Source organism: Acinetobacter sp. 148 (assembly GCF_031196675.1).
Classification (GTDB): domain Bacteria; phylum Pseudomonadota; class Gammaproteobacteria; order Pseudomonadales; family Moraxellaceae; genus Acinetobacter; species Acinetobacter baumannii.
Genome location: NZ_JAVIMT010000062.1, coordinates 1 through 47683 on the forward strand (window position 1 = coordinate 1; position 47683 = coordinate 47683).

At 39.0% G+C, this 47683-nt stretch carries 53 protein-coding genes and 4 tRNA genes; 8 read left to right on the forward strand and 49 right to left on the reverse strand.

Features of this window, described 5'->3' with window-relative positions:
- The 16 genes from RFX69_RS10510 to RFX69_RS10585 form a co-directional block, all read right to left on the reverse strand.
- On the reverse strand, positions 1-993 hold a 993-nt coding region (locus tag RFX69_RS10510; protein WP_309169319.1), incomplete at its 3' end, for a phage tail protein.
- Entirely contained in the window at positions 994-1530 is a 537-nt protein-coding gene (locus RFX69_RS10515) for a phage tail protein I (RefSeq protein WP_109104336.1), read from the reverse strand.
- A complete protein-coding gene (locus tag RFX69_RS10520; RefSeq protein WP_109104337.1) occupies positions 1530-2447 on the reverse strand; it encodes a baseplate J/gp47 family protein in 918 nt (305 codons plus the stop codon). The genes RFX69_RS10515 and RFX69_RS10520 overlap by 1 nt, the downstream gene beginning before the upstream one ends.
- Positions 2444-2794, reverse strand: coding sequence for a GPW/gp25 family protein (locus RFX69_RS10525; RefSeq protein WP_109104338.1), 351 nt, complete (start codon positions 2792-2794; stop codon positions 2444-2446). The genes RFX69_RS10520 and RFX69_RS10525 overlap by 4 nt, the downstream gene beginning before the upstream one ends.
- Positions 2791-3345, reverse strand: coding sequence for a phage baseplate assembly protein V (locus tag RFX69_RS10530; RefSeq protein ID WP_109104339.1), 555 nt, complete (start codon positions 3343-3345; stop codon positions 2791-2793). Before RFX69_RS10530 ends, RFX69_RS10525 begins: the two co-directional genes overlap by 4 nt.
- 60 nt (positions 3346-3405) lie before the next feature.
- Positions 3406-3867: a phage virion morphogenesis protein gene (locus tag RFX69_RS10535; RefSeq protein WP_109104340.1), complete on the reverse strand. Its 462-nt coding sequence runs from the start codon at positions 3865-3867 to the stop codon at positions 3406-3408.
- A 2-nt stretch (positions 3868-3869) separates the two neighbouring features.
- Positions 3870-4367, reverse strand: a complete 498-nt coding sequence (locus RFX69_RS10540; RefSeq protein WP_267460263.1) for a phage tail protein — start codon at positions 4365-4367, stop codon at positions 3870-3872.
- 29 nt (positions 4368-4396) lie between these two features.
- Positions 4397-5227 carry an N-acetylmuramidase family protein gene (locus RFX69_RS10545; protein WP_109104342.1) on the reverse strand — a complete coding sequence of 277 codons (831 nt, stop codon included), beginning with the start codon at positions 5225-5227 and terminating at the stop codon, positions 4397-4399.
- The gene (locus RFX69_RS10550) at positions 5224-5481 is read right to left on the reverse strand and encodes a phage holin family protein (RefSeq protein ID WP_004738245.1); all 258 of its coding nucleotides are present in this window, start codon (positions 5479-5481) and stop codon (positions 5224-5226) included. The genes RFX69_RS10545 and RFX69_RS10550 overlap by 4 nt, the downstream gene beginning before the upstream one ends.
- Positions 5478-5837, reverse strand: a complete 360-nt coding sequence (locus RFX69_RS10555) for a putative holin (RefSeq protein ID WP_005112015.1) — start codon at positions 5835-5837, stop codon at positions 5478-5480. Before RFX69_RS10555 ends, RFX69_RS10550 begins: the two co-directional genes overlap by 4 nt.
- A gap of 2 nt (positions 5838-5839) precedes the next feature.
- Entirely contained in the window at positions 5840-6049 is a 210-nt protein-coding gene (locus RFX69_RS10560) for a tail protein X (RefSeq protein WP_005112016.1), read from the reverse strand.
- Positions 6046-6300 (reverse strand): hypothetical protein, encoded by a 255-nt coding sequence (locus tag RFX69_RS10565; RefSeq protein ID WP_109104343.1) that lies wholly within the window; start codon positions 6298-6300, stop codon positions 6046-6048. The genes RFX69_RS10560 and RFX69_RS10565 overlap by 4 nt, the downstream gene beginning before the upstream one ends.
- Positions 6297-6746 carry a head completion/stabilization protein gene (locus tag RFX69_RS10570; RefSeq protein ID WP_109104344.1) on the reverse strand — a complete coding sequence of 150 codons (450 nt, stop codon included), beginning with the start codon at positions 6744-6746 and terminating at the stop codon, positions 6297-6299. Before RFX69_RS10570 ends, RFX69_RS10565 begins: the two co-directional genes overlap by 4 nt.
- Positions 6747-6846: 100 nt before the next feature.
- Positions 6847-7611, reverse strand: coding sequence for a phage terminase small subunit (gpM, locus tag RFX69_RS10575; RefSeq protein ID WP_109104345.1), 765 nt, complete (start codon positions 7609-7611; stop codon positions 6847-6849).
- A gap of 6 nt (positions 7612-7617) precedes the next feature.
- A complete protein-coding gene (locus RFX69_RS10580) occupies positions 7618-8628 on the reverse strand; it encodes a phage major capsid protein, P2 family (RefSeq protein WP_109104346.1) in 1011 nt (336 codons plus the stop codon).
- 35 nt (positions 8629-8663) lie between these two features.
- Positions 8664-9521 (reverse strand): GPO family capsid scaffolding protein, encoded by an 858-nt coding sequence (locus tag RFX69_RS10585; protein WP_109104347.1) that lies wholly within the window; start codon positions 9519-9521, stop codon positions 8664-8666.
- A 178-nt stretch (positions 9522-9699) separates the two neighbouring features.
- Between RFX69_RS10585 and RFX69_RS10590 the strand changes: the two genes are divergently transcribed.
- From RFX69_RS10590 to RFX69_RS10610, 5 genes are all read left to right on the forward strand, one after another.
- The gene (locus tag RFX69_RS10590; protein ID WP_109104348.1) at positions 9700-11478 is read left to right on the forward strand and encodes a terminase large subunit domain-containing protein; all 1779 of its coding nucleotides are present in this window, start codon (positions 9700-9702) and stop codon (positions 11476-11478) included.
- Positions 11475-12521, forward strand: coding sequence for a phage portal protein (locus RFX69_RS10595; protein ID WP_109104349.1), 1047 nt, complete (start codon positions 11475-11477; stop codon positions 12519-12521). The genes RFX69_RS10590 and RFX69_RS10595 overlap by 4 nt, the downstream gene beginning before the upstream one ends.
- A 10-nt stretch (positions 12522-12531) precedes the next feature.
- Entirely contained in the window at positions 12532-12885 is a 354-nt protein-coding gene (locus RFX69_RS10600) for a hypothetical protein (protein WP_228158181.1), read from the forward strand.
- Positions 12866-13045: a type II toxin-antitoxin system HicA family toxin gene (locus RFX69_RS10605; protein ID WP_000009390.1), complete on the forward strand. Its 180-nt coding sequence runs from the start codon at positions 12866-12868 to the stop codon at positions 13043-13045. Before RFX69_RS10600 ends, RFX69_RS10605 begins: the two co-directional genes overlap by 20 nt.
- Positions 13046-13130: 85 nt before the next feature.
- Positions 13131-13544 carry an antitoxin gene (locus tag RFX69_RS10610; RefSeq protein WP_109104350.1) on the forward strand — a complete coding sequence of 138 codons (414 nt, stop codon included), beginning with the start codon at positions 13131-13133 and terminating at the stop codon, positions 13542-13544.
- Between the two features lie 823 nt (positions 13545-14367).
- Here the strand turns inward: RFX69_RS10610 and RFX69_RS10615 are convergent.
- The 14 genes from RFX69_RS10615 to rpe all read right to left on the reverse strand — a co-directional run bounded on the left by RFX69_RS10615 (position 14368) and on the right by rpe (position 24510).
- A tRNA-Pro gene (locus RFX69_RS10615) sits at positions 14368-14444 on the reverse strand.
- Positions 14445-14448: 4 nt separating this feature from the next.
- A tRNA-His gene (locus RFX69_RS10620) sits at positions 14449-14524 on the reverse strand.
- 33 nt (positions 14525-14557) lie between these two features.
- Positions 14558-14634 (reverse strand) — tRNA-Arg (locus RFX69_RS10625).
- 56 nt (positions 14635-14690) lie between these two features.
- Positions 14691-14767 (reverse strand) — tRNA-Pro (locus tag RFX69_RS10630).
- Between the two features lie 142 nt (positions 14768-14909).
- Complete coding sequence (gene nadA / locus RFX69_RS10635; protein ID WP_001278262.1) at positions 14910-15974, reverse strand: quinolinate synthase NadA; 1065 nt, start codon at positions 15972-15974, stop codon at positions 14910-14912.
- A gap of 146 nt (positions 15975-16120) precedes the next feature.
- Positions 16121-17341: a bifunctional glutamate N-acetyltransferase/amino-acid acetyltransferase ArgJ gene (gene argJ, locus RFX69_RS10640; protein ID WP_000268128.1), complete on the reverse strand. Its 1221-nt coding sequence runs from the start codon at positions 17339-17341 to the stop codon at positions 16121-16123.
- Between the two features lie 136 nt (positions 17342-17477).
- On the reverse strand, positions 17478-17957 hold the full coding sequence (locus RFX69_RS10645) for a methylated-DNA--[protein]-cysteine S-methyltransferase (protein ID WP_000927479.1): 480 nt from the start codon (positions 17955-17957) through the stop codon (positions 17478-17480).
- Between the two features lie 11 nt (positions 17958-17968).
- A complete protein-coding gene (locus RFX69_RS10650) occupies positions 17969-18289 on the reverse strand; it encodes a multidrug efflux SMR transporter (RefSeq protein ID WP_000312237.1) in 321 nt (106 codons plus the stop codon).
- A gap of 149 nt (positions 18290-18438) precedes the next feature.
- The gene (locus tag RFX69_RS10655; RefSeq protein WP_272314441.1) at positions 18439-19434 is read right to left on the reverse strand and encodes a cation transporter; all 996 of its coding nucleotides are present in this window, start codon (positions 19432-19434) and stop codon (positions 18439-18441) included.
- A 28-nt stretch (positions 19435-19462) separates the two neighbouring features.
- Complete coding sequence (locus tag RFX69_RS10660; RefSeq protein ID WP_289332865.1) at positions 19463-20218, reverse strand: copper resistance protein B; 756 nt, start codon at positions 20216-20218, stop codon at positions 19463-19465.
- Complete coding sequence (locus tag RFX69_RS10665; RefSeq protein WP_289332864.1) at positions 20205-22109, reverse strand: copper resistance system multicopper oxidase; 1905 nt, start codon at positions 22107-22109, stop codon at positions 20205-20207. Before RFX69_RS10665 ends, RFX69_RS10660 begins: the two co-directional genes overlap by 14 nt.
- Before the next feature lie 40 nt (positions 22110-22149).
- Positions 22150-22545 (reverse strand): hypothetical protein, encoded by a 396-nt coding sequence (locus RFX69_RS10670; RefSeq protein ID WP_000174917.1) that lies wholly within the window; start codon positions 22543-22545, stop codon positions 22150-22152.
- 100 nt (positions 22546-22645) lie between these two features.
- Positions 22646-23467 (reverse strand): Cof-type HAD-IIB family hydrolase, encoded by an 822-nt coding sequence (locus tag RFX69_RS10675; protein WP_000216415.1) that lies wholly within the window; start codon positions 23465-23467, stop codon positions 22646-22648.
- A 356-nt stretch (positions 23468-23823) separates the two neighbouring features.
- Positions 23824-24510: a ribulose-phosphate 3-epimerase gene (gene rpe, locus RFX69_RS10680; RefSeq protein ID WP_000043044.1), complete on the reverse strand. Its 687-nt coding sequence runs from the start codon at positions 24508-24510 to the stop codon at positions 23824-23826.
- 184 nt (positions 24511-24694) lie between these two features.
- On the opposite strand from rpe, the gene RFX69_RS10685 reads away from it, so the two are divergent.
- The gene (locus RFX69_RS10685) at positions 24695-24967 is read left to right on the forward strand and encodes a DUF2218 domain-containing protein (protein ID WP_289332863.1); all 273 of its coding nucleotides are present in this window, start codon (positions 24695-24697) and stop codon (positions 24965-24967) included.
- Here RFX69_RS10685 and fghA read toward each other — a convergent pair whose 3' ends face one another.
- The 6 genes from fghA to RFX69_RS10715 all read right to left on the reverse strand — a co-directional run bounded on the left by fghA (position 24968) and on the right by RFX69_RS10715 (position 30150).
- Positions 24968-25816, reverse strand: a complete 849-nt coding sequence (gene fghA, locus RFX69_RS10690) for an S-formylglutathione hydrolase (protein WP_001176401.1) — start codon at positions 25814-25816, stop codon at positions 24968-24970.
- Positions 25785-27236 carry a C13 family peptidase gene (locus RFX69_RS10695; RefSeq protein WP_000566255.1) on the reverse strand — a complete coding sequence of 484 codons (1452 nt, stop codon included), beginning with the start codon at positions 27234-27236 and terminating at the stop codon, positions 25785-25787. Before RFX69_RS10695 ends, fghA begins: the two co-directional genes overlap by 32 nt.
- A 136-nt stretch (positions 27237-27372) precedes the next feature.
- Positions 27373-28164, reverse strand: a complete 792-nt coding sequence (locus RFX69_RS10700; RefSeq protein ID WP_000548435.1) for a class I SAM-dependent methyltransferase — start codon at positions 28162-28164, stop codon at positions 27373-27375.
- A gap of 11 nt (positions 28165-28175) precedes the next feature.
- Positions 28176-28841, reverse strand: coding sequence for a tRNA (adenosine(37)-N6)-threonylcarbamoyltransferase complex dimerization subunit type 1 TsaB (gene tsaB / locus RFX69_RS10705; RefSeq protein WP_271056401.1), 666 nt, complete (start codon positions 28839-28841; stop codon positions 28176-28178).
- Between the two features lie 132 nt (positions 28842-28973).
- Positions 28974-29501 carry a gamma carbonic anhydrase family protein gene (locus RFX69_RS10710; RefSeq protein ID WP_086223200.1) on the reverse strand — a complete coding sequence of 176 codons (528 nt, stop codon included), beginning with the start codon at positions 29499-29501 and terminating at the stop codon, positions 28974-28976.
- 22 nt (positions 29502-29523) lie between these two features.
- The gene (locus RFX69_RS10715) at positions 29524-30150 is read right to left on the reverse strand and encodes a CoA pyrophosphatase (protein ID WP_002000136.1); all 627 of its coding nucleotides are present in this window, start codon (positions 30148-30150) and stop codon (positions 29524-29526) included.
- A 114-nt stretch (positions 30151-30264) separates the two neighbouring features.
- Between RFX69_RS10715 and RFX69_RS10720 the strand changes: the two genes are divergently transcribed.
- A complete protein-coding gene (locus RFX69_RS10720; RefSeq protein ID WP_000006663.1) occupies positions 30265-30813 on the forward strand; it encodes an NUDIX hydrolase in 549 nt (182 codons plus the stop codon).
- A gap of 47 nt (positions 30814-30860) precedes the next feature.
- Here RFX69_RS10720 and RFX69_RS10725 read toward each other — a convergent pair whose 3' ends face one another.
- The 6 genes from RFX69_RS10725 to RFX69_RS10750 form a co-directional block, all read right to left on the reverse strand.
- Positions 30861-32786, reverse strand: a complete 1926-nt coding sequence (locus RFX69_RS10725; protein ID WP_289332862.1) for a protein FilF — start codon at positions 32784-32786, stop codon at positions 30861-30863.
- Between the two features lie 18 nt (positions 32787-32804).
- The gene (gene filE / locus RFX69_RS10730; protein WP_094081250.1) at positions 32805-33962 is read right to left on the reverse strand and encodes a putative pilus assembly protein FilE; all 1158 of its coding nucleotides are present in this window, start codon (positions 33960-33962) and stop codon (positions 32805-32807) included.
- Complete coding sequence (locus RFX69_RS10735) at positions 33956-35620, reverse strand: OmpP1/FadL family transporter (protein WP_005129619.1); 1665 nt, start codon at positions 35618-35620, stop codon at positions 33956-33958. The genes filE and RFX69_RS10735 overlap by 7 nt, the downstream gene beginning before the upstream one ends.
- Before the next feature lie 12 nt (positions 35621-35632).
- A complete protein-coding gene (locus RFX69_RS10740) occupies positions 35633-36817 on the reverse strand; it encodes a hypothetical protein (protein WP_005129621.1) in 1185 nt (394 codons plus the stop codon).
- 44 nt (positions 36818-36861) lie between these two features.
- Positions 36862-37695: a C39 family peptidase gene (locus RFX69_RS10745; RefSeq protein ID WP_025470092.1), complete on the reverse strand. Its 834-nt coding sequence runs from the start codon at positions 37693-37695 to the stop codon at positions 36862-36864.
- A 297-nt stretch (positions 37696-37992) separates the two neighbouring features.
- Positions 37993-38841, reverse strand: coding sequence for a DUF6160 family protein (locus RFX69_RS10750; RefSeq protein WP_005129629.1), 849 nt, complete (start codon positions 38839-38841; stop codon positions 37993-37995).
- A 318-nt stretch (positions 38842-39159) separates the two neighbouring features.
- Between RFX69_RS10750 and RFX69_RS10755 the strand changes: the two genes are divergently transcribed.
- Positions 39160-40548 carry an anthranilate synthase component I family protein gene (locus RFX69_RS10755; protein WP_001134896.1) on the forward strand — a complete coding sequence of 463 codons (1389 nt, stop codon included), beginning with the start codon at positions 39160-39162 and terminating at the stop codon, positions 40546-40548.
- A 3-nt stretch (positions 40549-40551) separates the two neighbouring features.
- Here the strand turns inward: RFX69_RS10755 and hisC are convergent, their stop codons facing one another.
- The 7 genes from hisC to RFX69_RS10790 all read right to left on the reverse strand — a co-directional run bounded on the left by hisC (position 40552) and on the right by RFX69_RS10790 (position 47393).
- On the reverse strand, positions 40552-41637 hold the full coding sequence (gene hisC / locus RFX69_RS10760; RefSeq protein WP_000218878.1) for a histidinol-phosphate transaminase: 1086 nt from the start codon (positions 41635-41637) through the stop codon (positions 40552-40554).
- Positions 41638-41706: 69 nt separating this feature from the next.
- On the reverse strand, positions 41707-42996 hold the full coding sequence (hisD, locus tag RFX69_RS10765) for a histidinol dehydrogenase (RefSeq protein ID WP_289332861.1): 1290 nt from the start codon (positions 42994-42996) through the stop codon (positions 41707-41709).
- Between the two features lie 105 nt (positions 42997-43101).
- Positions 43102-43785 carry an ATP phosphoribosyltransferase gene (hisG, locus tag RFX69_RS10770; protein ID WP_001000724.1) on the reverse strand — a complete coding sequence of 228 codons (684 nt, stop codon included), beginning with the start codon at positions 43783-43785 and terminating at the stop codon, positions 43102-43104.
- Positions 43785-45041, reverse strand: a complete 1257-nt coding sequence (gene murA, locus RFX69_RS10775; protein WP_000357156.1) for a UDP-N-acetylglucosamine 1-carboxyvinyltransferase — start codon at positions 45039-45041, stop codon at positions 43785-43787. The genes hisG and murA overlap by 1 nt, the downstream gene beginning before the upstream one ends.
- Positions 45042-45047: 6 nt before the next feature.
- Positions 45048-45299: a BolA family iron metabolism protein IbaG gene (gene ibaG / locus RFX69_RS10780; RefSeq protein WP_001083680.1), complete on the reverse strand. Its 252-nt coding sequence runs from the start codon at positions 45297-45299 to the stop codon at positions 45048-45050.
- A gap of 138 nt (positions 45300-45437) precedes the next feature.
- Positions 45438-45776: a ribosome hibernation-promoting factor, HPF/YfiA family gene (gene hpf / locus RFX69_RS10785; RefSeq protein ID WP_001167461.1), complete on the reverse strand. Its 339-nt coding sequence runs from the start codon at positions 45774-45776 to the stop codon at positions 45438-45440.
- Between the two features lie 168 nt (positions 45777-45944).
- Complete coding sequence (locus RFX69_RS10790; protein WP_271056403.1) at positions 45945-47393, reverse strand: RNA polymerase factor sigma-54; 1449 nt, start codon at positions 47391-47393, stop codon at positions 45945-45947.
- Positions 47394-47683 lie beyond the last annotated feature (290 nt).

Genomic DNA, 47683 nt, shown 5'->3' on the forward strand with positions numbered 1-47683 from the left:
ATTCCATGCTACATCGTTAACGCTACCTGTTGGACCATCTGCTTTAAATTTGGTGTTATCAAGAATCGTTATGTCGCTGGTACCATCAAATAACTCATTATTAATTCGTCGTGCATTCTGCAATCTTGTTGCTGAAGCCGCATTACCTGAGATGCTTGAATCTGTATATGCAATCTGCTTTTTTATTGTCCAAGTATCACTTTTATAATCAGCCTGAAAGTGATGTAAACTTTGACCAGTTTTGCTAAAAACAAGAGCATTTTTCAGTCCTCCAGAAGCATCAGTCCACCCATTAAGAGTCAAATAATCACAAAAAAAACTACTATTACTATTTGAATCTAAAGTCCCAAAAAAAGCTTGTATAGCTTGCGACAATTCGCTTGGTTTTAATGTTCGATTATCTTTAGTTTGAAGACCGACTGCGTTGGCAGTTTTATCAAGTTTGTTATCTTGTAAATTTTTACCCTGCTTTGCTGAAAGAGGTTTAGCTGGATCATTCGTCACTAAGTTATCAATGATCTCATCACGAGGTACATAGTTATCATCGACCCAACCTTGAGTCGCATAGATTAGCGTGTCATCTAACATGACATTAACAATTTCAGCGTCCTGAATATTGATTGTGAATCGAAGATGGTACTCTCGAACTGAGTTAGCCTCCTTAAATACAGGGGCTACTGCACCATGCGAAATCAGTGTTTTCCCGTCAATAATTAAGCCAATTTCACGGATATAGAAGCTACCAACAATTGAAGGCAAAATCGCTTCAACCTCAATAAAATTGTTAATCGTTGGGTGCTTCTCATATTTATTTACCCCTTGCCGATACACCTCTTTAACTAATGTTGTTCGAGTTTTATCGGGGGTCGGTGAAGAACCGTTACCATCACCAAAAGCGACATGTGTAATGTTGAGCTTTGTATTTGTAGCAATCGCATTTGCAATTGCTGCGTCTCCGGCATTTGTCGTTACGTTATAGTATGGACTGCTCATTTATTGATAACCCTGTGGCATGCACTCGATTGTCACTGCATCTTGCAATGCAATCGCTGTATTGATGTATAAGACTGGATTTGATGATATTTGGACGTTAGAGACGTGACGGGTTGCAGCTTTGGAGTCTTCGACTAAGCGGTTCACTTCGTGATAAGTTTCTTCAGATAATTCCTTACCCACGAGATCTAACTCGAGTGCAAATGTTCCCGGTCTACCCGGAGGGTCCATTTGGAACCATTCGATTAATTTCACTTCAAAGCCGAATGGTTCTAATGACCTTTTGATGGCTGCGGGTGTGCCTTTAATCTTATGCTGGGAAATCGCTTGGTTGATGATGTGGCGTTTTAATGCATCTGGCCATTCATCACGCCAATAATTTACTTGGCGTTCCCAAGCTAGATATGCGAGAAAATCAGATGGGGCATGATCAATGTCTTTGGCAAGTTTAATCGATGGCAAATTAAAAGCATCCGCCCCCACCTCAGCCAGCTTTTTTTCTAAATCTGTTGCATTCGGAGGTAATAGAGACTTCATTATTCAGTCCCTCCAATTTGTACGTCGGTGGATGTACAAAAGGCATGTTGGGCTTTGCTGATAACAATATCTGAAGTTGGATTTAGAATTTCTACCCGGCTAACACCATCCACATGTAATGCAGCATAAATGGCCGACAATCGAATCGATTGACCAATCTTTTTTGAATTTTTAATGTATTTCTGCAAACGTTCTTGTGCTACGGATAACAACATGACGTTTTCTGCAGTTTGTGAAATATAAAGCCGGGCTTGGATTTGATATGTTACGGGTGTGCTGCTATGTACAGTCGGACGGTCACCAACGGGACGAACGTCATCCGGATCTAAAGCTTTCTGTACGATATCGACTAGTTCAGGTGCTGCGGAAAAGTCCTCACTATCATGCTGAGTAATATAGACATCTAAAAAGCATGGATTATCTTCGTGTGAAATAATCGAAGCGTCAGCTACACGGCCATCGGCTGATTTAGAAAAGAATTTATAGGCATTGGTTGCCCCAGCAGTATTGAACCCAGACAACGAGAGTAAACAACGTTCTTTTAAATCCTCATCACTTTCCATCACAGCAGATGTGGGCGGGACAGTATTAGGATTTGCCGGAGTAATAACGAGACGAGTAACTCCGTAATAACTTACTGCAATGTGATCAAGATCAGATCCAGTACTGAAGGCCAATAATAATGCCCGGGCATCCTGATTTCTCTGATTAGACATCAACAATTCAAGATAAGCATTTTCTTGTAAAATTTTGGTCACAGGCTCTGATTCACGTGTTAATACTTCAGTCCAGTACGGCTGCTCGTCAGGTGGATATAAAGAAATAAATCGAGCTTTTCGCTTTGCCAAAATCTGTTCGTAATCCAGAACTTTAATGAGGTCTGGTGGTGGCAACTGAGAAAAATCAACAACGCTCATGCAGCTGCTCCTAATGTCAATCCAAGTGATAAATTCACAGGCTGATTTTGTTGAACCAGATCCGCATCAAGGCCGATTTGCATACGTGAGCCTTCAATACTGAAGATATTGATCTGATTGATATTGATACGGGGTTCCCAGCGCAAAAGTGCCGAATAGATTGCGCTGTAACATTTCAAAATAAGGACGTCGTTTATTGGCTGGTCGATGAGTTCATAGAGCAATGAGCCATATTCACGACGCATGAGTCTACTCCCAATTGGGGTAGTCAAAATATCGGTGATAGACTGGCGAATTGACTCCAGCTCATCAGTGATTCGTAGTCCAATTACTCGGTTCATTGTCATGGCACTGGCCCTCCAGATGTCTCTCCACCACCCTTAACACCAATATGTTTGTGATTGCTTAGGCTAATATTTCCAGCTTTTACATCTGCTTGGGATGTAATGTCCTGAGTCGTAGATAAGGAACCATTGATCGTTGTATTACCGTTTAATGTGATCCCACCTGAAGCGTTAATCTCGACTTTACCGCCATCAGTTAAAGTTGCTTTGAGTACATGAGATGAGGTGTCATATTGAATGACCGTGCCATCTGAAAATTTGCGCAATTTGATATTTTCAGACTGAGCTGGTGCTGGATTGTCTTCGCTGTAAATTCCAAACAGCACGAGCCCTTGCGCTAATTCCCCTGAAGGAGAAAACACAATGCAACGCTCCCCCGGAGACGGTGGATCCCAAGACGAGTCGGTCCCTGCTCTAATGTTGAGCCAGTTCAATTGGGCTGTTTTAATATCGCCTAGATTGACTGTGCACAGAGCCTTTTCAAGATCGACCGTATCGATTGAACCGAATCTGACAATGTTTTCTAAACGACGAATAATTTCTGAAATGTTCATGCTGCAATCGTGTTGCAGCATGATTAGAAATGCATGTGGTGGGAGTTGTAATTGAGGGTATTACAACTTGTTTGAGAAGTGATTTAAGACATCATTTTCAATAATTTCGATATCTGCTGATGTAAAGCCGAGTAATTCACGCGAAGGATATTTTACAACTGGACTATTCTTAGTTCTTCTTACACGGTCTTTTAAGCCCATTTGATGGACTTGGGCAATAAAAGCAACATTACCCAAAAAACCCACCGAAATACCTTGTGATTCTTGCTTAACCTTCATGAACCGAGCCATTTTAATCCGGTTAAACATTTTATTTTTAATACGCCCTTTCTTATCCCGGAGCTTCTGATTTTTTCTTGGGACGTATGAGCTGCCATCGGGATTTTGTTGTTTGGTAATCCGGGCACTTTGGCTTTGCCGTAATTTACGGCCTATATCCATGCTGAGTTTACGTTTTTCTTTATCACTCAGTTGATTAAGTAAAATCCCTAAATGATCAAGTAAAGTTTTCATCTCAGCCATCTTTATTTCCTAACAGGTAGCGGCATTGCTAAAGCAAAGCTATCTGGACTTTCAACGGACATCCATTGTGCTAAAACGTCACCTGTCGCTTGATCGATCAAACTTACTTCCTGCGCTTGTTCTGTTTGAGTTGCTTGGGGTTCAAGAGGATGATCGATGGTTATAGTGCCGTCTGGTGCACGTTTAACGATGACACGCTCAGTCAGTGGAATAGTAATGGCCAAATCGACTTTATCGTTAGCCAGCAAATCTGCCTCAAAACGAACCCCCTCTTTAACCCGGTCTAAATTCGCCAAAAGCTCAGACTGATTTACCCGGAGCCAATCGAATAAAGGTATGGCCACAGAATCAAGATCACCAGCGTAATCAGTCAAAATGATATTTGCGAAATATGAAAACTCATAAGAAAGCCCCGAAGCAAAGGTGCATTTCAATGCACCCTGGTCGGCAAAGATTTGCAGTCGGTCTGGATCTCGTCGTAACTCAATCACTGCATTCATCAAATGAGCACGAAGGTCATTTAATTTTTTCATGCTGCTTTTTTAACTCCGTAAATCGGCTCGAGGTGATCAAACTCTTTTTGGAATTTAGCTTGATAGCCTAATTTCTTATAATTCGGCCCGTTATAAAGAGTAAAAACAGCATCCCAGTCCTGTTTCTTTAACGCCTCGAGCAAACCCGGTTTCCATTCGATAAAGCGAATAAATGCTTCAAGCTGAAGAGATTCACTGGCCTGCATTTGTGCTACAAAATCTTGTACTGAGTCATAACCCAAATCTTTCCAGTTCTCACCCATGATTTGAAATTGACCCCAAGACGTAGACATAAGTGCCGAATCTTCATGGATCTGTTTTGCTAATGCTAAACGGACATGTTCCGCTTCATTACCCTGATACCCACCCGGCTTTGTATTCACTAAATTTGGCACCAATTTCATTTGGTTTTTAGCAAAAGCATCACCTTTGAATCGTTTTAAATATTCATACATACGGTGACGTTCAAACAGGATCTTGACCTTCCCATTTTTTAAAAAGCCAACGCCTTGCCCCTCAACCGCACCGAATATACGAATGACCAATTCTGGTAACCCCAATCGCTTGGCAGCATTAACGTAATCAGAGTCTTTAAGGAATTTATCAAGCCCGTTACCAGCCAAAGCTTCACGGGTTTTGTCACCGACTTTACCATCGGCCACAAGTCCAACTTCTTTTTGAAATTGGATCACAGCATATTCAGTGCTTTCACCAAAAATACCGTCGATACCTAAAACTTTGCCTGTTTTACCTTTATAGCCAAAGCCCACTAATTGTCTTTGTAAAGTAACTACTGCGTTACCTCTTGAGCCGAATTTTAAGATCATGATGTACTCCATATTTTCGCAACATTGCCCTTTGTTCGATAAACAATAAGAGTGAGCAGCATGGCTAAAATGGCATCCCATACTGTTACTGGTTCTTTAAAAAATACGATATAGACTGCTTGGCCAATAAAGCTGGCCACCAAAACAGTCGCAAGAATTGCAAAGCCTTTATGATGCCCTGAGCGCTCAAAACTTAGGATTCGGAAGCCACAGAACAAATAACAAAGCACAGCAACGATTTGAACAATGATCATGAGTTACCTCCCCCTCGAAAAGTTTTCCAGAGCTGAGCAAGAGTTGAGTTTTTTACCCAATCAAGCAATTTGATCAGGATGTAAATTGAAAAAATGGCCGCAAGCATTGAAGCTGTTGCGTCACTACTGATGAATTGAGTACGGCTGGTAATTTCAGGGCCAAGCAAATAACCAAAGCCAACGCATAAAAGCATGAATGCAATACGTTGTTTTGCGCTAAGTTCTTTTTCGAGATAAGCCACAAAAGCTGCTCCCAAAACCGCACCAAGCAAGGCATTACCATTGATAAATGGTAATAATGAAACCGCTGCGAGACCTGTTGTTGTTGCAGCTGTAGTTGAAGTTGGTTCTGGCATAATTAGTCCCAAAGCTGAATAGTTTGTGTAATTTGTTGGGGAGCAGATAAGTCGGGTAAAGTGACCTCTGTACCAATGGGCAGAATTGCGCCGATATTCGCAAGTTTCGGATTGGCTTCTAAAACTTTCTCGACAACACCTAGAGAACGTCCGTAATAACGCCAGCAAATCAGGTCAATCGTGTCGTTTTGAATTGATCGAACTGTGTTCATGGCTTTCTCGGAGGCCTATGAATAGATTTCTTTCTTTCTACAAATTGCACACACACAGCAGCAACTTCATATTCTTTCCATACTTTTGCAAACTTATTCTCGCCATAAAAAAATGAGAGTGTGTCTGGATCGGTTGTATCTATACCTAACTCATCAGCTACCGCTTTTAAAACCAAGTGATTCAACTCAAAGCTATCTAAAACAACCGATGTCACTTTTTCTGAAGTTTTATGCAATGTGAAAGATTTCATATCAATTCAACCGTAGTGTGTGATTGGCCCAATAATTGTTTGATGGCCCACTGTTTATTTCGTCGACATTCATCAATCGTTGGCGTCAATTCTTTTGCATTTTTATTGCCCGCAGTACTTGTGTCATAACTGCGATATTGCTCATTAACTTTTGCAGCCACCCCGTTTGAAATAGCTGAAAAGTACAAAATTTCTGTATCTGGTTTTCCATCAACTTTTGCTGTTGCTAACTCGGCCAAACTTGAAGCAGAACTTACTAATTTATTAAGTAAGCGGTTTACATCGATAATTTCTTCTAAAGTAACCTGTTTAAGCCGGGCATCAGATACGGCCCCATCAATTCGAACAAAGCAGCGGATTTCATCTAAAGAAATACTCGGGAAAAAATCTGTACTGCCGATTGTTATATTGGATGGTGTTGTATTACCGTTTGCAGAAAATCCCATATTGCTCCCCCATTAATGCACTGGTGGGAACAATGGCTCGGTGAGGATTTAATGTGTAAGATCACTACCATTGTTCGCCAGTGCGGTGCGTCGGCACTCGTTATGATGATGCTGTTACATCACCCGTATTGGTTTCTGTTTCAGTGGTAGGATTCGTATTCGGTGCAAATTTATCGTAAAGTTTTTGCACCAGATTCAAATCACCACGTCCACCACACTTATCATCCAGTTCAACTGCTTTTTGTAGATAATCTAAAGCCGCTTTGGTATGAACAAGATCCGGTTTGTCCTTATCGGTAATCAAACGCAACTCCGACTTACCTAATGCAAGATACATTTTGGCCTTAACCTGATCCGGCATATCCAGAGTTTCCTCAGATAAATCCGGGTTAGTCATTAATATTTCGAGTTGCTTCAATACATCGATATCAATTTCAACATTGGTCTTAAGCTGCTTAAGGAATGCAGCTGAGATTTCCTCTGTGATGACACATGCAGGCGTTCGTTCAAAACGATCTGGTAAAACCAAGTTATGAACCAAAACATATTCAGCAATCTGTAATGCTCGACTGAAGTTAGATGTATCAATATTCCAGATCATCATTTCAGTAACGATCTCATCCTGTACACCCGTTTGAGCTTCAAGAATGCCATCAATGTAAGGTGCATAAATCGGCAATAATTCCGCTTTCAGCTTGATCTTATTTTCTGTCGACTGGATCTGCTTTAAGCGAGCACGGTCATTGTTGAGCTGCGATAATTGCAGCTCGTATGCCGTTGCATTTTTCATGTGTCCATATTCAGTTGCTTGTTCAGCTGCTGCTTTGGCCTGATGCTTTCGAAAATGTTGACGGGCAAAGTTCATGCGTGATTACCCCGCAAGTACTTCAATGTTTTCAGCCATTGCAGCCAAGCCCAAATCTTCAATGTAATAGTCTTCATTTGAAGATTCGTAGTTTTCAATTTGGTCGCGTTTAGGGTTGTCAATGACTGTACGACGGAGACCACCTTCCTGAACATAAATAGAAAGGTTGTCAAAGGTCGTCACAAGAAGGCAGTTTTCAGGGAAAAATGGCACTGCATAAACAGGCAAATTACCCATTCTTTTTTGACTGATAATAATATCAGCAGCTAATTTTTCAGAGTTTTCTTGGTCTTTATTCACTAAAGGGAAATATTTATCCGACTGGAGTTTTCGACTACAAATAACGACCAGATCAGGATTTTCTTGATGAACTTCATCAATCATTTCATCAACAAGGTTCATCACTAAAGCATCAAGATTTTTATAATCACCAGTCGAACCAATAGTGAGCTTACCTGCTGTCGCCCCTTCTTTTAACACACGGCTTGCATTCTCTTCTCGTTGCTTCTGCAACCAACCTTTGTTTACGTCTTGTAGAAGTGGATTCGCAGCAATATCTGTATCAGCAGCAATGGAAGTACCATTGAAGCCAATCATGATACGGTCCAGCGCTTGACGTTTAACAATCACACCACGGAAACGTGAGTAAAAATCTTTGAATTTTGCCCACTGGTCTAATTTTTGATATTTGATGGCTGTATCAAAATCTGTTTTTCGGCAGAAATAGAAACGATTATCTAAAGCTGTAGGATCTGATGCTTGACGATCTGACACATTAGTATTTGTACGAGATGCAATTGGACGTGTAATCCCTAAACCAATAGCTTCACCTGATTGTTCAGGTACAACATGAATATTAATACGTTGTAAGAAAGTAGATGAGGCTTGGATGTGATCAACAAGCTTTTGTTGCACTGATGGCTCTACAGTAAATTTTTTCTCAACTGTCTCAACACCGTTTAATTCGGCTAATTTGGACATTACTGCATTATATTTTTTACGGGTAATTGGACGCATGTTTTTTACTCAATAATTCTATAAATAATCTTGGCTTAACAATCGACTTCTTCGATTTCTGAGAAGGACGTGCTGGATGCTTTCGGACGTGACGGTTGATCAGGAGTGCCATCGAGCTTCTCTTTAAACTCTGAAAACTCTGTGGCCAGCTGCTCATGTTTTTGCTGAAGTTCGTTGTAAGAGGTTTGGAGATTAGTGACTTCGCTACCCTGTTCAGCCGTCTGTTGAGCAATTTCAAGAATGGCCTGCTCTGTATTGCTAAAAGACTCAGTTGTTGCTTGTTCTTGTTGTTCTTGCTTTTTGAACAGATTTCGAATTGTGCCAACGAGACCAGCACCAAACACTTTTGGTTCTTCGATTTCTTCAAATTCAAGTTCTACTTCAGCTGCTGCTGTAAACAAGTTGTCTTTATGCTGTTTTTTACTCTCAAAAGGGTTTTTTTCAGCATTTGCAGCGAACTGCAACATATCTGTACCCAATGATGCTGGACTGTCTGTAACAGCTAAGCCAACCAGATATGCTTTGCCTGAATTAGCAAAATTTGGATTTACTTCAATCGATGTATAAATTTTTTGGTTGCGTTTATTGAGCGCAATCAAATTGTCATTTGGTTCAATTTGGGCAAATAAAGTAAGTTTCTTTTCACCGTTGACATCGACCTTTTCAGCTTTTACTGCCACGACATCCCCGTAAGCACCGAAGCTGCTATCAGGTAAAACGCTACGGATGTGCTCAACGTTAATACGTGCACCGTAAGTTTGAGGGTTGTATGTTTCTACGATTTCTTGAATCCAATTTTCTTGGATTTCACGACCATCTGTGGTGTCCCCTGCCGTGGCAATACGGAACCACTTTGATTTAAATTTTTTTGGTTTCTGCTCTTTGCTGCTCATGCTGCATTTACCTATGAAAAATTGGAGTTCGGGCAATTTCGATAGGTGCAGAATGGGCAATGACCCCATGCCGTCGCAACGAGCGTCAGTTGTAATTCAACGGTTTACAACTCACTAAGGCTGAATCTAAAAGCGTGTACTGCCAATGTTTGCAGCAGATAAGTAGCAGACATTGGATATGAATGAATTTTCACAACTGGCCAACGTCAATTTGTTTCTCGACAATCGACTAAAAGCTAAGTTTCTTTATTGGTGTGGGTGGAAAATCACCGAAATTGCCGAAGTTCTTGATGAAAAAGAAAGAACGGTTCAGGCATGGAAAACACGGGACGATTGGGAAAAAACTAAACCTGAAAATCGGGTGGCTCAAGCAATTGAAGCCAGACTCATTACGCTCATATTTAAAAATAAAAAATCTAGTGGAGACATGAAGGAAGTCGACCTCTTAATGAGGGAACTAGAAAGACTTGCAAGAATTGAACGTTACCGTGATACAGGCAAAGAATCTGATCTAAATCCTAATATTCAGAACCGAAACGCAGTTGCCAAAAAACAAAAAAAACCAAATACATTTACGGAACAAGAAGTCGAGATCCTCATTACAGCATTTGAGGAAAACTTATACGACTATCAATGGGATTGGTATCGAGCTGGAAATCAACGTACTCGGGCAATCCTTAAAAGCCGTCAGATTGGCGCAACGTACTACTTTGCCCGTGAAGCTTTTATCGATGCACTAAAAACTGGCCGAAACCAGATTTTTTTATCTGCATCAAAAGCTCAAGCCCATATTTTTAAAACCTATATTCAACAATTTGCCTTTGAGCACACTGGTGTTGAGCTTAAAGGTGATCCAATCATCTTAGGTAATAACCAAGCAAATCTAACATTCTTGGGTACGAACGCCCGCACAGCTCAGGGCCACCACGGTAATTTCTATTTCGATGAGTTTTTCTGGACCTATGGTTTTAACGAACTAAACAAAGTCGCATCTGGTATGGCCATGCATAAGAAATGGCGAAAAACATACTTCTCGACTCCATCCACAATGGCCCATCAAGCCTATGCATTCTGGACAGGTGAACGTTATAACAAAGGCCGACCTAAAGATCAGCGTCTGAATATTGATGTGTCTCATGATGCGTTAAAACATGGGCATTTATGTGAAGACAAACTTTGGCGTCAAATCGTCACTATTCTTGATGCTGAGAATGGTGGGTGTGATCTATTTGATATTGATGAACTCCGTTTTGAATATTCAGCAGAGGAGTTCGCCAACTTATTGATGTGCCAATTCATTGATGATGGTGCTTCGATTTTCCCTCTCAATATGCTTCAAGCATGCATGGTTGATAGCTGGGAAGCATGGGCTGATGACTATAAACCCTTCCATGCCCGTCCACTTGCCAGCCGTCCTGTATGGGTCGGTTATGACCCTGCCGAGACTGGAGATAGCGCTGGTCTTGTTGTTGTAGCTCCTCCTTCAATCGCTAATGGGAAATTCCGTATTTTGGAACGCCACCAATTCCGTGGCATGGACTTTAAATCACAAGCAGAACAGATCCGCCAAATTACCCTACGTTACAACGTGACTTATATCGGTTTGGATACAACGGGTATGGGCACAGGTGTAGCCCAATTGGTTCGCCAATTCTTTCCAGCATTAACAACATTCAGCTATAGCCCCGAAGTTAAAACTCAACTCGTATTAAAAACACTAGATGTTATCCGCAATGGACGTCTCGAATTTGATGCGGGTCATACCGACATCGCTCAATCCCTTATGAGCATCAAAAAGACACTGACAGCAAGTCAAAGACAAATGACGTTTACCGCAGGGCGTTCTGAAGAAATCGGACATGCGGATTTAGCTTGGGCACTCATGCATGCCGTTTATAACGAACCGTTAGAAGGCACAACTATTTCAAATTCATCAATTTTGGAGATTTACTCATGAAACCAGTTCAACTTTTAAAAAGTGCCTTCAATGCCTTTTCTACTCAAGTTCAAACTGTCAGATCTGCTAGCCGAGCTGAAGCATTTACTTTTGGTGATCCTGTACCAGTATTATCAAATGACCTATCCGAATATATGGAATGTTGGTTCAATGGCCGCTGGTATGAACCTGCGGTAAGTATTGCGGGTCTTTCAAAATCTTTTCGTGCAACGCCTTACCTAAGTAGCGGCATTTTTCTTAAACGAAATTATTTAGTAAGTCAGTTTATCCCGCACCCTCTTTTGAGCCGTTCTGCATTTGAACAAATCGCTTTTGACTATATTTGGTCAGGGAATGCCTATTTAGAAGAAATCAAATCAATGACTAAAAAGACCCTTCAATTTAAACCAAGTTTATCTAAGTACATGCGAGTGGGTCTGGATAATCGTTATTTCATGATTACAAATGATCATCTTGGTTATTCTGAATATGAATTTCCAGAAGGCCGAATTACTCATATCCGCGAATCAGACATTGATCAAGAGATTTACGGCAAGCCTGAATATATCGCTGCTTTACAAAGTTTATGGCTCAATGAATCAGCTACGCTTTTCCGTCGTAAATACTATAACAATGGTAGCCATGCGGGTTTCATTATGTATGTGAATGACCCTGCAAATGATCCGCAAGATATTGATAATTTACGTCAAGCTTTAAAAGACAGTAAAGGGCCGGGCAATTTCCGAAATTTGTTTTATTACAGTCCGAACGGAAAAAAAGATGGTGTTCAAATCATTCCAGTTTCCGAAATCGCGGCTAAAGATGATTTTGCAAATATTAAAAACATTACACGGGATGATGTACTTGCTTCACTCCGAATCCCTCCACAACTTATGGGAATCGTACCAAACAATTCAGGCGGTTTCGGTTCTGTTACCGATGCAGAGGATGTTTTCTATAGTAAAGAGATCGTGCCTTTACAATCACGCTTATCACAAATTAATGAATTAACAGGCATAGAATTAATTCGTTTTAAAGAATATGATTTGAAAAAATCTGCTTAAAAAATTTTTTATGGCTGTTGAATTTACATACCTTTATGAAACCGACAAAAACGATAGTTTACCTATCTTAGCTTTAGTTACATTAGACAATGAGGGCTATTTCAAAACTCTCTCAAGTACCAATGGTAAGTTATTTAAAATTATTGGTACTGATCGAATAGTAATTGAAGGTAAAGAATATACATTTGGCGTGAAAGTTCAGTATATAAAAAAAAGCCCCTTAAATAAGGGGCTTTTTTTTAACTATCGAACAAAGGGAAATAAGACAAAAATGTCTTATAATTTTATTGATAATAAGACATTTTTGTCCTATACTTATCATGTGTTTAAACAAGGGGCAGCTTATGAGCTTCAACGAGTTTAAACGATGGCTAATTGCACAGGGAGTTATCTTTGTGCGTAAAGGTAAGGGATCACATATGATTATTGAATTTAACGGTAAGAAGACTGTTTTCCCTAACCACGGGAAAAAAGAAATTCCTGAAGGCACTCGTTTAAAGATCAAAAAGGATTTGGGGCTTTAAGCCTCAAATCCTTATAGTTCGGTCCCCTTTGAAGGCGAGAGTTTATTCCGCTTTATTATAAGTTTATAAAATTAATAGGTGCTATATGAAATGTTATGTCAGTATTCACAGGGAGGGAGAGGCTTTTATAGTCAGCTCAAGTGAACTCCCCGAACTAAATAGTGTAGGCTATACTTTAGAAGAAGCTTTATCAGAAGCTTTGGATGGTATAGAAACAGTATTCGAAATTTATATGGATGAGCGTAAAGCCATCCCATTACCATCGAAAGGTAAGAAAGGTGAATATGCAGTTCATCTTCCAGTTCGAGTAGCTGCTAAAGTACGTTTATATAATGAGATGATCTCACAAAACGTTACCAAAGCTGAATTAGCTCGTCGTCTTGGATGGTTACAAAAGCAAGCTGATCGTTTGCTTTCGTTAAAACACTCAACAAAATTGGAGTCTATCGAAAGTGCATTTCATGCATTAGGCAAGGATCTCGATATAGTTATCGCATAAGCGATTATTCAAAAAAAAGCCAGCATTTGCTGGCTTTTTTTTGTCCGTTTGACTTATCCACATCTGCTCTCTCATTTGTCCACATCTGGCCACAGCCTAACTAGACGCCGCGCAGTTGCCCGCCCCACCTGCGGTCTCTATGTAGGGCCGTTTTACTGCAAGGCCAAATACAGCCCAAATAGGCCGTAATAACCGCCATTACACGGGCTTTACAGAGAAATAAGCAAAAAATGACTACTGCAAATTACTACACGCCACATCTCTGACCAAAAAGGACATAAATAAAACCTTTTTTCAATTTAAAACACAAATGTAAAACCTTTTTTCAGGTATGCCTTTAATTTGAAGTAATAAAGTAAGAAACTATCTTAACTATATGAAAATTAAAAATAAATATTATTACATTTCAAGGTAATTTTTTGTAATTTCATAAGTAATAAAATATAAGTATTTGATTTTATTAATAACATTTTAATAGATGCAGTACATTTTTATACAGTATTAAATTACCTTAGAATTACTAAATTATTTCATTTGAATAGATATATAAGATATTGAAATTATTATTATATTTATAGCTTATTACTTTATTACTTCAAATTTTCGGTACTCCCCAACTTTTTTCTTGATCTAAAAAATAGGCATTTTTGCATAGTTTTTAAACTTTGAAAACAATTTTGATGGGAATGAAATGGGAATAGAAATTGACTAAAACAGTCATTTAAAGACACTCAGCAAGGTAATGCTTACAGTGATTAAGAGTATTCAATCTAGGGAATGTACAGAAAATTAGAGGGTAATTTTCTTTTATAAATCAAGAATATGGTCGGAGCAGTAGGATTCGAACCTACGACCCCCTGGTCCCAAACCAGGTGCACTACCAGGCTGTGCTATGCTCCGAAATTGGGGTGAATGACGGGATTCGAACCCGCGACAACTGGAATCACAATCCAGGGCTCTACCAACTGAGCTACATCCACCATCAAATAAGTTCTACGTACCAAGCTACCAAATGGCGCGCCTGACAGGATTCGAACCTGTGACCATCCGCTTAGAAGGCGGATGCTCTATCCAACTGAGCTACAGGCGCTTAACCGATGATGCTTATCATGCGATACTTCGCCGATCTTAAAATATTCTTTTAAGTGGTCGGAGCAGTAGGATTCGAACCTACGACCCCCTGGTCCCAAACCAGGTGCACTACCAGGCTGTGCTATGCTCCGATCTATCTCAGCTTTTGCTGTATCGCACATCGTGCGGTACGGTGTGCATTCTAGGCGCGACGCCCTCAGACGTCAACACCTATTGTCAAAAAAAGTTAAAAATCCTTATCAAATGTATATTTAACAAGCATTTTGAGGCTTTTTAACGTTTTAATGATGCACTAAAGGCTAACATTCGATCTAAAGGCATTTTGGCACGTTCAGCAAGTGCTGGGTCAACGTGTATTTCTTGATCACCTTTTTGTAAAACTTCTAAAATTCCATCAAGTTCATTCATGGCCATCCATGGACAATGTGCACATGAACGACAAGTTGCGCCCTCACCCGCTGTTGGGGCTTCAACCAGAATCTTATCTGGTACTGCTTGCTGCATTTTGTAGAAAATGCCACGGTCCGTTGCCACGATTAGACGTTGGTGTGGCAAAGTCTGTGCAGCTTTAATCAATTGAGATGTACTACCCACTGCATCTGCAATTTCTACCACCGACTCTGGTGACTCAGGATGGACCAATACAGCCGCATCTGGGTACAGTGCTTTCATGTTTGCAATGCCACGTGCACGGAATTCTTCATGCACAATACATGCGCCATCCCAAAGCAACATATCAGCGCCAGTTTTCTTTTGAATATAGCGACCTAAGTGCTGATCTGGTGCCCAAATAATTTTTTCGCCTAAGCTATCTAGATGCTCAACAATTTCAACTGCACAACTTGAAGTCACCACCCAATCCGCACGAGCTTTAACAGCAGCCGATGTATTGGCATAAACCACTACGGTGTGGTCAGGGTGCTGATCACAAAATGCCGTGAACTCATCGACTGGACAGCCCAAGTCGAGTGAACAGGTTGCTTCAAGCGTCGGCATAAGAATCGTTTTTTCAGGAGACAGAATTTTTGCTGTTTCGCCCATAAACTTAACGCCAGCCACAACCAGTGTAGAGGCTGCATGATCTCGTCCAAAACGGGCCATTTCTAAAGAGTCAGAAACGCATCCACCTGTTTTTTCGGCAAGTTCTTGTACATCTGGATCGCAATAGTAGTGAGCAACAAGGACAGCATCACGTTTTTTGAGCTCTGCTTCGATCTGTGCAAACTTTTGTTGTTTTGCTTCTTCACTTAGGCGGTTGTCTTTTGGTTCACCTAAACGGTCTAAATGCGCTTGTACAATGTTTTTTGCATCGTTGGCAATTAAAGTCGCATCACTCATAAAACGTCTTCTCTATCCTTCATGCTGGCATACCTGCTCGCATATAACGTTACTGCTTAAACGATTTACTAAATTCAATCATTTAATATCAAAAGATGGGGCTAATAAAAAAGCCTCTTTGTCGAGGCTTGATTATAACTGAATATTTACGAACGGTAATCTGCATTAATCTTGACATAGTCGTAAGATAAGTCACACGTATATACCGTGTCTTTGGCTTGTCCGCGGCCTAAGTCAACACGAATGGTAATTTCGGTTTGTGCCATTACACGAGCACCTGCTTCTTCGGTATAGTCCTCGGCTGCGCCACCATCTTTACAGATTTGCACGTCGTCTAACCATACCTGAATTTTAGACACGTCTAAGTCTTTCACTCCAGCATAGCCGATTGCAGCTAAAATACGTCCCCAGTTCGGATCCGATGCAAAAAGTGCAGTTTTAACAAGTGGTGAATGCGCAATGCTATAAGCAATGTCACAACATTCTTGAGTATTTGCACCGCCTTCAACAGCAACAGTAATAAACTTGGTTGCACCTTCTCCATCACGGACAATTAACTGTGCTAAACGGTTCATTACACGAGCAAGTACTTCTAACACTTTAGCGTAGCGTGCATCGCTTTCCGATGTAATTTCAGCACCACCAGCCTGACCAGTTGCTACAAAAATACAAGAGTCATTTGTTGAGGTATCACCATCAATGGTAATACGGTTAAATGAATGCTCAACTGTAGTCTTTAATAGCTTTTGTACTAAATCACGGCGAATAGGCGCATCTGTTGCCACAAAGCTCAGCATAGTTGCCATGTTTGGACGGATCATCCCAGCGCCTTTACTAATACCGGTCATGGTATAAGTCATACCATCAAGCTCAAATTGTTCAGATGCGCCTTTTGGCACTGTGTCTGTTGTCATAATGCCAGATGCCGCATCACTCCATGCAGCGTCTTGTACGCTATTTAATGCAGGTTGTAAGCCAGCGAGTAAACGTTCCATCGGAAGCTGCTCACCAATCACACCTGTAGAAAATGGAAGTACTTCGAAACTGTTAACGCCAGCAAGCTCCGCTAACTTTGCACAAGTATCCTGAGCATTTTTCAAACCTGTAGGACCAGTACCAGCATTGGCATTACCTGTATTAATCACTAAATAGCGCGGATTGCCTTCGGCAAGATGAGCTTTAGATACATGAACAGGTGCCGCACAGAATGCATTTTGCGTAAATACACCTGCAACATTTGAACCTTCTGCAAATTCAAAAATGACTAGATCTCGTCGGTTTGGGTAACGTACATATGCTTCTGTTGAGCCAATTTTTACACCTTTTACCACATGCATTTGTGGCATTGTTACGTCACCGACAGCCATTTTTAGAACATCCAGAGTTTGTTATGAAAAGATTAATATTTCAGAAAATAGCGAGGTTATAAAACACGCTTTATATGAAATATCAGAATTGACAGCTTATTAGAAAAGCCTAAAAAAATCGAGCGCTAAAAATAGCTTATTTTTGCTCTAATCTTAATAAAATATCTTTCTTATCAAGACCACCGGCAAAACCAACCAAAGCTCCGCCCGCACCAATGACTCGGTGACAAGGTGCAATAATTGAAATCGGATTTTTGCCATTTGCAGCACCCACTGCTCGCACTGCTTTTTCATTTCCGATCTGAACGGCAATATCTTTATAACTTCTTGTTTCACCATACGGAATCGTCAGTAATGCCGCCCAGACCTGCTTTTGAAATGCAGTCCCTTCAAAATCTAGTGGTAATGTAAACTCACGGCGTTTGCCTTCAAAATATTCTTGTAATTGTTGTTCGGTCTTTAATAAAACTGGATGCTCAAGTTGTTCGACCAGCTCTGCCAGTCGAACACGTTTTGGATTTTCATTGTCCCAAAGTACTGCCACCAAAGCATTTTCATTCGCAACCAGTTTTAATTGCCCAACAGGCGAATTGATATACTTATAAGACAGCAACATACTTGATCCTCTTAGGATGGAGACGAAATTTTCATTAGAACCAGTCCTGATACAATCAGTACAGCAGCAATCATCCTCATCGCACCAATAGGCTCATGAAGAAAGAAAATACCAACTAAAAATGATCCAATTGCACCAATGCCTGTCCAAACCGTATAAGCAGTACCAAGGGGTAAAGTTTTCATTGAAATTGAAAGTAGAACTACACTCAAAATCATAAAAACTACGGTAATAATACTAGGTGTTAAGCGTGTAAAACCTTCAGACATTTTCATAGAATATGCCCAAATCACTTCAAATACACCTGCTAAAATTAAAATAGCCCAAGCCATAACATTCACTAATTTTTATAGTGTCAGGTCGTCCCGACATGATTACCCATTATGGGGGAGGTCGTTCCTCCTTTATGTGAAGACTCAGTTTACTTTAAAATAAAAAATGAAGGCAAACCCGAACTCAAACTTGCCTCTATCAGAAAATATTATTCATTTTTTAACTGTAAAATTTTTCGTGCACCATTTAAAACGAACAAAACAATAATCAATCCAATAATTAAATCAGGATAACGAGAGCCTGTGATTGCAACCAATATTCCCGCAATAATGACACCTAAGTTTACGATGACATCATTTGCAGAAAAGATATAACTGGCCTTCATATGTGCCCCACTCTCCTTATGATCTCTCATTAAATAAAGGCAAGTAATATTGGCCGCAAGTGCTAAGCCACCAATTAAAATCATGAGAATTGAAACAGGTTCACTGCCGTATATAAAACGACGTAGTACATCAACTAACACAATCATGGCTAAGCCAAACTGAAACCATCCGGAAATATGTGCAGCCTTTAATTGAGCATTGAGGTTTTTACCCACCACAAATAAAGCAATGCCATAAATTGCCGCATCGGCAAACATATCGAGCGAGTCAGCAATTAACCCTGTTGATGATGCAATAATGCCTGCCATAAATTCGATAAAAAACATCACAGCATTAATGAGTAACAACCACTGTAAAACCTGTTTTTGTGCTGCATGGTTTGAAGAACTAGTACACACTTTTTTAGGCTTTTCAACGGGTTCATAGTGAGGCTGGGTTTGTTGCAACTCTGCCCCTAAACCTAATCGCTGCAGGCTTCGGGTAATTTTTTCAGCGTCTGCACTGTGATACACCGCTAAATGCCGAGCAGGTAAATCAAATTCAAGTTCTTGAATATGTTCAGCATAAGGTGCTAAAGCCATTCGCACCATTTGCTCTTCTGCTGCGCAATCCATGTGAGGAATATGGTAATAACTCACCCATTGGATTTTATTCGCCGCAGGTTCACTCGGCATAGAATAGTCCTGAGTTGCTACGCTTGAGCACCCGCAGCTTGAGCAGCTTTTATTTACATTTATTTGATTCTCTTGTTTTTCTAAAGCCATCTTTGCACCATAACTGACACAAAAAACAATGCCATCAGTATAAACCAATGGCATGTCATTAAGCTTACTTTTTGTTCGGCAATTAGAATTTTAGTGTTAACCCAGCTCCATAATACCAACCATGTTCTGAGTCGGTTCCAGTTTGCCAAGCGGTTTGTTTTAAACCTTTTTCATAACCATAACCGACATCAACAAATGGCATGACCTTTTTATTGATTTCATAACGGGTTTGAAAGCCGGCTTGTAAACTCGACAGGCCTGTTTTACTGGCATACCGAGATTCATCTTGTAAAACAGCATCTGCTTTTAAATAGGGCTTACCAATCAACTTTTGTGTAAAAAGCAAATCTCTTTCTGTCTCTAGGCTTAACTTCCATAACTTATCTTCACCTACATAAAGATAAGCATCGGTTTCAAAAAAGTAAGGCGCCATGCCATGTAAGCCCACTACACCAGCCCAGCGATCTTGCTTTTCATCTTCCCGTTGCAAACGTTCGTAGTTTACACCGGCCTGTACATCCCAATAGTCAGCTACATTTCGACTATAAAGTACTGAACCGCCATAATTGGCATCTTCTGACTCTGCTTTTTCAACGTGGGCTTTAATGAACAATTTATTTTCATCCGTTCCCACCCAAGTTTCTAATTCAGAAGAAAAACTACCTTCTCCTTCTTCATTTTGAGTCCAGCCAGTATCAATCTTTGTTGCTTGATAAACCTGTCCACCATGTTCGTGTAAATGATCGTGTGTTAAAGGTTCTTGAGCAAAAGCAAATACAGATATACCCGAGAAAGCACCGCAACATATCATTTGAGAAAATAACTTAGTGATGCGCATGACTAGCTCCTTTCTCATTTTCAGATTGAACAATTGGCTGGGTCTGAGCGGGTTGTTGCCCATCGTTGACTTGAGCCACAATTAATTTATTCATCATTCCAGCACTCATGTGATAGAGCAGATGGCAATGAATCGCCCATTCTCCCAAAGCATCGGCTGTCAATAACGCCGTAACGGTCTTTCCAGGTGGAACAATAATGGTATGTTTATTTGGTAAATTTTCAGCTTGTTGACCATTTTCCAATTGCATAAACATGCCATGTAAATGCATTGGATGTGCCATCATACTGTCATTCACAAACTTCAAGCGTATGCGTTCACCATACTTAACTTGTAAAGGTGTCGTGTCACTAAATTTCTTGCCATTAATGGTCCAGATATAACGTTCCATGTTGCCGCCTAAACGAATGACTAATTCTCGTTCGGGCGCACGAGTATCTGGCTGAGGTGTTAAAGATTGCAAATCGCTATATTGCAGTGCTTTCATACCCGCTGGCGTTGAAGCATTTGCCCAGCCATAAACTGGTTCATCCTTTTTAGGCTTATTCTCAGATTGAGCAGGCATCTCATGATTCATATTCATCATAGCGTGGCCATGCTCGCTAGCTGACATTCCCTGCATATCATGCTTCATGTGCATCATGGAATGATCATGTTCGCCAGATGACATATTTTTCATGTCATGATCCATATTCATCATTGTGTGATCATGATTAGCCTGACTCGTCTCTTTTTTCATTTCAGGCATGGCCGACATGTCATGTTGCATGTTCATTTGATGGCCAGCATGTTCATTACTTCCACCACCATGACTCATGCCCATATCATCCATGGTCAATAAAGCACGTGGACGTGGTGTTGGCATTTGGACTGGTCCCACAGCCTGCGTATTTTCATTGTGCAAAGTTCCAATGGCAAAACCACTACGGTCAATAGACTCTGCTTCAATCTGATAATTTGGCTGTTTAGGTTCCACAATGACATCGTAGGTTTCAGCTGTACCAATACGAAACTCGTCAATTGCAACAGGTTTGACTGGCTGCCCATCTGCACTTACAACTGTCATTTTCAAATTTGGAATTCTGACATCAAAAAATGACATTGCTGATGCATTAATAAATCGCAATCGAACCTTATCACCAGCTTTAAAGTTACCTGTCCAGTTTTGCTGAGGTGTCTTGCCGTTAACTAAGAAGGTATAACCCGTCACATCAGACATATCGGTTTTTAACATCCGCATCTGATTCCACATTGAACGATCTTGCCAAGTTGCTTTTAAGCCTTGTGTTTTAACTTGCTTCAAAACATCAGATACGGTTTCACGGCGGTTTTGATAATACTCAGCAGATTTCTTCAAATTCTTCATAATGCTATCGCTAGAAGAATCATGGAAATCTGAAAGCATCACTACATAATCACGATCAGTTTTTTCATGCGCCGCAACTGGTATTTTGCCTTTTGGGTAAATCACAAGCGGCCCATATAAACCGTCTTGTTCTTGGCCTTTACTATGGGCGTGATACCAATATGTGCCATTTTGTTTCACCTTAAAGCGGTAAACAAAATCTCCATTTGGAGCAATCCCTTTAAAATTATTAAAACCCGGCACACCATCCATTAACCCCGGCAGTAACAACCCATGCCAGTGTAAAGAGGTATCTTGATTCTTTAATTGATTATGGACGTGAATAACAGCCTCATCCCCCTCTTCAAACTCAAGGAGTGGTGCTGTAAATTTTCCATTTACGGTAATTCGTTTAAGGGGTTTGCCCGTAACATTGACTTGTTGTTCATTAATATTAAGGTGATATTCCTTAATTGCCGCAAGAGTCCATGGTGAAACCAATAGACCAAATACAGCGACGAGGCTGCTAATCGTTTTATGAGACATTGCTTTAATCCTTTTAACTAAAAAAATAAGTAAGAAAGGATTAAGCTTTTGGTGGACGTAAGATTTCTTGCCAGTATCCGGCTAAATGCTGTGCCTGATAAATACTACTAAATTGAGATGGAATAGGAATAAATGATGATTCAATATCTGGTACAGCTTGCTGTAAAGCCAGATTTACCATCTGACAATGGACCGGGTTACAGTCTTGGCAGTGTTCACCATGTTGGTGAGAAACCTGCCCCATAGATTGATGACACGTTGCCTGCTCATCAGCTTGAATATGCATAGAGTGATGTTTCATTTGCTCACTATGACACGGCATAGTATGAAGATCATGCTGCATAGGTGTCTGAGCAATAGACACACCACTCCACCCAATAACTAAAGTCATCAGGAACACAAACCAAGCATACTTGTGTAAGTGTTGCAGTGTCATCATTTATTGCCTTGAGCAATCTACTTATCTTAGTTGTTTAGCATAACCAAGTTTTAAATTAGATACAATTTTCCATCTTAGATGATTGTTATTAAGGTCATTAAGCAAATGGAGGTTGATGCTGAAGAACCAAATCAATTACCTGTAATGCACCTTCTTGCTCATTATTTGCAGTTGTGTAAGGAGCAACGGATTTTAAGGCTTCAACTGCATTTTCGACTGCAAACCCATAACCTGCTGCTTTAATCATCTGGATATCATTATTGTTATCACCAATCGCAACGACTTGATCGGGTTGAACCTGCCATTTTTGCAATAATAGCTTCAAACCATGTGCTTTGTGCTGGTCCGGAAGAATCAAATCGATAAAATTAAAGCCACTTGAAACTGGTACCAAAACCTTATCTTTTACAAAACTTTGCTTCTGAAAATGCTCAAAAATCGTAAAACTTTCATTTTCCTGCGCAGTAAAAGTAATTTTACACACCAAGTCATCTAGTGCATAAAAGTCATCTATAACCGTCAGCTTTTCAAAATAGCGAGCGACTTTAGCATAATCTTCTGCATTCATACTGCTATGCACATAAGCACTCTGTTTTCCGCAGATCACCATTTTAGAGGTATACACTGGGTCAATCGCATTTAAAATCTCAATGAATTGCTCTTTGCTTAAATGAGCAAAAGCTAACTCTTGCCCCGCATCTACAACATGAGCACCATTTTCGGCAATAAAAGCAATCTCATGATTAATTTCTGGAAAATACGTAACAAGCTTTGCAAGCTGGTTACCACTAGCGACTACAAAACGGATATTATTTTGTTTTAGTTGTTCATACTGTTTTAAAAAACGTGCTTTGTTGTACTGCTTCTTAGAATTAAGAAAAGTCCCATCCATATCTACCGCTAAAATTTTTACTGTCATTAATGATCTATGTCTCTTACTAAAATCTTATTAAATCAAATTTAGCTTTATTTTTCATGACACTTTTACAGTTTTCTATTCAATATATTTTAAAAAGTTTTACACAAGCCTTCTCGTTTTTTGCACAGGTTATTTTTTAGCAAAGCTTAATAAAAAAACAGATCCAAAAATATCCCTATAGAATAGAAAAAGAACGCCAAAGCGTTCTTTTTTCATACATTTTGCTTAGAGAATAAACGGTTGATCTCATTTTGTTTATTTTACCAACATCTTATCCATATGGTTATCAACACAGTTATCCATACAGTTATAAACAAAGTTATCCACAAGTTTACTCTCAGCTTAATATTCTTTTTTTAAGCGTCTACACTACCGACTTTTGCAAGCTCTGCACGCATTTGATCAATCACAACTTTATAATCTGGTTGACCAAAAATTGCCGAACCAGCAACGAACATATCTGCACCAGCTTCTGCAATTTCACGGATATTTGCAGGACCAACACCACCGTCTACTTCTAAACGGATATCACGGCCACTTGCATCAATAATTTTACGCGCTTCACGTAATTTTTCTAAAGTCATTGGAATGAACTTTTGGCCACCAAAACCTGGGTTTACACTCATTAATAAAATTTGGTCAACTTTATCAAGAACATAGTCTAGATAATGCAATGGTGTTGCTGGGTTAAAAACTAATCCTGCTTTAGCACCACCAGACTTAATAAGCTGTAATGAACGGTCAATGTGATGAGAAGCTTCTGGGTGAAACGTAATGATATCTGCGCCTGCTTCTAGGAAATCACCAATAATACGGTCAACTGGAGATACCATTAAATGCACATCAACAGGAGCAGTAATTCCATAATTTTTTAAAGCCTTACACACACCTGCACCAAAAGTTAAATTTGGAACATAGTGATTATCCATCACATCAAAATGCACTACATCGGCACCTGCAGCTAACACTTTGTCTACATCTTCGCCTAAACGAGCAAAATCGGCAGATAAGATAGAAGGAGCAATCAAATAAGGCTTGGACATAGGTGGATGACCTGGCTAAAAATTTAAGGAGAGGCTAAAAATTATAACAAAAAAGAACCTACTTGGCCCGCTCTTCCTTGCTTAAATGACAACATTTCAAACTTGCAACGTAACGTTGCTACTATAGAATGCCAAGTGCCAAACGAATTTGTTAAGGTACATTAAACCAATGTGAGGATTGATAATGAAAAGCACAACTCATCTATTAACAAATGATGGAAAACGCATTGCAAAACGTCTAGTTAATCATTGGAAACATAAATTTGAAGTACAAGAAACTGAACAAGATTTTAAAATCTTAATGCCTACAGCAACTATTACGCTTGCGCCAGAAACAGAGCAGTTAAATGTTGCTATTGATAGCCAGTTAGATGACCATAACCACTTGGAAAAAGTTATCCTTGATCATCTAAACCGTATGGCTCAACAAGAATTTCAGGTGAAATGGCAGCACTAATTATTCGCCAGTGACCTTTTCCAACTGGATTGCATGAAACTGCAAATGCTCATCCATAAAGGTCTGGATAAAATAATAGCCATGATCATAGCCAGCATGTTGTCTTAAAGTTAAAGGCTGTCCTGCCTTTAAACATGCTTGCTTAAATTTTTCAGGGTGAAGTTGTTCATAAAATTGGTCATCTAATCCCTGATCCACCAAAATTTCATTAAATACCGCACCATTTTTTGAGACTAAAGCCGTGGCATCATGAGCCAACCAGCTATCGCGGTCTGTACCTAAATAATGGCTAAATGCTTTTTCACCCCATGCACATTCAGTTGGCGCGCAAATCGGTGCAAATGCAGACACTGACTTAAACTTCTCAGGATATTTAAAAGCTAAAGTTAAGGCGCCATGTCCCCCCATCGAATGTCCAAAGATACCGACCTGTTGAGCATTGACTGGAAAACTTTTTAAAATAAGTGGATATAACTCATCGATTAAATAGCTTTCCATCTGATAATGCTCAGACCAAGGCGCTTGCGTTGCATTAATATAAAAGCCTGCGCCTTGACCTAAATCCCAATTGTCACCTACTGCAACTTGTTCACCACGAGGTGAAGTATCAGGTGTAATCAGTATAAGACTAAGCTGGGCAGCCATATGCTGTGCATGTGCCTTAATGGCAAAAGTTTCTTCAGTACACGTTAAACCCGCTAAGTAAAACAAAGTTGAACAAGGTTTACCTTCTAAAGCGGCAGGTGGCAAATAAACCCCAAACTTAGTAGAGCCTTTTAATAATTGAGAATCAAACTGATAAATGCGCTGCTCACCTTCAAAGCAGCGGTTTTTTTGCAGGAGTTGCATCGTTTTTAGCCTCTGTTTGTGTCTGAGCAATATTTACACTACCTGTATTTGGTTGAGGAAAAAGATATTTTTCCAACTGAGGTAGCATAAGTTCCATATTCTTACCAATCATCCATTGTGGCTCTGAAGGTTCTACACCTTGAGCTACTTCCCATTTGGTTACGGTTTGCTTAGCGGCATTAAACGAATCTTTCATAGAAGACTGCTCTCGCATCGCCAAATCAAAGAAAGCTCGTCCAAAATAAGTATAGTCTGCTTCGTTATTACAACCGAACGAAGTTTTATCCGCAGCAGATGCCGTAATAATTAAAGTATCAGGTGACTGTAACGCCGGAATAAAACTTCCTGAGTAACAAGCAGAAATGACAATCACACGCCAACGTATCCCCGCTTTATCGAGCGTTTCACGTAACCATTTCGGATCGACTTGCCCCAAATCTAGAGGTGCATTTTCAATTTCAAAATGGTTTTGCTCACCGTGCGATGTCATATATAAAAATAACACATCACTATCACGGTTCATTTGCTGGCCCATACGGCGTAAGGCCAACTCTATACTGGTTTTAGATGCAATCGGGATTTCGGTTCGGGTATCCGGATTATTGACCAGCATCATTGAACGCCCGACTGTACCAAAACGCGTATCAAATTGTTCTTTAATACGAACCACTTCCGATTTAAAAACGTCTTGATAACTATCGCCTGCAACACCCAAGAAATACCAATGACTTTTAGCTAACTCACCATATTGAACTTGCTCTAAAGCATCATGAAGTAATTTACTTTGTGCATAAAAAGCATCTTCGGCAAAAGTAGGTGGAGAATCTTCCACTTTCCAAATAGGCTGATCTTTTACTGAAAGTTGCCAAACCACCATGGTCGCAATGGTCGCAACCATAACCAATGCCCGCTCCCACCAAGGCCACTTAAGCTCACGTGAGAACACCCAAATGACCGCCAAACTTTGCCACACAAAAAGTGCTACAAACAAACCAGGTAAAATACCGTTATAAATAGCATCAGGAATAAAGTTTAGATAACCATTAGATCCCAAATATTGAATTAAACACTGTATTAATAAAATATTGGTATCTAAAACCAACCACAATAAGGCTGGAACCAACATTAAACGCGGCTGATTAATACGCTGTGATAAGAAAATACCAACAATAAGCGCAATAAAAGGCCAAAGTGCGTATCCAATTAGACCTTGTGAGTTGAAGTCGCCAATTTGACCGGCAACAAGCCAACTATAAAGTGAGTTGGTACACCCACCTAATACTCCCCAAACAATGAGCTGAAGAATAGAGGGATGTACGATCTGTAAGGAACGTCTTGACCCCAAAAATAACCACATTCCGGCAAGCTGGTTACTTTTAAAATCATGCCAAAAGTTAATGGAAGGTTTGAGATCAATCATAAAAAGGTTTCAAAAATTTCGTTTTTGTCAGGCACCATAAGTGTATGCCTGCTAAGAATTTTAGCAATCATGCTTTTGAACTATATCACATATATTTGTGCATTATTCAAGCAATAAAACTTAACCTTACATAAGCTTACTGAAAGTAAGCATCAAAACGACAAGCATCCCCCTGCCACTGATGGGCTGGTTCTTGATTTGCTAAAAAAATAGCATGTCGTGGACGTTTTACAATCACTCGCTTTGCAACTTTTTTGGCTAGCTCAAGCAAATGATCACCCAAATCCATTTCTCCATCTTCGGGTAAAAGTAAATGCAAAAGCTGCATCTGCTTTTTGACTTGGGCTTGTTTTTTAATTGCTTGTTGATTTTGATCGCGCTGTGGGAACATCGGGTCAAGGTAGACCACATCAACTGTTTTTTCTTCTTGATCTAATTGCTGTAAATAGCTTGCAGAGTCAGCGAAGATCAGTTGGATACGATCCATAAATTGGCTTAAAAAGGGATCATGCTGTGCCTGAGCTTTCGAATCTTCAAGTAAAGTAAATAAAATCGGATGACGCTCAACAAGCTGGATTTGGGCTCCTAGATAAGCCATAAGTAAGCTGTCATGACCTAAGCCCGCTGTAGCATCGACCAGTACTGGCTTTTCACCTAACTGACAAGCACGAGCAATCATTTCTGATTTAAGACTTGCACGTTTTAAGCGTGGAATTTCAGCTTTCCAGTCAGGCTGCATTTTCATGCCATTTGCAGACAACCAAAGCCCATTTTCATCTACACAAAGTGCCAGTTCAGGGTTTAAGCGTAAGAAACGGGCATTAAGTTTTTCAATAGGCTGTAAATCGACAGTCACGCCTCTAGAATAAAGCATAGCTTGGTAGTGCTGTGCTTGTTCTTGAAAATCTACTTCAAAATATATGTGCATGCGCAGTGCCTTTAATTTGCTTTGCCCTGATCCGCAATTTTTTTCCATGCATCATCACGCAAGTAAACCGGTAAAGCATGTTCAGCATCAACCCACTGCTTTTGCGCTGCATAGACACGTGCAATCGAAGCAATGTCTTGTGCAGTGGCAGTGATTGTTTGATGTTCTGCATCAGTTTGAAGGAGCTTAGCACCCGAACCGATTAAGCAATGCTTTGCATAGGCAGCCGCTTGCTCGTAGTTCATTAATTTTTCTTCATCTATACACTGCATGATGCCTTGCTCATCTAGAACAAAACTTGCAATGTAAACTTCATTCATACGTGCATCGAGTACCGCAGTCACCTGTTCTAAACCTTCAAGTCGGTAAGCCGCTTGTGCTAAAGCCTGTAAGGTAGAAACTGGAATTACTGGTAAATCTTGAGACCAAGCTAAAGCCTGAGCAACTGCTGCATTAATTCGAACACCACTAAAAGAACCGGGCCCTCGACTAAAGGCAATTGCATCTAAACCCGCTACGTCAAGTCCGGTTTGTTGTAACCCTTGCTCAATCATTGGCAAAATGGCCTGGGTTTGTGCTTTCGCTCGCGTATCGAGTTGGAAAAAGAGTTCTTGGGTTTCATCGATTAATGAAATGGAACATTGCTCGTTTGCAGTTTCCAACGCCAGCAGTTTCATGCACAACCTTAGTATTCAATCAGATTAAAAACGGAAGTTATGATACCCCACTCGGCTCTGATAGGCGAGTTGTTCCTATCTAAATAAAAATGCCAAGCTGGTGCTTGGCATAGAAAATATCTCGCTAAAATTTTAAAAGTAGAATTCTTTCAAATCGGCATAGCTTTTAAAGTGTTCAGCATAATGTAGTGCGCTCAAGCGTATTTTTGCTGCGCCTTCTTCATCTAAAGTTTTTACAATTTTGCCAGGTGAGCCCATTACCACTGAGTTATCTGGAATCACTTTACCTTCCGGTATTAAAGCATTCGCACCAATAATACAGTTCTTACCAATCACGGCTCGATTTAAAATGACAGCATTCATACCAATCAAACTGTTATCGCCAATCGTACAACCATGCAACATGACTTTATGCCCAACAGTGACATATTCGCCAATATTTAGCTCAAGGCCCGCATCAGTATGTAATACCGAATTTTCTTGAATATTAGAAAAATTACCAATCCGAACGACACAATTATCGGCACGCACTACAGCACCAAACCAAATACTGACCTGACGGCCTAGTTCTACTTGTCCAATAAGCGTTGCAGTTGGAGCAACCCAGCCATCCCATGGCTCATGTAAGGCTTTTGGATGCTGTCCTTGATAGCTATACATCATAATTTATCAGTCCTGATCTTTATTTTTTATGAGAAAATTTTGGCATTCCAAACGTTGGTGCATTCAGTAGAAATGGCCATTCTTTTTGGTAGCCTAAACCATATTTAAATAAGGCAATTAACATTCGCGCTGTGAGACCCCAAATAATTTCATTATCAATCTGCAAGCTTGGGAAGTATAAAGATTGATGAGCATATCGCACTTCATATGGTGTCGGACGCGTCTCTATAAGTTGCTGTAAAGGCACAAAGAAAATTCGATCAATTTCAGTGGGCTGAGGAATTAAAGTTACCTCAGGAGGAATAAGCCCAACAATCGGTTTTACAGACAAGCCACTTCTTGCACGTTGCATCGGCAAATCGCCTAACAACTGCACATCAAACGGATTTAAAGCCGTCTCTTCTTGAGCTTCTCTTAGCGCTACAACAATATTACTAGTATCACTAGGGTCACGCTTGCCACCAGGAAAAGAAACTTCCCCCGCATGGTTGTTCATATGTATTGAACGGCGTGTAAGCAATACCTTAGGATTATTTTCATTCGTAATCGCAATAAGTACCGCAGCTTGTGCTTCTTGTATGCGGGTGGAAAAGCGCAATCTTTGCTGTAACTTTTGTGTTAGCAAGTGCTCTTCCATACCATTCACCTATTATTCTGTCTCTCTTTGCATCATATCTGAAAATCAAACTTAGGGAATAGAGTTGATGCGTAAGTCTAAAAATTCAGTTATGCTGAGGCATCTCTATACTCGATGATAATTATGAGTTTCTGTGTAGCGTGTGGGCATAAAACCGAACAAAAAATTCCTTTAGGTGATCATAAAGTACGCCGTGTTTGTACTCATTGTGGAAATATTCACTATGAAAACCCCAAAGTAATCTGCGGTGCCTTAGCGTTATGGGAAGACAAAGTATTACTTTGTCGTCGCGCGATTGAACCTCGTTATGGCTTATGGACTTTGCCTGCGGGTTATATGGAATTGTTCGAAACTATGGAACAAGGTGCGGCGCGTGAAACTCGTGAAGAGGCAGAAGCCGAGATTGAAATAGAACAACTTTATTGCATGTACAATATTCCCCGTATTGGGCAAATTTATGTGTTGTTCAAAGCCCAGCTTAAAGATGGCATTTTCGGTGCTGGAGAAGAAAGTATCGAATGTCGACTGTTTGAAGAACATGAAATCCCATGGGGTGAACTTGCCTTTCCTAGTGTTGAACACACATTAAGACATTATTTCGAAGACCGTAAACAACAAGTTTTTCCAACACATCTAGAAACGTTAGGAACTCGTTTAGACCATACAGGCTAATCAATTAGATAATAAAAAAGACCGCTTTTGCGGTCTTTTTTAAACTCTTATTTTGTCTTAATTTGATAACAATCAGCGGTTCTAATCGTTAGAGTTCCACTCATTCGCTCAGCTAAAGCTTTATCATCTTCTGTAGGAGCTGGACTTACATCCTTAATATTATTATATACTCGTTGATAAAAGGCATATGGATTTAACCATGAGACTATTTTGTTATCATAGGTCGTAAGATTAATTCCATTTACTTGCCCTTGTAACAAGTTAGCAACGTTAATTTTTGCTCCACTTACAATTAATGTTTGACCGCCTGTCTCGGTAGTAGCTTGAACAACATTCGAGTTTAACCCAGCCATAATACCATTTAGATTACCGAGTTTAGGTTCAGCAAAAATCATTTTTACTGTAATTGATTTATCATTTGAAGCAGATTCAGTGCCACCCGTTGTTCCTATGCGATACTGTTGAACACCATTATTATCAACCAGAGTATTATCTGAAACAATGCCACAATGGCCAGACATATCTGTTGGTGTTGCATTAGGTTTAATATCAGTTCGAATATCTCCATTTTCATCAATCACAATACCTAAATCGATTGGTGAAATTCCAGCAGTATCAAATTTAATATTTAAAGTACCATATAACGGGAAAATATAAGTTTGCCCTGAGCTCACATTTTTTGAAGTTCTAAAGATATCTTTTGCAAGATAACTTGCTGGAGTTACTTTATAGATGTCTAGCGAACCATTATAGTTTTGGTTGCCTATACCTTGACGCCATAGCGCATAGTGTTGAGGATTTGGTGTTTTACTATTTATTGCCCCTAAATATAGACTTTCACGACCGGCAATAAACGAATCATTTAATAATTTACCTTGATAAATTAGTAAATCTTCACTGGTATTAGCTGAGGCTTTTAAATGGAATGGTTGTGTTGATTTAATCTCAGCTTGTAATGGATCGAGCCATGTGGTTTGAGCATTTGCTGTAAGTTGCGCTGGCTTAGATTTAGTTAATACTTCCATTACAGCCGTAACTGTTGAGTTACTGGTAGTCGTACTTGTTCCTTTCCATTGTAAGCCATAACCAAATGTATAGCCTTGACGATCTGATAGTAAAAATAAATTGCCTATCACGTGTTGGGTATTGGCAGCATTTTTTGGGCAATCTGCTAAATTAGCTAAATTACACCCATAAAAATTTTCAGAAATTAAATTAGGTTGAGCTAACGTCAAGTAATCTGATTGATATAAACCGACTAAACTTAAATGAGCTAATTGAGTTACTAAAGCAAAAGCTTGATTATCATCAATTTGGCTAACATTTAGCCAAGGTTTCAAAATACCAGCGTATGCACCACTTTTCCACTCAGCAGCAGTAATATTTTGAAGTACAACATTTAACGTGTTTTTCTTATCTTCAGTAAATAGTGTAGGTTGTATATCTCCAACAACATTATCACCACGCTCTATACCAACGCTTTGAAATAATTTAACCAAGGCCATCGCTACACGAATGGTAGGATCATCTTGACTTAATGAAGCTGGTGCTACCCCCGTTAAAGCCGTTGCCATATCCATAACTTTTAAACGTGGTGAGACAATCACTTTAATTTTTGAAATATTATCTAAATTGATAGAACCTAAATCGATCTTTGTTTTAGTTTGAGTACCTTGTAAAAAGAAGTTTGCGGTATCACCAAGTTTACATGTACCAACAACACTGTTTCCCGAAGCTTTAGTGACAAAACTCTGATTTGCAGCACTACTACAGGTAAAATTTAGACCAGCAACCGGATAATCGAGTGAAAACTCTAAACAATCATTGCTTGATGCAGCGCAACTTCCATTTGCATTTGAATTACCAGAACCACTTGTAGGATCTTCATTAATGGTTGAGCTACCACCGCCACAACCATTCAGCATCATTGCTAATGTGGTTAATGCAAAAGGCCATAATAATTTTTTATTCATTAGATACCCTACTTATTTTTAACGTAATACTGAAATTTGAATCTGTCCCTGATTAGATAACTCGTGTTCTGCTACATCTACAGAGGAAGATAATGGAGTTAACATCATATAACGTGCATGAGGCGGCACCCTTAAAGTACCTTGAATCGATGCATGTTGTAATATTGTGGAAGGATAAGACTTGCTCTTAAAACCACTTGCACCTTCTAAAATACAACCCTTCTCATCTAAAAATATAGCTAAAGGCCAATAATATAAAGGTGCGGAATTACTCGCTGCAAATGACATAAGTTGTAAATGTTGTACAGATGAATCTAGTTTTACCAACTCATATTCAAACTTTTCTTTTAATGGCTTTCGAGGCCATAAATTTACTTCTTTTTTAGCTCCAAGCACTTTGATTGACTTTTTATAGCCTTGAACAAAACATTTATCTTGCTCAAAAGTCGTTTCTAATTCTTTTTGAGACAGACGTATATAAGTTGGAGCTAAAACAATCGCTCCTTGATCTTCCTGAGTTTGCTTATTAAACAATTGTTCTAAGGTAGACTTGCTTACACCTTTTTTTCTTTCGATAAACTCTGTTCTTCCAAGTCCATCCGGCATAACATAAAAGCGTTTTTTACCTTCAAGATTAAATTCCTGATCTTCAAGATATTCATTATTTACATACTCTACGCCATCAATACTTGTAAATTTAGATCGATCATTTGAAGGATCTGGTATTGAAACAGTTTGAGAAGTACTTTGTGAAGATGAATAAATTTTAGCTGGAACACTTTCTGTCTTAACGCTACTAGTCTGTTTTTTAACTTCCTCCTTCTGAGCTTTACTCATTCTTAAAGGAAGCTCCGGTGCAGTCGGTGCAGTATTTAATTTTTTTGTAGGATGTGGTTCAAACTTTTTAAGCTCTTTTGAATTCTGAACATTTTCTTTAGATGCTTCTTGAACAGGTGTAGCATTTACATGCGGTTGTACAACTTGTTTCGGTGCTTCTACTCTACTCTTGGATTGCTTTTGTTCTACTTTTTTACTGGGTACAATCATTGGACGACCATCTGGACCAATGATTGTAAAGAAACCATCTGCATAAGATACAGAAACGCTTGCTACCGCAATACATAAAGTCGAGATAGCAAATTTAGGTCGAAACATCGATTTATATTGTTTTACCATTTTGTTCTATAGCTCAAACCAAGCACTGTGATTTTTGTATTCGTTTTTACATCTAGGCCCGAATAAGGGTTTAATAGAATATTATCGACACCACACTTATTCGACAATGTACTCGTACAGGCTGGAATATTGTCACGACTACGCAAGAAACCCACTGAAAGGTCTAGATCTGTATCTGCGTCAAAACGATAACCTAAGCCAAGACCAAATAATTGTGCATTATTGATCGGGACCATGGTATTACGTTTATCATCAGGTATCGAACTAGCTCGAGGCTCGTAACCAGCCCTTAATTTCAAACGATCGGTTGCTGAATATTCAAGACCAATTCCCCAACTCCACGGCGAGGTAAATTTCAATGGCAATGCCAATGAATTATCGGTAACGTCATTAGATAAAAGCTTAGCTACTTTTAATAGCGTAATTTGACGATCGAACTCAAACTTAAACTTATCCCAAGCCGAATAGTCAGTCCATCCTACGTCAAAATTAACTTGTAAATCTGGTAATATTTTATATTTAATACCTGCTTGGAAATGTGCAGGGTATTCAAGATCCATAGCGACTAAACCAGATTCAATATTAGGTACATTGCCCGGTAGTCCTAGAATTGCAGCTAAAATTTGTCCTGTAGCAGATGAGTTAAGACCCTTGATAAGTTCTTGAGGTGCTCTGGCATTATCAATCATATACTTGCCTTTTAAACGCATTTTGGCAGCACTTTGATATACCATACCAAAACCAAAATCGTCTGTTGGTTCCCAAAGTAAGCCTAAGTTATAGCTTGGACTTAATGATTGTTCTAATGAAACTTGTAATGCCCCCATTTTATTAAATGGATTCATACCTTCTTGGGCATTACACATACCAAATAATAGTAAATCAGTAATCATGTCACTATTATTTTTAAAGGGAGCACACACAACTTCATCAACCATACGCAATACACCAATCATCTCATTCGGAAAACGTAAATCAGTTTTCAGTGCGATTGCGTTATAGGACATCCCTACGGAAGCACCAATCGATAAATGATCATTTACCTGATAACCGAAAGATGGGGATAAATAGGTGATCCGCTCAACTGCAACTTGTTGGCCCATGTAGTTACCTGGATTACCATTCTCTGCCCCAAAACCTGCGACTAATGGTGCATACATGGCGGTCGCGTAGGTAATTTTTGAACCAGGTGGTTTATAGGCAATTCCTGCGGTAGGAGCAACTAGTGGATAACCAGCTCCGAGATCTACCATTTTTTTAAGAATAGGTACATACAGGCTCGCGTACTCCACATCACCATGTACTGTCCCTTTAAAATCTGTACAAATATTAGCTGAAACCTCAGGACCATCATTACAAACGAGAGGGTCATCTGAATAACCAAAGATGTTATAACCAGGTGGAGCTGAAAACTCACGCTGAATATCAAAGTTAGCAAGGATCCCCTGCACATCTGTTTGCAGGCCATCAATTTTTGCTAAAGCTGCAGGGTTAAAATGAACTGCACTAATACCAGGGGGGTCTGCAGTTACAGCATTCCCCATCGATAGTGAGCGAATATCAACAGCTAAGTTTTGTCCTAATTGAGCATTGGCAAAGCTAGAAAAACCGGAGATAACAATTGCCGCCGTTAAAGGACATAATTTAGGATATTTCACCTGCATATCTCCTTATTTTTGTTTTTTATTAAAACCTAAAATATCTAACGGGAATGACAGACCAAGTGAAATATCTGGTGCATCTTCAGTTAAACCAATACCAACCGTACCGTTAACGATCGTTTCAGGCGAAACACGAACACCCAATGCGAAAGATAACATTGCACTACTTTGATCTGGCGATTTATATGAATCACCATTATTAAATTGGAATTCAGCATCCATATTAAAGCTCTGCTGATATGACATGGTTAAAGACACGTCATAGTTAAATGAGTAAGCAAAGCCAAATGAGAAACCACCACTAATTCCTGGATCAAATGAGGTTAATGTACGAGAACCTCGGGCTTGATTAAGACCACTTTCTTTAAAACCGTAATTGGCAGAGGCAGAAGCGAAGAGAACGACTGGATCAATATATTTACGGGTACTGGCCCCTACACCAACCGAGTAATAACCTTTACCCGTTGATAGCTCATCTAAACCAATCTCATAAGGGCTATCCCCTGTTTTTGTAGAGACACTACCAAAAAGAACCAAGGGTAAACGGCCTTGTTTTAAAGGAAATGGTTCCCAACGCGCACCAAGTGAAATATCACCCAATCCTGCTGTTGTTGTATCTCGAATAATTTCAGACTTTGCTACAAAAGGAAGAGTTGCGGATAAAGTTAAGTTATCCAATACCCCATATTGAAAAGTAAAACTATTCGTTAATGTATGGTTTGCATCTTCTTCAACACGTAAACGATTAAGCTGAGATGAATTATCTGCTAAAGCCAAATCAATTCGAGTATCGCGATAATAGGTATAATCGAGATCATAATAAGAAGAAATTACGCCCTTCTTAATCAAAGAGTATTGACGTTCATTTGAAGTAAATACCTCTTGTAAATTTGTCTCTTGAGTTGCATCACCTTCCTTCTTCTGTAGGGCATTAGCAGCTTGATTTGCCCCGCTATTATTTTCAGGTACATTCTCTGTAGAAGGTGCTTCAGAAGCTTGTGTTCCCACATCTGTACCAACAGAAGAAGAATTTGTTGCTTCAGCAGCTAGAGAATTTACCTCGACTCCTGCATCCGTGCTCTGATTCGATAATTCTACCTGTGTTTGTTGTACCTGATCTTCGGCATAAATTGTCCCTGTAATGGCGCTCATACTTAAAGCCAACACACTCATATTTATCCATCGATTATTCATGTTTTTCTCACCCAATTTATTTATTTTACTAACTTTAAATTTGACTATTTACGTTTGTAATAAAGACGCATATAGGTTTCTATCGGCTTTCCATAGGTTGCAGAATGGCTATCACTATCTAGCACGAGTCTCATCGTCGAAGCTTTATTTGCTGTACGATCATAATTAAACGCTGGATATTGCACATCAACAAAAGCATATTTATTGACCGTCGCATCTTCCACATGGCGCATATCTGCATCTTTTAACGCCAATAAGTCTTTGCGCTGTGATTCAGGAACAGAAATAACAAATAAAGTATTATTATCCCAAATTTCTTTAAAACGTCCCTCATCAAAACTGATATTCCCTAAAGCAGGGTCAGCTACGTATACTCGTCCATCTTTATAAGCTTTATATACGACAAAATGTTTAAAACCAGCATATGAAATAGGCACAATTGCTGGCTGCCCCAGTTTGACTAAATCAGAAAACTCACCTCGATAACCACCGCTTTCTAAACCAATTGCTGTGACAAAGCGTTTCATATCAAGTAACGAGAAACTTCGTCGCTCAATAATACGTTGATATTCGCCATACTGCAGCAAACCACTCATTGTTTGCTGTTCAGTTAAGCTCGTTCCAACATAGCCGTTTAATAAAGTCGTAAGTGCAGCAGATCCACAACTATAATCGTAGGCTTGTCGGACAATGCCACGAAATTGGTCTTCGACAGCTGGTTTTATGGTAACTGGTTCAATATGGTTTCGATGAAACGATAAATTACGTGAATCGGCAGTCTCTGTATAATAAACAGTTCCCGGCGGCTTTTTTTCTATTTCGAAGGCTTCTGTCGCAAAGTAATACATCAATGCTGAGCCTAAAACTATCTCTAACATAAGCGCTTGGTCTAAATGGTGGCCTAACTGGCCTTATTCATTTTATTCTTAGAGCAATAGCTCTACATCCCTGTGTGTTGAAGATACCTTTTTTTTCTGTAAAAAACAGCTTTTTTTTAATCTTTTTGATGAATGCATAGTTTTACATTTATAAACTGATAATTAATTCTCATTTCAAATATTTCATATTATTCATTATTATATAAGTTTATATTATTTATATAGAAAGATATAAAGTTTAATTTTCTTTAAATAAATAAAAAGCGCGTATGGACGCGCTTTTTACAAATCTTTAAATTAATGACCAGAGATAGTAATTGTAGAAGTTCCGACATTTAAACCTTGGATTTCTAAATCACCAATTGAAGCATTACCCGCCGCGCCAAGGTGTACGCCTTGCGCATAAACATTCATACCTTGCGCACTGTTATTTTGGATACGTAATCCTGTAGGAACAACAGAAATGTTCGCATTCACATCCAAGTCACCAGTTGTATTACCAGCACCACGAACCATTACTTTATCTAGGACAATTTTACCACCACCAGCGGCATCATTAATACCAAAGTTAGATAGAGTTAAACCACCTTGCAAGCTTGAGTTCACTTTAATCATTGCGCCTTGCGGAGTTGAACCTAATTGAACATTTGCAGAAATTTGACCCAAAGATAAATCCAAACCAGAGATAATTTCAGTTGGAGCTGTTTCAGTAATACCACGTACAGCAGTCGTCTCATTTAATGTGCCAGAACTACCAACACCAATTGAACCCACATGTACATCAACCGCACCTACTGTTGCCGCAACGTTTAAGAAAGCACCGTTTGAACCAGAAGCACCATTTGTATCAATTGCTAAATCTAGAAGATTGCCTGTACCTTTTTGAGTTACAGTAACACCACTAATTGCGATTGCGCCAGCAGTACCTGAAGCACCCGTAATACCTGTTGATGTTGCTAAACCATCATTATCATGTAGATATAGTTTATCGATAGTAATACCGCCTGAACCTAAAGCGATACCAATATTAATACCATCTTGACCTGTAGCAGCACTAAGCGCAGCATCATCCATTGATTGCATCGCCATTGCATTTGCACTGATAGCTAAAGAAGAAACTAAAGCAAGTTTAGTGAACATTTTCATTGAGCACTCTCCCAAGAGCATTTATTTTTTGACTTTAACCACTCTCACTGTCTCAAGTTGCATTTTTCTTTTATGGCAACCGAAACTTCCAATCCTTGAGTAGTTTTGCTTAGCAATTACTAAATTACAGCTACGTTAATTTTTGTTCAACTAGTGTAATGCATTTTTTGCCAATTACCCGACAAACGGTACGACATCAAACTGACTAAAAAGATTTATTACTATTCTGAAATCTGAAGGATAATTCGGTTATTTTTTCCACGAAATGTTAGGGTCTTTTCACTCAACTGCCTGTTGAACTCTAACTTGTAGTAAACTATGCCACCTCTTCCAAACTCTCACATGTTTAAAATGTCTCATTTAAAGAAAAAAATCTCTTTAGAAAGCTATTACTCTGCTGCCGATATTTTAAATAAATTAGAAGAGTTAACTGGACTTGTATATCTTCAAGATGATAACAATCCTGTTATTGGTTTTTTACCAAAAAATTATTTAATCACTCAAAATAACCAAAAATTTTTATTTACTAAAACTGATTTAAACAAATATAAGTTTTCATCTTATATAGAAAATCTTTTAGATTTTACACAATTCCAATCTCAAGAAATAGAAAATAGCAATAGAGAAAAAATAAGTTTTAAGGGGGGGTATATTGGTTTTATTAGCTATGACTTTTCTGCACATCAATTTATAAATAATCAATCACATAAACAACCGTCTTTATTTATAGGTTCCTATTATTCTTTTATTAAAAAAATAAATAATGAATGGTATTTTTTTAGCGATGAAAATAATGCTTTTGAAATTTTTAACTATCTTTCAGCTCTACTCAATAAACCTTCTAGCAAACTACAAAAAAACAATTTTAAACTAGAACAAAATATTCATCCTCGCTGGTCTAAGAATACATACTTAACTGTTTTTCACAAAATACAAGAATATATTAAGGCAGGAGATTGTTATCAAATTAACCTTACTCAAGAATTCAAAGCGAATTTTACTGGTTCATTATTAAATAAAGCAGATGAGCTATGGAATTTAACCAATGCACCATATTCTGGTTATTTAAAATTAACAGAATTTGAGTTGTTAAGTTGCTCTCCTGAATTATTTATTGAATTTAATGTAGATAAGCAAATTAAAACCAGACCCATTAAAGGTACAATGCCTCGTTATGAGAATAAAGAGCAGGATTTACTTTCAAAACAAACTTTAAAAAATTCTAAAAAAGATCAAGCAGAAAATGTGATGATCGTTGATCTATTACGTAATGATTTGAGCATTTATGCCAATACAGGTTCGGTAAAAACAACAAAACTATTCGAAATTGAGAGCTTCAATCAAGTTCATCATATGGTGAGTGAGATTACGGCTACACTTAAAAATGATATTAATCCTATGCAGATGTTACTCACTGCTTTACCAGGAGGTTCAATTACAGGAGCTCCTAAAATTCGGGCAATGCAAATTATTGAAGAGTTAGAAGGTGCGCCAAGAGGAGCATATTGTGGGACTTTGGGATATTTTAATTTTGATGGTACTGGGCGCTGGAATATTCTGATTCGTAGTTTTCAACAATATCAAAACCAGCTCTCTATTTGGGCAGGCGGCGGTATTACTATTGCTTCAGAGGCTGAGGCTGAATATCAGGAAAGCCTTGATAAAATCTCTGCTATGCTGAACTTGATGAACAGCACAGCAGAATAAGTATTAAAGAATATCTTGCTTCAAAGTTTGAACTAAACGCGCGTTTTGCTCATCAGTTCCAACCGTGATACGTAAAAACTGATTAATGCGAGGCTTATTGAAGTAACGAACAATAATGCCCTGCTCACGTAATTTTTGTGCAAGTTGCCCAGCATCATGCTGTGAATGCGTAGCAAAAATAAAATTCGCTTTCGATGGCAAAACGTTAAAACCAAGTTCAGTTAAATCACGAACAAGTTTCTCTCGACTTGTTATAACTTTTTGGCACTGCTCTTCAAAATAAGCCTGGTCTTCAAAAGAAGCTACCGCTGCTGCAATAGCAAAGCGATCAATTGGATATGAATTAAAACTATTTTTTACAGCCTCAAGTGCTGCAATCAAGTGCGACTGAGCAATCGCAAACCCGACTCGTAGACCTGCTAAAGAACGAGACTTTGAAGTCGTTTGGCATACCACAAGATTTTCATAGCGGTTTATCAAACTTACAGCTGACTCAGCACCAAAATCAACATAAGCTTCATCAATCACAACCACGCGGTCCGGATTTGCCTGTAATACTTGTTCGATTTCTGCCAAGCTGAGCGCAATACTGGTTGGTGCATTTGGGTTGGTAATAATAACCCCACCATTTGGCTGGGTATAATCTCGCACATCAATTTCAAAATTCTCATTGAGAGGAATTTCTTTTGTTTTTGTGCCAAAAAATTGGCTATAAACTGGATAGAAACTATAAGTGATGTCTGGATACAGGATTGGTTCATCTTGAAGAAAAAATGCTTTAAAGATATGAGCCAACACCTCATCAGAACCGTTACCTACAAAAACTTGAGATACATCAATATTCTGTTGTTTCGCAATTGCTTGCTTTAACGCTGTCGCATCCGGATCTGGATATAGACGCAGAGCATCGGCTTGTTCATGTAACACCGCTTGAACTGCTTCTACTACTTTTGGTGATGGTGGATACGGGTTTTCATTGGTATTTAACTTTAATAGATTCTGGATTTTAGGTTGTTCACCTGGCACATACGGCTCTAATTCACGAACCTCAGGACTCCAAAAACGCATTTGTGCTGTAGATACAGTCATAGTCTTATCTCAAAAAAGGGCTGAAAGTCAGCCCTGAATAATCATGAAAAACACTGATAGGCTTAAAACTTATTGATAACGATAACGCGCCGAGCGTGCATGGGCATCGAGATTTTCTTGAACAGCAAGTACATCAGCTGTTTTAGCCAAAGTCTTAACACCATCTTTTGAACACATGATCAAACTAGAGCGCTTTTGAAAATCATATACACCAAGTGGCGAAGAGAAACGAGCTGTGCCAGATGTCGGTAATACGTGGTTTGGGCCAGCACAATAATCACCAATTGCTTCAGGTGTATAGCGACCCATAAAAATTGCCCCTGCATGGCGAATGTCTTGGCTCATCGCTTCGGCATCATCAAGGCATAATTCCAAATGCTCTGGTGCAACCTGATTAATCAAATCAACTGCTTCAGCACGGTCTTTTACCAAAACTAATGCACCACGATTTTCAATCGATGTACGCGCAATCTCGGCTTTAGGCAATTCATTTAAATGTTTCTCAATTGCAGACTCTACTGCTTCTAATAATGCTTCATCTGGAGTAATGAAAATAGCTTGAGCTACTGTGTCATGTTCAGCCTGAGATAATACATCCATCGCTAACCATTCAGCATTATTCACACCTTCTGCATAAACTAATATTTCAGAAGGTCCAGCAATCATGTCGATACCCACCTGACCAAATACAGCACGTTTAGCAGCTGCCACAAATCGGTTTCCAGGACCCGTAATTTTATCAACACGTGGAACAGTTTGAGTACCATAAGCTAAAGCAGCAACAGCTTGTGCCCCACCAATGGTAAATACTCGGCTAACACCTGCTAGATAGGCGGCAGCTAAAACGAGTGGATTTAGTTCACCATTTGGCGCTGGCACAACCATAATAATTTCAGGTACACCGGCCACATGTGCTGGTACCGCATTCATAAGTACAGATGAAGGATAAGATGCAAGTCCGCCTGGTACATAAATACCAACACGGTCAAGTGGAGTCACTTTTTGTCCTAGGGTATTACCCAAATCATCTACATAAGTCCAGCTATCTTGTTTTTGAGCTTCATGAAAAGTACGAATACGATCAGCTGCAAGTTGCAGGGCTTCACGAATCTCTTGATTTAAACCATCAAAAGCAGCTTTAAGTTGTTGTTGAGACAATTCTAGATCGGAAAATTGATGCGCTGGATGTCGATCGAACTGTTGAGTAAGTTTTAAAACATGATCATCACCATACTGACGAACTTCAGCAATAATTTGATCTACTGTTTGAACCAAATTAGGATCATTAACGGTTTCAAAAGCTAAAAGCTCAGCAAAAACCTGTTTAAAGTTCTGATCTTGAGTCGATAAACGTCGCATCAATTTACCCACAAGGCGAAAAAGAAAAACCAAGTTTACTCTTTTTCTAAGCTCTTGTGGGCATCATATCTACAACTATCGCAAAAGCATGATAGGAAATTACTTTTAACGTGATTGAACAGCTTGTTCAAGTTGGGAAATGATTGGGTTCAATAAAACCTGTTTACGCTTAAAGCTCGCTTTATTGACAATAAGACGTGAAGATACTTTGCAAATTTCTTCCAATGGCTCAAGACCATTTGCTCGTAAAGTATTTCCAGTATCCACTACGTCAACAATATAATCGCCCAAACCAACTAATGGTGCTAACTCCATAGAACCATAAAGTTTAATAACATCCACCTGCTCGCCTAAGCTTGCATAATATTGACGTGTAAGATTGACATACTTAGTGGCAATTTTTAAACGACCTTTTGGGCGTTCCATTCCTACTTTACCAGCAGTCATTAATTTACATTTCGCAATCTGCAGGTCCAATAACTCATAGACATGCTGAGCGCCATGTTCCATAAGTACATCTTTACCTGCTACACCTAAGTCAGCTGCACCATTCTCAACATAAGTTGGCACATCAGATGCACGTAAAATTAAAATACGAACCTGCTTATGTGTGGTTGGAAAAATCAACTTACGTGATTTTTCCGGGTCTTCAAGCAAGTTAATACCAGCTGTAGCAAGTAAAGGTAAAGTTTCTTTTAAAATACGTCCTTTACTCAGTGCCAAGGTCAAACCATGATCAAAATTACCCATTACGTTAAAATTAGGATCATCGTTTCTTACGTCATTCATTAACTTACTCGCTTAATTTTGGCACCTAAACCTTGAAGTTTTTCTTCGACATGCTCATAACCACGGTCAATATGGTAGATACGGTCAATTAATGTATCACCTTCAGCAACCAAAGCCGCTAAAACCAAAGAGAATGAAGCACGTAAATCTGTTGCCATTACAGGTGCTGCTTGTAATTTTTCAACACCCGTCACAACAGCATCATGGCCTTCAACCTGAATATTAGCACCCATACGTGACAATTCAGGAACATGCATGAAACGATTTTCAAAAATGGTCTCGGAAATCGTTGCAAACCCACGACCAATTGCATTTACAGCCATAATTTGTGCTTGCATGTCAGTCGGAAATTCTGGGTGAGGTAGTGTTCTAAAACTTACTGCTTTAGGACGCTTACCCAACATATCCAATTCAATCCAGTCATCGCCACGGGTAACTTCAGCACCCATTTCTTCAAACTTATCTAAAACAGCCTCAAGCAATGAAGGATCTGTATGGGTGGTTTTTACACGTCCACCAGTAATCGCAGCAGCAGCTAAGTAAGAACCTGTTTCGATGCGGTCTGCAACAACTGCATATTCACAGCCATGTAGACTTTCTACACCAGTAACAACCAATGTATCCGTATCTAAACCTTCAATTTTTGCGCCCATTTTAATAAGCATTTGCGCAAGATCAGTAATTTCAGGTTCACGTGCAGCATTACGGATTGTAGTTACACCGTCTGCCAAAGCAGCTGCCATTAAAATATTTTCGGTACCACCAACGGTAACCATATCAAAAACCACTTCGCCGCCTTTCAGACGACCATCAACAGTGGCATGTACATAACCATTTTCAACTTCGATATGTGCACCCAATGCTTCTAGGGCTTTTAAGTGTTGATCTACTGGACGAGAGCCAATAGCACATCCGCCAGGTAATGAAACCTTGGCATTTCCGTAACGCGCTAATAATGGCCCTAATACCAAAATAGATGCACGCATTGTTTTGACAAGCTCATAAGGAGCAAACTGGTTATCTAAAGTAGAAGTATCCGCCTTAACCGTGTCATTTTCATAACTAATTGTGACACCCAGTCCACCAATTAATTTCACCAAAGTATTTACATCTTTAAGATTTGGAACATTGGTTAATGTAATTGGAGAGTCAGCAAGAATCATTGCCGCAAGTAACGGTAAAGCCGCATTTTTAGCACCAGAAATGCGTACTTCCCCTTCGAGCTTAACACCGCCCGTGATTAAAAATTTATCCATTAATATTTAAGCTCCGAAAAGGCTTGCTTTGCGCCATTCATCTTTGGTCATCGCACGAATTGTTACGGCATGAACTTCGCCACTTGCAATATAAGTATTTAATGGTGCATAAACTGCTTGTTGGCGGGCAACAGTACGCTTACCTTCAAATTGATCATCCACAATACGGAGGTCAAATTTTCCAGCCTGTCCGCTCACCACTACTTCCGCCTCAGGAAAAGCTTCTTTTAAAATTTGAGTGAGCTGTTCACTATTCATTGCAAAGACCTCTGACACAACCTACGGTGTAAAACGAAGTATTTTACTATAACTTTTTCAAAGAATTCAGTACGTGTTTATATTTTATCAATAAAAAAGAGGCTATATTTCAAGCCTCTCTCAATTATTAAAAACTTATTAAATAGAAACAGCAACTTGAGAATACGTACATTGCATTTTCCGATATTTTAGCAATTGTTTTTTTAATTTTTCAGTCAGTTTTTTTATTGAAGTATACATATCATCCGCTGTTGCTTGAGCAAACAGCTCAATTCCAGGTAATCGAACTATCGCTTCAGCCACATGATTAGAGCTACCCTTATGTGAACGCTTATCAATCTGATGATCTTTCGTTAATTTAATCTGCATACTATTCACCTGATCAAGATGTTTCGTTAACTGATTAAATTTTGCTTTAATATTTTCTTCTATAGCTGGTGTAATTGCTAAATGATGTCCACGAATCGTTATTTGCATAATTCTATCCCTCACCTTTTTGGGTTATATAAAGAAGAACTAAAACGATTTAATGCAATCTAAAAAGATGATTTGGGACAATTAAACCATTTTAGCTACTTCTCTTGGTGAAAATGAAATTTCATTATTTCGTCATAATGAATGAGTAGAATAGCCATACTTCAAAATTTAGATCAAGACTTTTCTCTCGGATGACGATGGAATATGTAACGATTCTCTATATTTTGCTACAGTCCTTCTAGCTACTTCTATTCCCTCCTCTTTCAATAAAGCAGCAATTGCATTATCAGACAAAGGTTTACGCGGATTTTCATTAGAAACTAACTTTTTAATCATCGCCCGAATTGCGGTAGAAGAAGCCTCACCTCCTGTGGTTGTCCCCACATGACTAGAAAAGAAGTATTTCAACTCAAAAAGTCCACGTGGAGTAAGCATATACTTATTTGTGGTAACGCGAGAAACGGTCGACTCATGTAATTCTACTTCTTCTGCAACATCCCTTAATACTAAGGGTTTCATTGCTTCGGGACCTATTTCAAGAAATGCTTTTTGGTGCTCAACAATACAAGTCGCAACTTTTAATAATGTTTTGTGCCGTTCATCAATACTTTTTATAAAATTTTTAGCCTCAAGCATTTGATTACGTAGATATAAATTATCATCACTTTGATCTGCTCTACGAATCATACTCGAATAAAAAGAATTGATTCTTAATTTTGGCATCACATCAGGGTTTAACTGAACTTGCCAATGCAAATCCTTCTTGGCAACGACTACGTCAGGAATTTGATACTCTGATTCTTGCTTTTCAAAATCCATGCCTGGATAAGGCTTTAATGTTTTTAATAAATCAACTGCAAATTTTAATTGTTCCTTGGAAAGCCCTGTTTGCTTCAATAATTTATTAAGATCATTCGCAATCAGTAATTCGTAATATTGAAGTAGACTTCTAGCTTCTTTCAAATATTCAGTTTCTCTAGGCAAGAACTCCAACTGAACTTTTAAACATTCAGCTAAATTACGAGCTCCAATACCAATTGGATCAAGACGTTGAATATGTTTTAAGACTACTAAAACTTCATCCTCTTCCACTTCCTCGTCTATATCCATCTCATTTAATAAATGCTGTACTGCCAAAATAATCTCTTCTAATTCAGCATCCAAAAAACCTTTATCATCTAAAGCATCAACTATGCAATAAGCAATCAACTGATCTATTTTTGAAAAATTTAGTAAGTTCACTTGCTCCAAAATATGTTCTTTAAGCGTCAGGTGAACTTGGCGATTATCTTCACGCTCTTCGAACTCAGGAGTACCCAAAGCAGTGGATTGATGTGTATAAATGTCATCCCATTCAGTATCAACAGGCAAGTCATCAGGTAAGTGATCAGCATTCAACTCTGTTGTAAGATCATCAGTTTCTTTGTGTTCTAAAGTAGATAAACTTTCCGCTAGTGTTTCATCTTCTACTTTTTCAAGTAATGGATTACTATCTAATTGAATTTGGATTTCTTGCTCTAACTCTAGGCTAGAAAGTTGTAGTAAACGGATTGCCTGCTGCAATTGAGGCGTTAACGATAATGAATTCGCAACTTTCAATCCAACAGATAATTTCATATATTTCTCTTTCCAAAAAACAAGCAAAAATCATGCCTATTAATTATTTATAGCATAGTGTAATGATTTATCCTATACATTGACTCATCAATTCATAAGAAAAATAGAAATTTATTTATTAAAAACGATAGGATTTTATTCTGTCTTATTCTTTTGTATCGATGATTCTTTGCAATAATTCTTTATTGATTGATTTCTTGCTATAAAAAAACACCCCCAACCATTGGTTGGGGGTGTTTAGAATAATGAGCTGGCGATGACTTACTCTCACATGGGTAATCCCACACTAC

Bases quoted from the DNA above. Each gene is read 5' to 3' on its own strand.
- gpM (WP_109104345.1), bottom strand. From the start codon at position 7,611: ATGAACTTTGCCCGTCAACATTTTCGAAAGCATCAGGCCAAAGCAGCA.
- argJ (WP_000268128.1), bottom strand. From the start codon at position 17,341: ATGGCTGTCGGTGACGTAACAATGCCACAAATGCATGTGGTAAAAGGT.
- RFX69_RS10610 (WP_109104350.1), top strand. From the start codon at position 13,131: ATGAAATGTTATGTCAGTATTCACAGGGAGGGAGAGGCTTTTATAGTC.
- RFX69_RS10550 (WP_004738245.1), bottom strand. From the start codon at position 5,481: ATGATCATTGTTCAAATCGTTGCTGTGCTTTGTTATTTGTTCTGTGGC.
- RFX69_RS10595 (WP_109104349.1), top strand. From the start codon at position 11,475: ATGAAACCAGTTCAACTTTTAAAAAGTGCCTTCAATGCCTTTTCTACT.
- RFX69_RS10655 (WP_272314441.1), bottom strand. From the start codon at position 19,434: ATGCCATTGGTTTATACTGATGGCATTGTTTTTTGTGTCAGTTATGGT.
- RFX69_RS10670 (WP_000174917.1), bottom strand. From the start codon at position 22,545: ATGACACTGCAACACTTACACAAGTATGCTTGGTTTGTGTTCCTGATG.
- hisC (WP_000218878.1), bottom strand. From the start codon at position 41,637: ATGACTGTATCTACAGCACAAATGCGTTTTTGGAGTCCTGAGGTTCGT.
- RFX69_RS10530 (WP_109104339.1), bottom strand. From the start codon at position 3,345: ATGAACATTTCAGAAATTATTCGTCGTTTAGAAAACATTGTCAGATTC.
- nadA (WP_001278262.1), bottom strand. From the start codon at position 15,974: ATGAGTGATGCGACTTTAATTGCCAACGATGCAAAAAACATTGTACAA.
- ibaG (WP_001083680.1), bottom strand. From the start codon at position 45,299: ATGAATAGTGAACAGCTCACTCAAATTTTAAAAGAAGCTTTTCCTGAG.
- RFX69_RS10540 (WP_267460263.1), bottom strand. From the start codon at position 4,367: ATGAATGCAGTGATTGAGTTACGACGAGATCCAGACCGACTGCAAATC.
- RFX69_RS10525 (WP_109104338.1), bottom strand. From the start codon at position 2,794: ATGACAATGAACCGAGTAATTGGACTACGAATCACTGATGAGCTGGAG.
- filE (WP_094081250.1), bottom strand. From the start codon at position 33,962: ATGGTAAAACAATATAAATCGATGTTTCGACCTAAATTTGCTATCTCG.
- RFX69_RS10650 (WP_000312237.1), bottom strand. From the start codon at position 18,289: ATGGCTTGGGCTATTTTAATTTTAGCAGGTGTATTTGAAGTGATTTGG.
- RFX69_RS10695 (WP_000566255.1), bottom strand. From the start codon at position 27,236: ATGATTGATCTCAAACCTTCCATTAACTTTTGGCATGATTTTAAAAGT.
- RFX69_RS10545 (WP_109104342.1), bottom strand. From the start codon at position 5,227: ATGATCTTAAAATTCGGCTCAAGAGGTAACGCAGTAGTTACTTTACAA.
- fghA (WP_001176401.1), bottom strand. From the start codon at position 25,816: ATGCAACTCCTGCAAAAAAACCGCTGCTTTGAAGGTGAGCAGCGCATT.
- RFX69_RS10725 (WP_289332862.1), bottom strand. From the start codon at position 32,786: ATGAATAAAAAATTATTATGGCCTTTTGCATTAACCACATTAGCAATG.
- RFX69_RS10515 (WP_109104336.1), bottom strand. From the start codon at position 1,530: ATGAAGTCTCTATTACCTCCGAATGCAACAGATTTAGAAAAAAAGCTG.
- RFX69_RS10660 (WP_289332865.1), bottom strand. From the start codon at position 20,218: ATGCGCATCACTAAGTTATTTTCTCAAATGATATGTTGCGGTGCTTTC.
- murA (WP_000357156.1), bottom strand. From the start codon at position 45,041: ATGGATAAATTTTTAATCACGGGCGGTGTTAAGCTCGAAGGGGAAGTA.
- RFX69_RS10750 (WP_005129629.1), bottom strand. From the start codon at position 38,841: ATGAAAATGTTCACTAAACTTGCTTTAGTTTCTTCTTTAGCTATCAGT.
- RFX69_RS10560 (WP_005112016.1), bottom strand. From the start codon at position 6,049: ATGAACACAGTTCGATCAATTCAAAACGACACGATTGACCTGATTTGC.
- RFX69_RS10590 (WP_109104348.1), top strand. From the start codon at position 9,700: ATGAATGAATTTTCACAACTGGCCAACGTCAATTTGTTTCTCGACAAT.
- RFX69_RS10755 (WP_001134896.1), top strand. From the start codon at position 39,160: ATGCCACCTCTTCCAAACTCTCACATGTTTAAAATGTCTCATTTAAAG.
- RFX69_RS10675 (WP_000216415.1), bottom strand. From the start codon at position 23,467: ATGACAGTAAAAATTTTAGCGGTAGATATGGATGGGACTTTTCTTAAT.
- RFX69_RS10570 (WP_109104344.1), bottom strand. From the start codon at position 6,746: ATGGGATTTTCTGCAAACGGTAATACAACACCATCCAATATAACAATC.
- hisG (WP_001000724.1), bottom strand. From the start codon at position 43,785: ATGAATGACGTAAGAAACGATGATCCTAATTTTAACGTAATGGGTAAT.
- RFX69_RS10605 (WP_000009390.1), top strand. From the start codon at position 12,866: ATGAGCTTCAACGAGTTTAAACGATGGCTAATTGCACAGGGAGTTATC.
- RFX69_RS10645 (WP_000927479.1), bottom strand. From the start codon at position 17,957: ATGTTGCTGTCTTATAAGTATATCAATTCGCCTGTTGGGCAATTAAAA.
- RFX69_RS10720 (WP_000006663.1), top strand. From the start codon at position 30,265: ATGAGTTTCTGTGTAGCGTGTGGGCATAAAACCGAACAAAAAATTCCT.
- RFX69_RS10745 (WP_025470092.1), bottom strand. From the start codon at position 37,695: ATGTTAGAGATAGTTTTAGGCTCAGCATTGATGTATTACTTTGCGACA.
- tsaB (WP_271056401.1), bottom strand. From the start codon at position 28,841: ATGAAACTGCTGGCGTTGGAAACTGCAAACGAGCAATGTTCCATTTCA.
- RFX69_RS10535 (WP_109104340.1), bottom strand. From the start codon at position 3,867: ATGGCTGAGATGAAAACTTTACTTGATCATTTAGGGATTTTACTTAAT.
- RFX69_RS10585 (WP_109104347.1), bottom strand. From the start codon at position 9,521: ATGAGCAGCAAAGAGCAGAAACCAAAAAAATTTAAATCAAAGTGGTTC.
- hpf (WP_001167461.1), bottom strand. From the start codon at position 45,776: ATGCAAATAACGATTCGTGGACATCATTTAGCAATTACACCAGCTATA.
- RFX69_RS10710 (WP_086223200.1), bottom strand. From the start codon at position 29,501: ATGTATAGCTATCAAGGACAGCATCCAAAAGCCTTACATGAGCCATGG.
- RFX69_RS10740 (WP_005129621.1), bottom strand. From the start codon at position 36,817: ATGAATAATCGATGGATAAATATGAGTGTGTTGGCTTTAAGTATGAGC.
- RFX69_RS10565 (WP_109104343.1), bottom strand. From the start codon at position 6,300: ATGAAATCTTTCACATTGCATAAAACTTCAGAAAAAGTGACATCGGTT.
- RFX69_RS10665 (WP_289332864.1), bottom strand. From the start codon at position 22,109: ATGTCTCATAAAACGATTAGCAGCCTCGTCGCTGTATTTGGTCTATTG.
- RFX69_RS10520 (WP_109104337.1), bottom strand. From the start codon at position 2,447: ATGAGCGTTGTTGATTTTTCTCAGTTGCCACCACCAGACCTCATTAAA.
- hisD (WP_289332861.1), bottom strand. From the start codon at position 42,996: ATGCGACGTTTATCGACTCAAGATCAGAACTTTAAACAGGTTTTTGCT.
- RFX69_RS10790 (WP_271056403.1), bottom strand. From the start codon at position 47,393: ATGAAATTATCTGTTGGATTGAAAGTTGCGAATTCATTATCGTTAACG.
- RFX69_RS10600 (WP_228158181.1), top strand. From the start codon at position 12,532: ATGGCTGTTGAATTTACATACCTTTATGAAACCGACAAAAACGATAGT.
- RFX69_RS10700 (WP_000548435.1), bottom strand. From the start codon at position 28,164: ATGCACATATATTTTGAAGTAGATTTTCAAGAACAAGCACAGCACTAC.
- RFX69_RS10685 (WP_289332863.1), top strand. From the start codon at position 24,695: ATGAAAAGCACAACTCATCTATTAACAAATGATGGAAAACGCATTGCA.
- rpe (WP_000043044.1), bottom strand. From the start codon at position 24,510: ATGTCCAAGCCTTATTTGATTGCTCCTTCTATCTTATCTGCCGATTTT.
- RFX69_RS10580 (WP_109104346.1), bottom strand. From the start codon at position 8,628: ATGCGTCCAATTACCCGTAAAAAATATAATGCAGTAATGTCCAAATTA.
- RFX69_RS10555 (WP_005112015.1), bottom strand. From the start codon at position 5,837: ATGCCAGAACCAACTTCAACTACAGCTGCAACAACAACAGGTCTCGCA.